This is a genomic window from Saccharopolyspora sp. NPDC000995, assembly GCF_053599315.1.
On the sequence record NZ_JBSFLZ010000050.1, the window covers coordinates 1 to 43,283 of the forward strand.

Consider the following 43,283-nt stretch of genomic DNA (forward strand, 5'->3'; position numbering starts at 1 on the left):
CTCCCCGACAGACTGGGGCCTGCTACCGGGCGCTCCGGTGCCTACCCGGACGGGACTCTCACCCGCTGGCCTGGTCCAGCTTCCAGGACGCAACACGAGATGACCCTGGGTGGGCCCGGCCGGCCCCTGTGGACGGTGCTCGCCGTGTCGGCATTCCTCGGCACCTGGTCGCTGTCGATCAACGAGGTGGGCCAACACCTACTAATCGGCGGCGGTGCTCGGCATGAGCCAAAGCTGGCAAGCGTTTTTCTTCGGCGCACCGGACGCGGGTTCGTGCCACCGTCGACAAGCCGCCGCTGGCGCTGTGGATGCAGGCACTTTCCGCCCGCGCGTTCGGCTTCAACACCTGGAGCTTGCTGCTGCCGCAGGCGCTGGCCGGGGTGCTGACGATCTGGATCGTGCACCACGTGGTGCGCCGGAGCTTCGCCTGGCTGACCATTATGGACCTGACCGCGCCGGGCTCCCGGCCGTACGTGGGCGGCAGCACGGACCAATACGGTCTGGAACCTGCTGGTCGGCTACAACGGCTTCGGCCGCATCGAGGGCTAGGACCAGCGCGGTTCCACGTGCTCAGAGGTGGGCGTTGCGGGGCTTCGGCTGGCACACCGGGCAGGTGTAGGAAGAGCGGTTCATGAACGCGTCACGCCGCACCGAGGCCCCGCACCGCGGACACGGGCACCCCGCCTGCCCGTACACCGCCAACGAGCGGTCGAAGTAACCGGACTCGCCGTTCACGTTGACGTACAAGGCGTCGAACGAGGTGCCGCCGACCTGCAACGCTTCCTGCATGACATCGGTGACGGCACCGAACAACTCGCGGATCTTGGGACGCGTCAAGGTCGCCGTGGGCCGCGCCCAGTGCAGCTTGGCTCGCCAGAGCGCCTCGTCCGCGTAGATGTTGCCGACTCCGGAAACCAGGCTCTGGTCGAGCAATGCCCGCTTGATCCCGGTGCGCCGCGACCGCAACCGAGTGGCCACCGCGTCCACGTCGAAGACCTGCTCCAGCGGGTCGGGCGCGATGTGCGCCACCGGCTTCGGCAACGCGATCCCGTCCACCTCGACCAGATCGGCCAGGTGCAGGCCGCCGAAGGTGCGCTGGTCGACGAACCGCAGCTCCGGCCCGCCGTCGGCGAACCGCAACCGCACCCGCAGGTGCTTCTCGTCCTGGGTGTTGCCGGGTTGCACGATCAGCTGACCGCTCATCCCCAGGTGCACTACCAGGGCTTCACCGCCGGAATCGGGCGAACCGGCCTCATCACCGAGCTCCAGCCACAGGTACTTGCCGCGCCGCCGCGCCGCGCTCAGGCAACGCCCGGCAAGCCGACCTGCGAAATCATCCGGACCGGGCACGTGCCGACGCACCGCGCGCGGATGCGCAACCTCGACGCTGGACAACGTTCGACCGACCGCATGTTCGGCGACACCACGCCGGACGACCTCGACCTCAGGCAACTCAGGCACGAAAACATCTTCGACCACCCGCACCGAACCCCGGCGCGCGGCCCCGCCTCCCCGCTCGCGCGGGCCCGGCAGGCGGCGCTACGCGGAGGGCGTCGTCTCGGCGTCTTCGGTGGTCTGCTGCTCGGAGAGCTGCCGCCAGGCCGCCTCGGCGGCCTTCTGCTCGGCTTCCTTCTTGGTGCGGCCGTCACCGCGACCGTAGGTCTGCCCGCCGACCGCCACGTAGGCGCTGAACTCCTTGCGGTGGTCCGGCCCCTGCTCCTCGACCCGGTACTCGGGCACGCCGAGCCCGGTCGACGCGGTCAGCTCCTGCAGGCTCGTCTTCCAGTCCAGCCCGGCACCGCGCTGCGGCGCCTCGGCCAGCAGCGGTTGGAACAGCCGGTGTACCACATCGCGGGCGACGCCGATGCCCTTCGCCAGGTAAACGGCGCCGAGCACGGCTTCCAGACCGTCCGCGAGGATGCTCGCCTTGTCCCGTCCCCCCGTGAGCTCCTCGCCCCTGCCCAGCAGCAGGTACTCGCCCAGACCGCCCTCACCGAGCCCGCGGGCGACGCCGGCCAGCGCATGCATGTTGACCACGCTGGCGCGGAGCTTCGCGAGCTGCCCCTCGGGCAGGTCCGGGTGCTCGGTGTACAGGTGATCGGTGATCACCAGGCCGAGTACCGCATCCCCGAGGAACTCCAGCCGCTCGTTCGGCGGCAGACCGCCGTTCTCGTAGGCGTACGAGCGGTGGGTGAGTGCAAGGGTGAGCAGCTCGGCGTCGAGCTCGACGCCGAGCGCTGCCACCAGCGGAGCCCGATCGACCTTCCGGGCCCGTGACTGCTTTCCCCCCACTACGCGGCCGCCGATCAGGCGGACTGGACGACCTGGCGGCCGTCGTACTGGCCGCAGGCCGGGCAGACCACGTGCGGCAGCTTCTGCTGACGGCAGGCCCGGTTGGAGCACTGCACCAGCGTCGGCGCCGAGGTCTTCCACTGCGACCGGCGGTGACGGGTGTTGGCCCGGGACATCTTGCGCTTCGGGACGGCCACGACTACTTCTCCTCCTCGGTCCCGCCGAGCCGCTCTTGCAGTGCAGCCCAGCGAGGATCAATGGTCTCATGCGTGTGATCGGGGGCGAGTTCGGCCCACTTCACGCCACACCCGGTGCACAGGCCCGGGCAGTCCGGCGAGCACAACGGCGCCGAAGGCAGCGATAGCAACATCGCGTCCCGCACCACCGATTCGAGGTCGATCAGGTCATCCACGACCCGCTCCATCTCGTCGTCATCGGTGCTGGCGTCTGTTGCGCTGTCCGGGTAGGCGAACAGTTCCCGCACCTCCACCTCGACCTCGTCGGAGATCGGGTCCAGGCATCGGACGCACCCGCCGGCCAAGGTGGCCACGGCGGTGCCCGACACGAGCACGCCCTCCACCACCGACTCGGCCAGTAGGTCGAGCTCGACCGGCTCGCCCTCGGGCACCTTGATCATGTCCAACCCGAACCCGGCCGGTGCCGGGGCACTGCGCGTGTAGGCGCGGCTGCTGCCGGCCCGGTAACCGATCTCCCGGGTGTCGATCACCCAAGGGCCGACGTGCGCGGTGCGCGCTGCATGGTTCTTAGACATCACAAGTTTCGGTGGTCAATTCAACAGGGCAGGTGGTGCGGCATTGGTGGATGAACAGCTGCGCATCATCCCCAGCCAGCTTTCCCAGGGTACGCGACAGCGGTCCGCCCGCGACACCAGCCCCTCCGCGGCGAATCCGCTGCGGAGGACGGGAAAAGATCAGTTTGCACCGGTGTTGTTTCCGGCGTTCCACTCCTCGTAGTCGAACGGGGCGCCCATCGGGCTGCGCAGCTGCTGGCGACCCTTTCCGACGGTGCGAAGCGTGCGGCCGAGCAGGTCTTCGAAGTCGGCCAGGCGGGAGTCGACGTAGGCGTCGCACTCGCTGCGCAGCCGCTCGGCGTCCTCTTTGGCCTCGTCGACGATCCGCTTGGCCTCGGTGTTCGCCGACTGCACGACCTCGGTGTCGGCGACCAGCCGGGCCTGTTCCGCCTTTCCCTCGTGCACCGACTGCTCGTAGGCGGCACGACCGGCCTGCACCATGCGGTCGGCCTCGGACTGGGCGCGGCCGACGTAGTCCTCGTACTCGCGGCGGCCGGCGGTCACTGCCTGCTCTGCCTGCGCCCGCGCCTCGGCCATCAGCTCGTCGGCCTGCTCGCGGGCGTCGGCGAGCAGCTGCTCCGCCTGGGCTCGCGCCGCGGCGATCGTGCGGTCGGCCTCGTTGCGGGCGTCGGTGACCGACTTGTCGGCCTGCGCCTCGGCGGTGGACACCACCTCGTCGCGGTGGTCGAGGACATCCTGGGCGTCGTCGAGTTCCTGCGGGATCGCGTCCCGCACGTCGTCGAGCAGCTCCAGCACGTCGCCGCGGGGCACCACGCACCCCGACGTCATGGGCACGCCACGCGCTTCCTCGACGATCGTGACCAGCTCGTCGAGCGCCTCGAACACCCGGTACACCTTGATCTCCCTGCCGTCGTAGCCGCCGCACCAGCAAGCATGTCAGAACACCCGCAGCCGCCGATCATGGGTTGTTCTGCTATTAGTCTGCCCGCGCTGGGCAGACTGGCGGGGGAAATCCGGTATCCGCGTGTCAAGCCCCCGAACGCACTCGTGCGCGCCCGGGCATCCCGGGACGCGCACGGCTCGCGGAACTACGCGTTGATGTTGGTCAGCCGGAAGCTGTCGTAGTGGTCTTCGGTGTAGAAGTACTCGCCGCCGTTGCCGACCACGAAGCGGCGCGCGCCGCGGTCGTCGCTGCCAGGCGTCTTGACGGTGTACTCGTGGTAGTACCCGCTGTCGCACTTCGGCAGGGTGCCTTCCCGGTTCGAGAAGACCTGGCCGTCCTGCGGGTACGGGTAGGGGCCGCCCTGCTTGATCAGGTTGACCGTGTCGGTCGCCTCCTTGGGCAGGGCGGAGAGGTCGACCTTCTGGAAGCCGGAGGTGTCCCGGCACGGCACCTGCGCGACGGGCGCGGTCGGCGCGGCGGACAGGGCGCTCGCCTGGAACCCGACCAGGCCTACGACCGCGATAAGACCGGCCAACAGGATCTGCACTGTCTTCGACGTGATCCGATTCATGGTCGATCACGCTACGTCGACGACCTGTTCACGCACTGAAGTTGACGTGAACCCGAAATGTCATAGGGCACGGTCGAAGGACACGCGCTAATCCGAACGGCGTAGCAACGCGGGCGACCCGGATGCCGTGCGGCTCTGGGGTGCGGAAGCGGTGCCGCTCAGCTGCGCTCGGCCAGCCGCTGGCGGAGCCGCTGCTCGATCTTCGGCGGCAGCAGGTTCGAAACGTCGCCGCCGTAGGTGGCGACCTCCTTGACCAGCGAGCTAGCCAGGAAGCTGTACAAGGGGTTGGTGGACATGAACATCGTCTCGACCCCGGACAGCTGCTGGTTCATCTGCGCCATCTGCAGTTCGTAGTCGAAGTCGCTAACCGCGCGCAGGCCCTTGACGATCGCGCCGATTTCGTGCGCTTTGCAGTAGTCCACGAGCAGGCCGTGCCAGGCGTCGATGCGCACGTTGGGCCACTGGGCGGTGACCTCGCGCAGCATCTCCAGCCGCTCCTCGACGGTGAAGAGGCTCTTCTTGTTCTTGTTGATGAGCACCGCGACGACGACCTCGTCGAACAGCTTCGACGCTCGCTCGATGATGTCCAGATGACCGTTCGTCACCGGGTCGTAGGAGCCTGGACACACGGCACGCCTCATGACCTGGCACGTTAGCAGCCGTTCGCGGATGCACCCACGAGCGCGTGGCGCGGGTCACCGCTCGTTCACGGCTCCTCGTGCACGGCCCAGTGCACCGCGGTGTCCCCGTAGCGCTTGCTGCGCATCGCGTGGAGGGGCGGCGGCCAGTCCGGTTCGCCGCTGCGCACCGCGCGCTCGACGATCACGAGGCTCTCCGGCGCGGTCCAGCCGTTTTGGACCAGCCCGACCAGCACGCGCTGCAGCTGCTCGGGCGCGAGGTCGTAGGGCGGGTCCGCCAGCACCACGTCGAAGGGCTGCGCGGTCGGGGTGCCGATCAGGGTCTCGGCCTTCGCCTGCTCCACCCGGACCTCGCGGAACCCCAGCGATGCGGCGTTGCGGCGCAACAGCTGGGCGGCGCGCCGGTCGGACTCGACGAAGGTGGCGTGGCCTGCGCCGCGAGACAGGGCTTCGAGGCCGAGCGCCCCGGAGCCGCCGTAGAGGTCGAGCACCCGCGCGCCGGTCAGCTCGATGACCGATTCCAGCGCGCTGAACAGGGCTTCCCGCACCCGCTCCGAGGTGGGTCTGGTGCCGCGCGGGGGCACCTCGATGCGCCGCCCGCCCACACTTCCGGCTACGATCCGCGTCACCCGACCATCGTCGCGCACGCCCTACCGACCGATGCGCCGCGGGCCTCGAAGTCCGCCCACGCACCAGGCAACGTCTGGGAAACGGCGTCGGGCAAGCGGCATCGGCCGATTCGCTTTTCCCACCGGCGCAACTGGCACCGCCGCAGGTTCTCAGACATCGCCAAGGTTCTCAGACGCCAGAGTTCTCAGACATCGCCTGGCGAGGACGGCCCAGCGTTGTGCATGGGAGTTTACGCCTGGGTACGTGGGTTCTTAGCTCCTGGGAGCAGCAAACCGGCACCGCGGCGGGTCGTAGGCTGACTGGTCTGCCCACTGCGCCAGACGGGGAGAACGACACAAGTGTCCGAAGCGTCCATCAAGCAGGCCGAGATCGCGGTCGAGCAGCAGCATGTCGATCGGGTTTACGCCCGGCTCGACGAGTTGCGCGCCGAAGCCGAGGCGATGCGCGACAAGAGCTACGAGTACGGGCAGGAGGCCACGCCCGAGGCGCTCAACGAGCGCGACGTGATGCTCTACCACGCGAACCGTACGCTGCAGGCGTTGAACGCGGAGTCCGAGGGACTCGTGTTCGGCCGCCTGGATTTCGCCGACGGTGATGCCGTGCACATCGGCCGGTTGGGCATCCGCGACCCGCAGTTCGACAACCTGCTGGTGGACTGGCGGGCCCCGCTGGCGGCGGCGTTCTACCAGGCCACGCCCGAGCAGCCGCTGGAGGTGGTGCGCCGCAGGGTGATCCGCTCCTCCCGCGAGCAGGTCGTCGACCTCTCCGACGACCTGCTGGACCCGGACCGGGCGCCGGCGGACATGCGGATGATCGGCGACGGCGCGCTGATGGCGGCGCTGACCCGGTCGCGCGGCGATTCGATGCGCAACATCGTCGCCACCATCCAGAAGGAACAGGACGACGCGATCCGGGCGCCCGAGGGCGGGGTCACCGAGATCACCGGCGGGCCGGGCACCGGCAAGACCGCGGTGGCGCTGCACCGCGCCGCCTACCTGCTCTACCGCGACCAGCGCCGGCTCGGCGGGCCCGGCGTGCTGGTGGTAGGGCCGTCGCCGGTGTTCATGTCCTACATCTCGCGCGTGCTGCCGTCGATGGGCGAGCACAATGTCGAACTGCGGGCGCTCGGCGAGGTGCTGGACGGGATGGGCACGGCCAAGATCGACGATCCGCGCACGGCGGAGGTCAAGGGCTCGTCGCGGATGGTGAAGGTGCTCCGGCGGGCGCTGCGGTTGCCGCCGCCGGATGCGCCGGAGCAGCTGCGGATGTTCTACCGGGGCACGGTGCTGAAGCTGCAGGCCGACGACCTGAAGCGGATCCGCCGCGGGCTGCACGGCAAGGGCGGGCAGCCCAACCGGTCCCGAATGCGGGCGGCCGACGCGTTGCTCGAAGCCCTGTGGCAGAAGGCGAAGCAGGCCGCCGATGAGGACTTCCAGCCGGACCGCGAACAGTTGATCACCGAGATCGGCGACCGCATCGAGTTCCACCGGTTCCTGGTCGCCTGGTGGCCGCCGCTGTACCCGATGCAGGTGTTGCGCTGGCTGTCCGACCCGGCGCGGCTGTCCCAGGCCGCCCGCCGGTTGCTGTCGGTCGAGGAGGTCGACCTGCTGGCCAAGTCGTGGACCGAGGTGACCGAGTGGACGGTCGCCGACATCGCGCTGATCGACGAGCTGCGGGTGCTGGCCGGGCCGCCGCCGAAGCGGCGCCGCACCGACCCGGACGCGGAGAAGTCGCGCCGCGCGGTCAACTACGACGAGTACGCGCACGTGGTGATCGACGAGGCGCAGGACCTCTCGCCGATGCAGTGGCGCATGGTGGGTCGCCGTGGGCGGCACGCGAGCTGGACGATCGTGGGCGATCCGGTCCAGTCGTCGTGGCCCGATCCGGCGGAGGCCGCAGCGGCGCGGGAGGAAGCCCTGAGCGAGCAGCGCACGCACCGCCGGTTCACGCTGCGCACCAACTACCGGAACTCGGCGGAGATCTTCGCCGTCGCCGCCGATGCGGTCCGCGACCTGGTACCGGCCGAGGACCTGCCGGTCGCGGTGCGCACCACCGGAATCGACCCGGCGGTGCGCGAGGTGGCCGCGGACGAGCTGCCGCGGGAGACGCGAACCGCCGCGGCGGAGCTGGTGGCGGCGGCCGAGGGCACGGTCGGCGTGATCACCACGATGGCCCGCCGCGACGAAGTCCGCGAATGGCTATCCACTGTGGACGGCTCGGAAGCGGGCTCCGACCGGCTCCGCGTGGTCGGCAGCCTGGAGGCCAAGGGCATGGAGTACGACGCCGTGGTGGTCGTCGATCCGGACGGCCTTGCTGCGGAATCCAGCACCGGCCGCCGGGCCCTCTACGTCGCCCTGAGCCGGGCCACCCAACTCCTCACGGTCCTCGAAACCCCGTAATCCCAGCCCAGCCGGGGCAGTTTCGTTCCGGGTGAGGGGCGCCGCCGACCGGCGTAGTCGGTCAGCGGCGCCCTTCACGCGCTCGGGCGGCGCGGTCGTCTGGTGGTCGATCGGCACCGCGGCAACAGCCCTGGCACGCGGCTTCGCCGGCGTCATCGGCTGCCGGCTGGCGCTAGCATCGACGAAGCGCCAGTGCAGGCGGCCAACGCCCGCGGGGTCTCCGAGTGGTTCCAACGCAAGGAGCGCGCGTTCGCATCGTCCATCTTCGACACCGGCCCGGAACCGGCAGCGCGCGGCCGGTTCCGCTGGGCACCGGGAGCAGGCCTTCTCGATCGCTGGCCGCATCGCGAACGCGCTGGCCGGGTGCCAGATCCCGCCTTTGGCGTCCACCAGCGCGGATGGCGCGTTCTCCCGCACCACTGTCGGTTCGGGAACCTCCTGACGAGAACCCGTTCCGCCCCTGAAACGCCGAACGCGGGCCACCCCATGAGACAGGACGGCCCGCGTCGGTTGCGGTCGGTCAGCCGAGTTCGATGATCAGGTCTCCGCCTTCGACCTGCTGGACCGCTCCGATCGCCAGGCGCTTGACGCGGCCGCCCTGCGGTGCCGTGATCGCGGCCTCCATCTTCATCGCCTCGATGGTGGCGATGGTCTGGCCCGCCTCCACCGCGTCGCCCTCCGCGACCGACAGCGTCACCACGCCCGCGAACGGGGCAGGCACGTGGCCGGGGTTGGACCGGTCGGCCTTCTCAGCGATCGGCAGGTCCGTGGCCACCGAGCGGTCGCGGACCTGGATCGGTCGCAGCTGGCCGTTGAGGACCGCCATGACGGTGCGGATGCCGCGCTCGTCGGGCTCGCTGATCGCCTCCAGCCCGATGAGCAGCCGCACGCCCGGCTCCAGGTCCACCGAGTACTCCTCCCCCGGCCGCAGGCCGTAGAAGAAGTCCTTGCTGCGCAGCAGGGAAGTGTCGCCGAACGCCTCGCGGTGCTCGGTGAACTCCTTGGTCGGCTTCGCGAACATCAACCGGTTCAAGGTGCCCCGGCGGTTCGACTCCAGCCCGGCCCGGTCCTCTTCGGACAGTTCCGCGACCTTGCGCACCGCGGTGCGGCCCGCCAGGGCCCGCGTGCGGAACGGCTCCGGCCAGCCCGCCGGCGGGTCGCCGAGCTCGCCCTGCAGGAACCCGATCACCGAGTCCGGGATGTCGAACTTCCGCGGGTCGGCCTCGAAGTCGGACGGGTCCACCCCGGCGCCCACCAGGTGCAGCGCCAGATCGCCGACAACCTTCGACGACGGGGTCACCTTGACCAGCCGGCCGAGGATCCGGTCGGCCGCGGCGTACATCGCCTCGATCTCCTCGAACTTGTCGCCCAGCCCGAGCGCGACCGCCTGGGTGCGCAGGTTCGACAGCTGGCCGCCGGGGATCTCGTGCTTGTACACGCGCCCGGTCGGCGAGGCCAGACCCGCCTCGAAAGGCTGGTAGACCTTGCGCACCGACTCCCAGTAAGGCTCCAGGTCGCACACCGCCTGCAGGTCCAGCCCGGTGGCCTGCTCGGTGTAGTCGGTGGCGGCGACCACCGACGACAGCGCGGGCTGCGAGGTCGTGCCGGCCAACGACGCCGACGCGGCGTCCACCGCGTCCACACCGGACTGGACGGCCGCAAGATAGGTGGCCAGCTGGCCGCCCGGCGTGTCGTGGGTGTGAAGGTGCACCGGCAGGTCGAATTCCTTGCGCAGCGCGGAAACCAGCTTCGCCGCCGCCGGCGCGCGCAGCAGCCCGGCCATGTCCTTGATGGCCAGCACATGCGCACCGGCACCGACGATCTGCTCCGCCAGTCGCAGGTAGTAATCCAGTGTGTACAGCTTCTCGTCCGGGTTGGACAGGTCGGCCGTGTAGCACAGCGCCACCTCGGCGATGGACTTGCCGGTGGCCCGCACTGCCTCGATCGCCGGGCGCATCTGCTCGACGTCGTTGAGCGCGTCGAAGATGCGGAAGATGTCGATGCCGGTGTCGGTGGCCTCCTGCACGAAGTGCTCGGTCACCTCGGTCGGGTAAGGCGTGTAGCCGACCGTGTTGCGCCCGCGCAGAAGCATCTGCAGGCAGATGTTGGGCACCGCCTCGCGCAACTTCGCCAACCGCTCCCACGGGTCCTCGGCGAGGAACCGCAGCGCCACGTCGTAGGTCGCGCCGCCCCAGCACTCCAGGGAAAGCAGCTCCGGCGTCATCCGCGCTACGTGCGGCGCGACCGCGAGCAGGTCCTTGGTACGCACCCGGGTCGCCAGCAGCGACTGGTGAGCGTCCCGGAAGGTGGTGTCGGTGACGCCGACGGCCTTGGATTCCCGCAGCCAGCGGGCGAAACCTTCCGGACCGAGCTCGGTGAGGCGCTGCTTCGAACCGGCCGCCGGGGCGACCGACAGGTCGATCTCCGGCAGCTTGTACGCCGGGTCCGGGGTTGTCGGGCGCTTGCCGTTGGGCCGGTTGACCGTCACGTCGGCGAGGTAGTTCAGCAGTCGGGTGCCGCGGTCGGCGGAGTGGCGGGCGGTGAGCAGGTGCGGCCGCTCGCCGATGAACGAGGTGGTGACCTTGCCCGCGGCGAAGTCTGGGTCCTCCAGCACGGCCTGCAGGAACGGGATGTTCGTGGATACGCCGCGGATCCGGAACTCGGCTACCGCGCGGCGGGCCCGCGCGACGGCGGTGGCGAAGTCGCGGCCCCGGCAGGAGAGCTTCACCAGCATCGAGTCGAAGTGCGCGTTGACACTGGTGCCGGCGAACGCGGTGCCGCCGTCGAGCCGGATGCCCGCGCCGCCCGGCGAGCGGTAGGCGCTGATCATTCCGGTGTCCGGGCGGAACCCGTTGGCCGGGTCCTCGGTGGTGATGCGGCATTGCAGGGCGGCGCCGCGCAACCGGATCGAGTCCTGCGTCATGCCGAGGTCTTCGAGCGTCTCACCTGCGGCGATGCGCATCTGCGACTGGACCAAGTCGGCGTCGGTGACCTCCTCGGTGACCGTGTGCTCGACCTGGATGCGCGGGTTCATCTCGATGAACACGTGCCGGCCCTGCTCGTCGACCAGGAACTCCACGGTGCCCGCGTTGACGTAGCCGATCTTGCGTGCGAAGGCGACCGCGTCGGCGCAGATCCGCTCCCGCAGCTGCGGGTCGAGGTTGGGCGCCGGGGCGATCTCGATGACCTTCTGGTGGCGGCGCTGCACCGAGCAGTCCCGCTCGTAGAGGTGGATCACGTTGCCCGCGGCGTCGGCGAGGATCTGCACCTCGATGTGCCGCGGGTTGATGACCGCCTGCTCCAGGAAGACCGTCGGGTCGCCGAAGGCCGATTCGGCCTCGCGCATAGCCGCTTCCAGCGCCTCGCGCAGCCCGGACACCGCCTCGACGTGGCGCATGCCGCGCCCGCCACCGCCGGCGACAGCCTTCACGAACACCGGGAACGTCATGTTCTCGGCGGCGGCCAGCAGCTCGTCGGTGTCGCGGGACGGCGACGAGGAGTCCAGCACCGGAACCCCGGCCTCGCGGGCGGCGGCGACCGCGGTCGCCTTGTTCCCGGTCATCTGCAGGATCTCGTGGCTGGGGCCGACGAAGATGATCCCGGCTTCCTGGCAGGCCCGCGCCAGCTCGGGGTTCTCGGAGAGGAACCCGTAACCGGGGTAGACCGCGTCCGCGCCGGCCTGGCGCGCGGCCTTGACGATCCCTTCGACGGACAGGTAGGCGCGGACCGGATGACCAGGTTCGCCGATCTCATACGACTCGTCGGCTTTCAGGCGGTGCAACGAGTTGCGGTCTTCGTGCGGGAACACCGCGACCGTGCCCGCACCCAGCTCGTACGCGGCGCGGAACGCGCGGATCGCAATCTCGCCGCGGTTCGCGACGAGGACCTTGCGGAACATGCCGGCTCCTCCTGGACAGGTGTCGGTCGGTGTGAGCACAGTACCGCGAAAATTCCTTCTTCCGGGAGGACCTCCCAGGTGATGGACACCTCGACTCCCTGGTGACCTGCTCAAATGTAGATTTAAAATAAGGTCTGCACCAAAAGAAAAAACGCCAAATTTTGTTTTTGTGGAATTTTCGATCTCTTATTCTCGCCTGGGCATGGCGTACGCCCAACGTCGCTGCCCCGATCGGCGGCTGGACTGCCCGCCGAATATCGGCAAGATCGTGGACGACCACCGGAAGCCCGACCGCGACGCTCGCCCTAGAGGACCCTGATGCCACTCCGATGTCCCCACGTCCTAGACCCCGACGCCACCGACATCCACGGCGAGGCCGCCGTCCTCCGGGAGCGCGGACCCGCCACCCCGATCGAACTGCCCGGACAGGTCACGGCCTGGGCCGTGACCGACCCCGGGTTGCTGCGCCGCCTGCTGACCGATCAGCGGGTATCCAAGGACCCGCGCCAACACTGGCCCGCGTGGATCGCCGGCGAGATCCGGCCCGACTGGCCGCTGGTGACCTGGGTGGCGGTGGAGTGCATGGGCACCGCCTACGGCCAGGACCACCGGCGGCTGCGTTCGCTGGTCTCCGCCGCGTTCACGGCACGCCGCATCGCGGCGCTGCGGCCGGAGATCGAGCAAATCGTCACCGCGCTGCTCGACGAGCTCGCCTCGGACGCGGGCGGGGCGCCGGTCGACCTCCGCAAACGGTTCGCCTACTCGCTGCCGATCGGGGTGATCTGCAGACTGGTCGGCTTCCCGGATGACGGGTCCCGCACGCGGCTGCGGCAGATCATCGACATCACCTTCGACACCACCACCGAACCGGGCGAGATGGCCGCGAGCATGGGCGAGGCGCAGGAGCTCTTGGCCGAGCTAGTCGCGGCGAAGAGCCGGGAACCCGGCGACGACCTCGTCAGCGCCATGCTGGCGGCCCGAGACGAGAACGACTCGCGGCTCAGCGAGGCCGAACTGGTCGACATGATCTTTCTACTGCTGGGGGCCGGTCACGAGACGACCGTCAATCTCCTCGATCACGCCATCGCGGCGCTGCTCACCCACCGCGACCAGCTCGACCTGGTATTGACCGGGCACTGTTCCTGGCAAGACGTGATCGAGGAGACGCTGCGCTGGCAGGCACCGGTTGCGAACCTGCCGCTGCGCTACGCGGTCGAGGACATCGAGCTGGACGGGCTGACCATCCGCCAAGGTGAACCGATCGTGGCGGCATACGCAGCGGCCGGGCGAGCCCCGGACCGGCACGACGACGCGGACCGCTTCGACATCACCCGGCCGGACAAGGAGCACCTGGCCTTCGGCCACGGCGTCCACTTCTGCCTCGGCTCGTCGCTGGCTCGGCTGGAAGCGGAGATCGCACTACCGGCGCTGTTCGACCGCTTCCCGAACCTGACCCTCGCGGTGCCTCCGAACGAGCTGCGCCCGCTGGCCTCATTCATCTCCAACGGCCACCAAGAGCTACCCGTCCGCCTAACGCCCTAGCGTGCGGAGCAACTCGTCCGGTCAAGGCCCGGACCAGGCCTAGCTCTTCTCCAGGTACTCGGCGCGGTCGGCGTCGACCACTTCGGCGACCATCCGGGCCAGCCCCGGCTGCTTCCGCAGTTGGGGGTCTTCGCCGACCACCCGCTCGGCTTCCTCCCTGGCCTGGGCGATCACGTCCTCGTCGCGCAGCAGCGACAGCATCTTCAGGCCCGACTTCCGGCCGGACTGCGCCGCGCCGAGGATGTCGCCCTCGCGGCGCAGCTCCAGGTCCAGGCGGGCGAGCTCGAAGCCGTCCGTGGTGGAGGCAACCGCGTCCAGCCGGTCCCGCGTGGTGGTGCCGGCCATCGCCTCGGTGACCAGCAGGCAAAGGCCTGGCGCGCTGCCCCGGCCGACGCGGCCGCGCAGCTGGTGCAGCTGGCTGACGCCGAACCGGTCGGCATCCATGATCACCATGACGGTCGCGTTCGGCACGTTGACACCGACCTCGACGACGGTGGTGGCGACCAGCACGTCCAGCTCCCCGGCGGCGAATGCGCGCATCACCGCGTCCTTGTCGTCCGCAGCCAGCCGGCCGTGCAGGATGCCCAGCCGCAGGCCCTCCAGCGGCCCGGCGGCGAGCTGCTCCGCGACGTCGAGCACCGCCACCGGCGGCCGCCGTTCCTCGCCCTCCTCCGGCGGCGGCTCCTCGCCGCCCCCGTCGCTGTCGTCCACAGCGGACTTCGCGGCCTTCTTCTTGCCTTTGACCGAGTTCTCCTCGTCATCGCCGATCCGCGGGCACACCACGTAGACCTGGTGGCCGGCCGCGACCTCCTCGTGGACGCGCGCCCAGGCCCGATCCAGCCAAGCCGGTTTCTCCGCCACCGGAACGACGCTCGTGCTGATCGGCGAGCGACCGCGCGGAAGTTCCCGCAGCGCCGAGGTTTCCAGGTCGCCGTAGACCGTCATCGCCACCGTGCGCGGGATCGGTGTCGCGGTCATCACGAGCACGTGCGGCGACACCCCGTCCCCGCCGCGCGCCCGCAACGCGTCGCGCTGCTCAACGCCGAAGCGGTGCTGCTCGTCCACCACGACCAGGCCGAGATCGGCGAACGACACCCGGTCCTGGATCAGCGCGTGCGTGCCGACGACGATCCCGGCCTCACCGGAAGCCGCCTCCAGCAAGGCCTTCTTGCGCTGCGCCGCATTCAGCGAACCGGTCAGCAGCGTGACCCGGGTGGCGTCGTCCGCACCGCCGAGCTCACCGGCCATCGCCAGGTCGCCAAGCAGTTCGCGCAGCGAGCGGGCGTGCTGCGCGGCGAGCACCTCGGTCGGCGCGAGCATCGCCGCCTGCCGCCCGGAGTCCACCACCTGCAGCATCGCGCGCAGCGCCACCACCGTCTTGCCACTGCCGACCTCGCCCTGCACCAGGCGGTTCATCGGGTGCTCGGTGGTCAGGTCGACGGCGATCTGCTCGCCGATCTCCCGCTGCCCCTTCGTCAGCTCGAACGGCATCCGCTGGTCGAACGCCGCCAGCACGCCGTCGTCGCGCCGCCGGCACACCGGCGCCGGATGCGACTTCGCCGCGCCGCGCAGCTGCGCCAGCGCCAGCTGCACCGCCAGCGCCTCGTCCCACTTCAACCGGTCCTGCGCGGCCGTCACCTCCCCGAAGTTCTGCGGGCGGTGGACCTTGCGCAGCGCCGATTCCAGGTCCGCCAGCCCCATGCGGTCGCGCAGCTCCACCGGCAGCGGGTCGTCGGTGCCGTCCCAGACGTCCAGCACCTGGCTCACGCACTGCGCGATCGACCACGACGGCAAGCCATGCGCGGCCGGGTAGACCGGGATCAGCGCGGCGGCGAATTCTTCGGCCGCCGAACCGAGATCGGTCTTCTCCGCGTCGAAGAGCTGGTACTCCGGGTGTGCCAGCTGCAGCTGCTTGCGGTAGGCGGTGACCTTGCCCGCGAACATGCCGCGCCGCCCCGGCAGCAGCTCCCGCTCCCGCCACGCCTGGTTGAAGAACGTGCAGCTCAGCGAGCGGTGGCCGTCGGTGATGCGGGCCTCGACGATGGTGCCGCGGCGGGACTTCATGGTGCGCTTGGTGACCCGCTCGACCTGCGCCAGCACGGTGGCGTGCTCGCCGATCTCCAGCCCGGCGATCGCGGTCAGCTCGCCGCGCTCGGCGTAGCGGCGCGGGTAGTGGCGCAGCAAATCTCCCACGGTGGCCAAGCCCAGCGCTGAATCGAGTGCCTTGCCGGACTTGGCGCCGAGCACCCGATCGAGCTTCGCGTCCAATGTGGTCACTGGTTGTCCTCCGCCGTGCGCATCGTCACCGGTCGTCCCGCCGGGCAGGCACCCGCAAGTTACTGGACGGCACCGACTCGTCGATCAGTCGGTGGCGGCGACCCGCGCACTCTGGCTGCCCAACCGCCACCCCAGCCAACCCGCGAACGCGCCACCCAGCAACAGCCAGCCCTGCGCGTGGAGATCGACGGTGTCCCGGAAGTCCGAGGCGTTCAAGTTGGTGAGCGTGGTCAGCACGACGGTGCCCAGCATCAGCGCGCCGAAGACGCCCAACGCCGCCCCGGCCCAGGCCAGGCCACGCCGCCGCAGCACCCCTCGGACCCCGAAGACGCTCCACACCGCGGCGACCGCCAGCCACCAGACGAGCTTGTCGAACAGGAAGTCGCGCAGCGAGCTGGAGCTCTCCGGCGCGCCCGACGACGTCCACTCGACCGCGATGGGCTCGGGCAGCCGGGTGCGCAGCAGCAGCGGGATCGCGATCATCAGCAGCGCGACGAGCAAGGTCCAGCCACCGACGAACCACAGATATCGGCTTCGGACTCTCACTGGACGCTCCCGGGTCAGTCGACGACCAGTGACGACAGTAGCGCCACGCCGCCGCTGCCGTTCGGCCCGGCCGGGCATCGCCGACCGGACCGACCGCTGGTCAGGCGGTCGCGACCGGTTGCTGCGCCCGAGCGACCGGCCACTGGCACATCACGAACAGCGCGAGCACGGCCATCAGCACCCAACCGAGCAGGCCGGTGGCGCCGGCGACGACCAGGTTCGGCGGCTCGGCCGCGGAACCCAGCAGCATCGGCAGCCCGCCGGAGGCGTTGAAGGCCCTCCTGACACAGCACCGCTGGCCAAATGCTGCTCGAGTACAGCCGCAGCCAGCCCATCAGCACCCCGAACACCGCGCAGAACCCGGTGAACAGCGCCCGCCGCCCAGGGGCCGAGTTGCGGTAGTTGTAGCCGAGCACGTCAGCGGAGCGTGCCAGACGCCCCAGATCGGGCCGGAGTGCAGCAGCGCGGCCCAAGTGCCGAACTCCATCAGCCGGGGCAGCAGCCAGCCGCGCCAGCCCCACATGATGCTGGCCAGCCACCGAAACCGCTTCCCAAGCCGCCCGCGAGCCACAGCGGCAGCGCCACCAGCCACGCACCGCCCAGCGCGACGAGCAGGTACACCCATAGGTCGCGATGTCCCCTGAGTTGCTCACTCACAGCGCCGAGCTCTCGGTGATCAGCGCGTTGACCAGTTCGGCGCCGCGTTCGGCGTGGTCGACGCTGATGTAGAAGTCGCGGCCAGAGGTCAGCCGCAGGACCAGGCACTCGCCGCTGCGCATCATGATCGCGGTGCTGCTGGGGAGAACCCGGTAGCCCCAGCCGCCGACCTCGAGCGCCCGCCGGGTCTCGACCCGCGCGCCCTCGATCTGCGCCAGCCGGATCCGCCGTGCGGGCCAGCGCTGCGGCCCGAACGCGACTCGCACCCCTCGCTCGTCGACCTGCACCCGCGCCGAAGAAATGGCCAGGCACGCCGCACCGGCCAGCAGCGGCGCCAGCGCGACCTGCCAGGTCTGGAAGATGAAGGTCACCGCCGCGACCAGCAGCACGATGACGCCGCCCACGCGGAGCACCCGGCTCGACACCGACGACAGCCACACCGCGCGTTCGCCCGCCTTCAACGCCAGCTCCGAACCCGAAGCCAGGTCTTGCTCCTCGCCCGGCCCGCGGTTGCAGGCGAACCAGCCGACGCGGCCGGCGATCACAGCGGCCGCCAGCATCGGAACCACCTGCCAGCTAAGCGACCCGGCGTGCCGCCACTCGACGGCGTCCAGGTTCACCCACGCGGTCAGCGCACCCAGGCCGACGATGAACACCCCGGCAGCGCCGAGGATCGCGCCCGTGGCGGCACGGCTGCACCGCAGCCGCCAGCCCCGCGCGCCGTACCAGAGCGCGCCCACCCCGACCGCCAGCCAGCCGACCAGCAGGAAGATCAGGAAACCGGTGACCGACATCGAGTCGTTGGGCGCTCCGGAGAAGCTCCAGTGCGAGGCGATCGGGTCCGGCAGCCGGTCCAGGAGGGCCAGCGCGCCGACGACGAGCACCGCTGTCACGGCCGCCACCCACAGGCCCAAAGCGGTCAGGAACCGGGTGCGGTAGGTCATTTCGCCTCCTGGGTCGGGTGGTACACCGTTGTCGGGCTGCGCGGAAATCGCGGATGGATCCCTCATGCCTCCCCCTGTCTGATCCATTCGATGAGGTCGTCCGGCCGGTAGCCGTGGCGCCCCGCATCGGCCAGCAGCTCGCCGAGCCGCCGCCGCAGCGCGGCCCGCGCGTCCGGGCGGCGCAGCACCGTGACGCCGCGCCCGCGGCGGAACTCCAGCAGCCCCTCTTCGCGCAATTGGCGCAGCGCACGGAGCACGGTGTTGGAGTTGATCTGGAGCGCGACTGCCAGGTCTCGCGCGGGCGGCAGCCGATCGCCCGGCTCGACCTCGCCGTCGGCGATGGCGCGCCGGATGGCGTCGGCGGCTTGCTCATGCAGTGGCCGCTGGTCGTTCAGATCCAATGAAAGCAGCATGATGCTAATGACGCTAGCACCATTCGCATCTCACCGGCCGGCAGATCCACCGCTTGCGCAGGTTGGTCCCGCGAGTGCCTCCAGGTGTCATGGCACAAAACGCGCTAACGGGACCTGACCAGAAAAAGCACGACCACATCAGAGCGGTCGCAACGGGTGCTACTCGACGCCGACGAGGAGCAGGGCGCCGAGGTCGCCGCCCGGGTAGCAGGCGAATTCCACCTCGGGATGGGCGTGTCGGAGGTGCTCGGCCAGTGCATCCGGCAGCCCCTCCGCGGCATCCGCCTGGACCAGCGCGGTGAGCAGCTCGCCACCGATGGCGAGCATCCTGGTGACGAGATCGCGGGCCGCGGCCAGCACGTCGTTGCCGATGAGCACGACCTCGCCGTCGATCAACCCGAGCACATCACCGGGCAGGCAACGGCCAACCCAGGTCAACGCCTCGGCATCGGCGATGCGCAGCTCGCCGCGCCGTGTCGCGGCCGCCGCCTCGGCCATCGCCACCTGGTCGTCGGCCCGGCGGCGGCTCGGGTCGTGCACCGCGAGCGCGGCCAGCCCCTGCACCGGCGACGCCATCGGCACCACTACCACGTCCTGCCCCTCGCCGATCACCCCAGACCGCTCCACCACGGCGGCCGTCGCCGCGTCGTTGGGCAACACCACCACGTGCGCGGCACCAATCGAATCGAAAGCCTCGCGAAGCCGGTCCGCGGTCAGCTCCGCGCCGACGACCAGCACGTCGGCGCCCTCCGCGGCGAACAGCTCCCCCAGCGCGCCGTCGGGAACGCAGGCGAGCACCGCGACGTCCCGGGCGAAAACGCCCTGCTGGTCGGCGAACCTGGTGACCTTGATCTTGTGCACGCGCCCGGCCCCAATGCCCGCCTCGATCGCCGCGCCGATGTCGTCGCAGTGCACGTGCACCGCCCAGGAAGCCCCGCCGTCACCGACCACGGACACGCAGTCGCCGAGCCCGCACAACGATTCCCGCAGCGCCGAGACTCGATCCTGGTCGGTGTCGGCGAGCAAGTACATGATCTCGTACTCGTAATGCGACTCGTGCTCCAGCACTCCCGGATCCCCCTGGACCGGAGCCTTCGGCGCGAGCCACTCGCCGTCGCGAACCACCGCATGGAGCGCGTCGAGAATGATCACCAAGCCCCGCCCGCCGGCATCGACGACACCGGCGTCGGAGAGCACCGCGAGCTGCGCGGGGGTCGCAGCCAGTGCGCCGATAGCCGCGCGAGTCGCCTCGTGCACGACCAATCCCAGCTCGTCCGAACCAGCCGCCGCACGCGCCGCAGTGCGCAACACCGACAGCACCGTGCCCTCGACGGGTTCGGAAACGGCCTGCCTGGCCAGCCCATCGGCGTGGACCAACGCCGCGCCGAGCGCTCGGCCGTCCGCCTCCGCGACGTCGCGCAGCGACTCGGCGATACCGCGCAGGGCCTGCGACAGCAGCACGCCCGAGTTCCCGCACGCACCGCCGAGCGCGCCCTTGGACAGCGCGTCGAGAACACCGCCGAGCGTGTCCGGCTCGACAGCGTCCAGCGTTTCCACCGCCGCGCGCATCGTCTGCAGCAGGTTGGTGCCGGTGTCGCCGTCGGCGACCGGGTAGACGTTGATCCGGTCGATCGCATCACGCTCGGCGACCAGCGCGGCCAGCGCCAGGTCCGCCCACCGGCGGGCAGCCGCCGCAGTCAGCGTCCGCAACACCCGCGACCTCCCACACAACCACCAAGGATCGGATTGTCCGAGACTAGTCGCTGTCCGCGCCGGGTTCGGCCCGCGTCGCCGCTGGCCCCCCGCCGCCGAACGCGCCATAACCGGTGGGCTAGACTGATCCGGTCCCAGGGTGGCGATGACCCCGGGCGACCGGGCTCTCCGGGAGACCGCCGGCCACGGCGGTGAACAGCAAGCGCCACACAAGCGCCCTCAGGCGAGGGTGATGCGCTTGCGGCTCTCATCGCTGTAACCGTCAAGCAAAGTAAGGGGTGTCTGACGTGGCTGCCGTCTGCGACGTCTGCGGTAAGGGACCAGGCTTCGGCAACTCGGTCTCGCACTCCCACCGGAAGACCAGGCGCCGGTGGAACCCGAACATTCAGACCGTGCACGCCAAGATCGGTCTTTCGCAGCGCAAGCGCATGAACGTGTGCACCTCGTGCCTGAAAGCCGGCAAGGTCGTCCGCGGCTGACGTGACTGCGCGCGAAACCCCGAGGCCGAGTGCCTCGGGGTTTTCTGCGTGCGCACTCCGCCCGAATCCAGCACGCTGAACTGCGCCTCGACGTCAGGCAAGCGGCCCGAACCGCTTCCCCTTCTTCACCGCGCGCAACCTGCATCGCGGCGCAAAGCGCCCGCGTGCGCCTTCGCTCACGAAGCGTGGTTTCGCCACTGGGGCCCGACCTTCTCCCACTCCGCGGCCCCCACGCGGCGAGCCGCCTGCGGGTCACGAACAACCTCGCCCCGGCCAACGCCAACCCGGTGAATATCGCCGAACAGATCAGCACGCCCGCCCCGGCCAGCCCGGCAGCTTGGGTGGCCTCGGCGCGGGTGAGCGGCGGCGCGGTCAGCTGACCTTGCTGGTCCAGCCACACCGGGACGGTGCCTGCCGCCGGGGTTCGCGTCGGCAGCCCGATGACCGCGAAGTGCTCGTCCGGCGGCTGCCCCCAGCGCACCGCTACGGGCCGCTGCGCGTTCCCGCCGGAATTACCGACCTCCGCGACGACCGTCGCCACCACCTGGTGCTTGGCGGCCTGCTCCCGATCCGCCTCGCCGAGCCGATCGCGCAGTTCGGACTGCGCGATGACGATGGCCGCCACCACCATGACGACCGCGATTAGCGCGATCACCAGCAGCGCAACGGGTTCGAAGTAGTCGGTGCGCCGCCGCAGCGGATTCGCACCCGGAAAAATTCCGCGGACCCGACGCCGCAGGTCGCTTTCGCTCCGGCCGGCTCCCATGACGAGCCTTCTTCCGCCCCGAACGAATCTCCCGGCAAGGGCCAATGTACGACCGGGCGGAACCGAAATCCATACGCCACGACCAGGCAGAACGGGTCGCGGACCGGCTACGGCAGCTTCCAGTCCACGGGCTCGGTACCGCGGCGGGCGAGGATCTCATTGACCCGGCTGAACGGGCGGGAGCCGAAGAAGCCGCGGTCCGCCGACATCGGGCTGGGGTGCGGCGACTCGACGCACTCCACTCCGGGCATCAGCGGGCGAAGGTCGCGGGCGTCACGCCCCCACAGGACCGCCACCAGCGGCTCGTCCCGGGCGGCCAGCGCGCGGATCGCCTGTGCGGTGACCTCCTCCCAGCCCTTGCCGCGGTGCGAGCCGGGCTTGCCGGGCCGGACCGTCAACGACCTGTTGAGCAGCAGCACGCCGCGCTCGGTCCACGGCGTGAGGTCTCCGCTGGAGGGCTTGGGGTGGCCGAGGTCCTCGGTGTACTCGCGGTAGATGTTGACCAGGCTGCGTGGCGGCGCGACGCCGGGCGCAACGGAGAAGCTCAGGCCGACCGGGTGCCCGGGCGTCGGGTACGGATCTTGACCGACGATCAGCACCCGCACGTCGTGGAACGGCTGCTGGAAGGCGCGGAGTACGTTCTCCGGGGCGGGTAGGTACGTCCTGCCCTCGTTGACCTCGGTGCGCAGGAACTCGCCCATCTTCTTGATCTGATCGGCGACCGGTTCCAGGGCTTTCGCCCACCCGGCCTCCACGAGCTCATGCAGCGGACGTGCGGTCATGCGAGCACCCTAGCGACCGACAGAGATCGACCTCACGACAGCCCCAAGATCGACCGCAAGTCAGTCAACGTGTTGCAAGTCACACTCGAACGAAGTAATACATCGCGCGATATCGCACACACCCGTATTCCGCTGTCACACGAAAGCATCATTTTCGCCCGTCATCCAGCAAATCGGGCTGTCAAACCAGCAACTCCGCGGCACAACGCGCAGGCCGTCCGATCGGTCACGTTTTGCATAAAGGAAATAACATCGGAATAACGCGATCCCGGTCTTTTGGTGGCCTCCCCTAGGTCGCTCGGCTAGGTTCACCGGAGTTCGAATGACCATGGGGGCCGATGGCATGACCCGGAGGTGGGCCGAAAACTCATGACTTCGCAGGAAACAGCCGAAACATCAGCCGAGCAGCGATCCCTGCTCCGCCGCGCGGTCAGCGCAGCGGCAATCGGCAACTGCACGGAGTGGTACGACTTCGGCGTATATGCGTATGTGGCCGCATACGTTGGCCACCAGTTCTTCCCCGGCCCACTGGAGACCGTCTCGGCCTTCGGCGTCTTCGCCATCTCCTTCCTGTTCCGGCCGCTGGGCAGCCTGTTCTTCGGGCCGCTGGGCGACCGGATCGGCAGGCAGAAGGTGCTGGCGGTGACGATCCTGCTGATGTCCGGCTCGACGTTCGTCATCGGTCTGCTGCCCACCTACGGGACCATCGGCATCTTCGCTCCGATGCTGTTGCTGCTGTGCCGGCTGTTGCAGGGCTTTTCCACCGGCGGCGAATACGGCGGCGCCGCGACCTACATCGCCGAGTTCGCGCCGGACCGCCGCCGCGGCTTCTGGGGAAGCTGGCTGGAATTCGGCACCCTTGTCGGATTCGGATTCGGCGCATTGGTGCCGACGATCATGATCTTGAATTTGGACAGCGCCTCAATGGAAAGCTGGGGTTGGCGCATTCCGTTCCTGATCGCCGGTCCGCTCGGCGCCGTCGGCCTCTACCTGCGGAGCAAGCTGGAGGACACCCCGGCGTTCAAGAACCTGGAAGCGACCCACCAGGTCGCTAAGTCGCCGCTGAAGGACCTGATCAAGCAATGGTGGCGGCAGCTGCTGATCCTGATGGGCATCGTGGTTCTGATCAACGTCGCCAACTACACAATCCTGACCTACATGGAGACCTACCTCGGGGACGCGCTCCACGTGCCGGACGGCCAAGAGTACCAGGTGCTGATCCCACTGCTGCTCACCGTCGTGTTCATGCTGGTGATCATCACTCCGGTGGGCGCCCTGTCGGACCGGATCGGCCGCAAGCCGCTGTTCCTGTCCGCGGCGATCTGCTTCATCGTGCTGCCGATCCCGGCGTTCTTGCTGATTTCCCAGGGCACCGTGCTGACCACGATCCTGGGGTTGGGCCTGCTCGCGATCGGGCACGTGCAGCTGATCGGGCCGCTGGCGGCGACGCTCCCGGCGATGTTCCCGACGAAGGTCCGCTACGCGGCCTTCTGCATCGGCTACAACATCTCCACGGCGGCCTTCGGCGGAACCGCACCGCTGGTCAACGACGCCGTGGTCACCTCGACCGGCAACACCATGTTCCCGGCCTTCTACTTGATGGGCGCGGCTCTGGTGGCGCTGGTGCCGATCATGCTGATGAAGGAGACGGCGAACAAGCCGCTGATGCAGGACGCACCTGCCACATCGGCAGCGGCGACGAACTGACGTCCGAGACGCGAAGAACCCCGATGTGCTGCGGCGCATCGGGGTTCTTCGCGTCTCGGCCTAGCGCCAGTGTTCCCAGCCCGCCGAGCCCTCGTACTCGCCGCCGTCCACCGTGACCCCGCAGCCCTCGGCAACGACCCCGATCGCGCGCCAGCCTTCCGGCAGTGGCCGCCCCGGCGGGAACGTCGCCACCAGCGCCTGGTCCTCGCCGCCGGTGAGCACCCAGTGGCGGGCGTCCGCGCCCAGCGCGGAGGCGACCTCGTTCAGCCGCTGCGGCACCTCAACCTGCTCGGCGCGGATGTCGATGGCCACCTGCGACGCCGCGGCGATGTGCCCGAGATCGGCCAGCAGCCCATCCGAGGTGTCCACCATGGACGTCGCGCCGGCGACGGCCGCCTGCGGTCCTGCCGCGTAGGGCGGCTCCGGGACGCGGTGCGCGCCGACGACCGCGACCGGCGAGCGGAAACCCCGCCCCAGCACGGCCAGACCGGCCGCCGACCAGCCGAGCCGCCCGGCCACCGCGAGCACGTCGCCGGGCCGTGCGCCCGACCGCGTCACCGGCTCGCGGCCCTGCAGGTCGCCCAGCGCTGTGATCGAGATCGTCAGTGAGGTCGCCGACACCATGTCGCCGCCGATGATGCCGATCCCGACCTGCTGTGCTTCTTCCCACATGCCCCCGAGGAGCTCGTCGGCCACGCTCGTCGGCAGGTCCGGTGAGCAGGCCAGGCCCACCAGCAGGCCGGTGGGCACAGCGCCCATCGCGGCGATGTCCGACAGGTTCACCGCGACCGCCTTGCGGCCGACCTGGTGCGGTGTCGACCAGTCGAAACGGAAGTGCACCTGCTCCACCAGCACGTCGGTGGTGGCCACCACGCGGCCGTCCGGGGCGGTCAGGACGGCGGCGTCGTCCCCGGGCCCTAGTAACGTGCCCAGTGACTGCGGTCGCCCGGCAGTCACCCGATCGATGAGACCGAACTCACCCAACTGGGAAACGGTCTGTGCGTCCTGCGACGAATCAGAACCCAACTGGGACCTGCCTTCCTTGAGCATCCGCTCGGTCCAATGGGGTAGCTTTCTGCCAGTTTCCTACCCCGAGCACATCGGCAAGACGAAGGGGCACGCCGTGGTTCAGGCATACATCCTCATCCAGACCGAAGTCGGCAAGGCCGCCGCGGTCGCCAACGAGATCGCCGGCTCACCTGGCGTCATCAGCGCCGAGGACGTCACCGGTCCGTACGACGTGATCGTGCGCGCCGAAGCGGACAACGTCGACCAACTCGGCAAGATGGTGGTCGCCAAGATCCAGAATGTCGAAGGCATCACCCGGACCCTCACCTGTCCTGTAGTGCACCTCTGACGACCCGCGGGTGGGCAGCCCGCACCCGGTAGGAGCATGGCCCCGGGCCGGTGACCACACCCGGCAACGGCCGTGCTGTAGTGGACGACGTGGTTCACCAATCAGCGCCCGGAATGCCCCGGCCGGTGTTGATCGTGGCGATCACGCTCGGCGCACTCCTCGCCCTAGCGGTCGCCGGTATCGGCGCATACGGCTGGTTTGGCGAGCACCAGGCGCAAAAAGCTGCAGCGGAAGCGGAAGCGGCCCGGCGAAGCGGGCCGCTTCCGCTCGCTGCGGTCCCGGCGCCGAAGGCGTCGTCGCAGGAGTGCGCGACGGTGCTCGCGGCGCTGCCGAGCGAGCTCGCCGTAGGCGGCGAGCTCGTACCGCGCCGCGCGCTAGCGGAGCCTGCGCCGGCCGCAGCAGTCGCATGGGGAGATGCGAAGCACGACCCGCTGACGGTGCGCTGCGGCATCGACGCACCCGCGGAACTGACGCCGACGGCGCAGCTGGTGGAAGTCTCCGGCGTCAGCTGGCTGGAGATCAACCAAGGTGGCGACACGTCGTGGCTGGCGGTCGACCGCCCGGTGTACGTCGCGGTCACCGCTGCGGAGGGCACCGGAACCGGCCCCCTCCAGGACCTCTCCAACATCCTCCGCAACACCCTTCCCAAGCAACCGGTCTTCCCCTGACCAGCGCCCGCGAACGGGGACTGCTCGCAAGTGAATGGCCCGTTCGCGTCGGCGGGTTCTAGCGATCCCCGCAACACCCTGGATTTCAGGGAGTTGCGGGGATCGTGGTTTCTGGAGAGTTGAGGGCGAGGTTCTTCGAGGCCCTGGAGCGAACGGCCCGCTTGCGCCTTCTGGGGTGGTGAACAGGCCGTTCGCTTCGATCTTTCGTTAGCGGAGGCCGGTGCCTCGGGTGATCGCCGTTTCGATCAGGGTGGTCAGCAGGGACGGGTAGTCGATGCCCGTGTGCGCCCACATCCGCGGGTAGAGCGAGATCGCCGTGAAGCCCGGCATCGTGTTGACCTCGTTGACGACCAGCCGGCCGTCCTCGGCGAGGAAGAAGTCGACCCGCGCCAAGCCCTGGCACTCCAGGGCGCGGAAGGCGCGCACCGCGCAATCGCGCAGCTCCTCGATCGCGTCGTCACCGATCTTGGCCGGGATGTCGAACTCGGTGACGTCGTCGAGGTACTTGGATTCGTAGTCGTACCAGTCGGAATCGCCGGTCACCCGGAGTTCGGCGGGCTGCGAGGCCTCGATCCGGCCGTCCGGGAACTCCAGCACGCCGCACTCGATCTCGCGGCCCACCACCGCCGACTCGATGATCACCTTCGGGTCGGTGCGCCGCGCCTCGGCGATCGCCGCGTCCAACTCGGCCCAGTCGTCGACCTTGGTGATGCCCAGCGACGACCCGGCCCGCGCCGGCTTGACGAACACCGGCAGCCCGAGCCGCTCGCGCTGCGCGTCGTCCAGCGTGACCTGGTGGCGGCGCAGCACTTCGTAGCGCCCCACCTCCAAGCCCTCCGCGGCGAGCAGCTTCTTGGTGTACTCCTTGTCCATCGACGCGGCGCTTGAGAGCACGCCCGGACCGACGTAGGGCAAGTCGGCCATCTCCAGCAGCCCCTGGATGGTGCCGTCCTCGCCGAACGCGCCGTGCAGTACCGGGAACACCACGTCGACCGACGACAGCACCTCGCCGCCCCGGCCCGGCTCCAGCAGCACCAGCTCGCGGCGGGTGGGGTCGCCGGGCAGCGCGATGGCCGTGTTCGCCGCGACCTCGGGTGCCTGGCGGTCCCGGATCTCCAGCTGCTTCGGGTCGTCGGTGCCCAGCACCCAAGCGCCCTCGCGGGTGATGCCGACCGGCAGGATCTCGAAGCGGTCCCGGTCCAGGTGCGCGAGAACGCTACCGGCGGACACGCAGGAGATGCCGTGCTCGGTGCTGCGTCCGCCGAAGACGACGGCCACCCGGGTCTTGCGCTGTGTCATGCGCCGGACCATACCTGCCGCGTCCGGAGGTCGTTTCACAAAGGCTTGGTTGCAGACCTGGACGCGGAATGCGCGTGATCTCCGGCTCGACAACCCGCAACGGCGCAAGCCAGTCCCGCCCGACAAGCGCCTGACCTGGCGAAGTGCGTCACCTCTCGCCGCAGCGCTGGGCAAGGATCGGCAGCGCTCGTTCCAGTTCGCTGCGCGAGCACGCGGCGTAGCCGAGCGCCAACCCGAACCACTGCTGCGGACCGCAGTGGTGGCGTCGCAGCCCGTCTAGCACCAGGCCGCGTTCGGCGGCCGCCGCGACCACCCGCTGCTCGGTCTCCGCGTCCGGCAGCGGCAGCACCACGTGCGCCCCGGCCCGGTCCCCGAACACCTCGACGCCCTCGGCGGCGAGCTTGTCCACCACGAGCGCCCGGCGCTGCGAAAGTTCTCGCCGCAGCCGCCTCAGGTGGCGCCCCAGGTCGCCGTGGCGCGCGAGTTCCACCAGCACGCGCTGCCCCGCCGGGGCCGGGCTGGTGCCGGTGAGATCCCGGTGCCGCAGCATCAAAGCGGCAACCTTGTCTGGTGCCAGCATCCAGCCCACTCCCAGTGTCGGGGTGAGGATCTTGCTTGTCGTGCCCAGGTGCACGACGACGTCCGGGGCCATCGACGCGAGCACCGGCAGCGGCGCCACGTCGTAGCGGAGCTCGCCGTCGTAGTCGTCCTCGATGATCAGCCAGCCCTCGGCACGCGCCCGCTCCACCATGGCGATCCGGCGCTCCGCGGGCAGCCTGCCGCCGATCGGGTATTGGTGCGCGGGCGAGCAGTAGACCGCCTGCACGCCGCGCGGAATGGCATCGACCACGATTCCCGCGTGGTCGACCGGAGCCGGCACCACCCGCACGCCCGCCGACCGCAGCGCTCCAACCGCTCGCTGGTAGCCGGGCTCCTCCACCGCGACCGTCGCGCCACGGCGCAGCACCGCGGATGCCAGCTCGAAAACGGCCGACGTGGTGCCGGCAGTGGCCAGCACGTTCTCCACCGTCAGCCCGCCGACGACCAGACCGCGGTGCCGCAGCAGGTGCTCGACGATGGCTTCGCGGTACTCGATCGCCCCGGCACGATGCGGCCTGGAATCGGGCCCGGTGTCGGCCGCCGCGCGCCAGGCCCGGCGCCACGCCGCCCGGTCGACGCCCTCCACCCACGGCACGCCGGGCGTCAGCACGACCACCGGTTCGTCCGGCCGGCTTTCGCCGTGCTTGGCTCCTGCGGCGGCCTCGGTCCGAGAGCCGGGCGGGCTGGTGGTGACGTAGGTGCCTGAGCCGCGCCGACCAGCGATCCAGCCCTCGGCGTGCAGCTGCTCGTAGGCGGCGGCTGTGACGGTGCGGCTCACCGCGAGGTGACGTGCGAGCGCGCGCGTGGACGGCAGGCGGTCGCCGCCGCGGAGCTGCCCTTTCGTCGCCGCATGCCGCAGCGCGTCGGCGAGCTGCACGGCGAGCGGTCGGCGGTCGTCGTTTCGGTGCAGCTCGATGGCCAACTCCAGCAGCGGCGAGCTGGCCGCGGGCACGGCATGTGGCATTTCAAAATTCTCCCTGATTGGCACTTCGATAATGCCACTTGCTGAAAGATCCTGTTCAACGTGACCCGACAGCTCTCTACCACGGACCGGTCCACCATCCGCCGCGGCAGCGCGCGGGCCCGCACCGAGCGCAACGACCTGCACGCCACGCTGGACGAAGGCCTGATCTGCCACCTCGGGCTGCTGATCGACGGCTCGCCCCGCGTGCTGCCCACCGGTTACGGCCGCAGTGGCGACACGCTCTACGTGCACGGTTCGACCGGTGCACGCAGCCTGCGGGAGGCAGCCGAAGGCGTCGAGGTCTGCGTCACGGTCACGCACCTCGACGGGATCGTCTACGCGCGCTCGCTGTTCCACCACTCCGTGAACTTCCGCTCCGCGATGATCCACGGACGTGCCAGGGACGTCACCGACGCCGACGAGAAGCTGCAGGCGCTGCGAGTGATCACCGAGCAGCTCGCGCCCGGTTCGTGGGAGCACGCGCGGCAGCCGAACAAGCGGGAGCTGGCTGCGACGGCGGTCATCGCCGTCGACCTCGCCGAGGCGGCGGTGAAGATCCGAAACGGCGGGCCCAACGACGACGCTGAGGACGTCGAGGAGGCCAAGGCCTGGGCCGGGGTGCTCCCGCTGCGAACGCACTGGGGCGCGCCGGAACCGTCGGCGGACCTCCCATCGGGATTCGAGGTTCCGTCGCACGTCGGCGAACGCGTGCACCCGGCATGAGCATCGTGGAGCTGGAAGAAGCCGCGCCCGCGTACCCGGTGCTCCGGGAGTTACGGCCAGATCTGGCTTCGCGCACCGGGTCCTGCTGCACCTCGCGCCCCCGATCTGGCGCACGCTGGAACACGATCCGCGCTGCGCGCTGTCGATTGTGGACGTCTACGCCTACATCCCCGGCCCGTCACGGGTCGAGGGCGACACCCTGACCAGCGCGGGCGTGCCGACGAGCCACTACGCCAACGTGCAGCTCTCGGACGAAGCGGAGCTGGTGGACGACCCGGCCGCCATGGCCGCCCTGCTGCAACCGCCAGGTGAAGCATTTCCAGCTGTCCTGGCGGGATTGCCGAGATCGCCGCGCACGACGGCCCGTTCCACCGGATGCTCAAGGGATTGCGCGGTGTGGGTCTGCACGTCGAGCCGGTGACGGCGAAATTCAGGTACGGCGACAACAAATCAGTGTCGCTGCTGGACTCGGTCGCCCGCCGACTGGTCGAAAGGGACGGTCCCCTGGATCGGGCCACGGCCGCCCAGCAACTCCGCCGCATGCGGCGGCCCGCCGAATCCCGACGGTACCCGGGATCCGCAGTCTTAATTGAAACTGCGTGTCGGTCACTCCTTGCGGAGGCCGGTGACGGGGTCGTTGATGTAGAGGGTCATCCGGGCACGGGTGGGCCGATAGACGTGGATGCTCACCGCCGGGTCCGAGCCATTGTTGTGCACCTGGTGCACGTAGTTCGGGCCGAAGACGCGGGACTGGCCCGCGACCAGCGGGTGCAGCACCTCGGTGCCACCGCGTTGGACGACGCGCTCGGTCAGGGTGCCGGTGACCACGGTGAAGGCGCCGGTGGCACCGCCGTGGTCGTGCAGATCGGTGCGCTGGCCGGGCAGCCAGCTCAGCAGCCACGCCTCGTAGCTCTCGGTGCGCATGATCGCCCCGGACCAACGCTGGTCCGGGTCGTAGCGCAGCAGGTGCGTCCACGAGCCGCGGTCGGCGGCGAGTTCACGGGCGATGCGGACCGGATGCGCGATGGTGAGATCGGCAGGCGCGGCAACGGTATTCGGAGGAACGGCGAACACGGCGGTTGTCCTTCGGGATCGTGATGAGCCCCGGGGCCGTCAGCGCGCGCACGGGCACGCCGGAAAACCCGGGAATTGCGGGAGAACGATCAACACGAAGAACACAGACAGAGCGCGCTGGCGACGCGGCGCAGGTCGATGTGACCCCGTCGATCAGTCATAGCACGCAACAACACGCCGTGAACTGAACCAGTCCTCGGTCCTCACGTCAACTCGAACCCGCAAGATCTCACACCTTGGCGCGACGCCACACCTGGCGCTTTGGCGGGGCCTCAGGTCCGGGCGGCCTCCGGCGGCCTGGCGTTCGCCGGTCGGGCGGCGGGGGCTTGGGCCGTCACGACGTTGCGTCGTTAGGCTTCCCGTTCGGCATTGGGGACCTTCATGGCTCGCTTGAGCCTCGAATTGGAGACCCGGTGGCCGGCGAAGTAGGCGATCGCCGTCAGCCAGAACGCCAGGCCGAAGCCGCCGGGGCCGAGGGGCGCCGCCACCGCCAGCACCTCAGCCGCGGCGCCGACCGCCCGCCGCGGCTAACACCGCTCCCACGACGTGGACCGCGACGGCCGTGGCCCCTCCGGCGAGGTTGGCCACGCTGGTCAGGACGGCCACCGGAATCAGCAGGCCGAAGATCCACCAGCGCCCGCGGGAGACCAGCGCCCATACCGCCAGCGGGAGGTTGCGCGAGCCGTTGTCCGACGCGGCGACCGGGCGGTCCTTGGGGTGGTACTCGAGGATGGCCTTGCGGACGTCGCCGTCCGGCGGCAGCACCGCGACCGCCCGGTCGAAGCGCCCCGGCCGCAACAGGGCCAGGTCCCGGGCAGCTGGGCGGGGCGGCTTCCCGGGGCACCAGCGAGATCGCCGCCTCCCCGCCACGCTGGACACTGTGGACATTCGCCGGAACCCACGGGGGGTTAGGCGAGGGCCTGCAGGACGTCCGCGACCAGGTCCGCGGGATCTTCGCAGCCCGCGGAGAACCGGACGAAGCCCTCCGGCACCGGGTCGCCCCACTGGGCCCGGCGGTCGACCGTGCTGTGCAGGCCGCCGAAACTCGTCGCCGCCACGACCAGCTCGCTGCGCCGGACGAACTCGTCGACCGCCGCCGCATCCGCCAGCTCGAACCGGAACACCCCGCCCCAGCGGCGCATCTGCCGCTGTGCGAGATCGTGCGACGGATCACCAGGCAGGCCGGGCCAGCGCAGCCCGGAAACCGCCGGGTGCCCGCGCAACTGCTCGACGAGCGCGGCGGCGTTCTCGGCCTGCCGCGCCAACCGCAGGTCCAGCGTGCCCATGCTGCGGTGCGCCAGCCAGGTCTCGAACGGGCCGGGGATCGAGCCGGACAGCGTCCGCGCCCGAACGAGCCGCTGCGCCAGCTCCTCGTCGCGGAGCGAAACGTGCCCCATCAGGATGTCGCTGTGCCCGGACAGCGCCTTGGTGTCGCTGGCCACCACGATGTCCGCGCCCAGCTCCAGCGGTCGCTGCCCGAGCGGCGTCGCCGTGGTGTTGTCCACCGCCAGCAACGCACCCGCGGCGTGCGCGCGGTCGGCGAGCTCCGCGATGTCGCACACGTCCAGCCCTGGGTTCGACGGGGTTTCCAGAAGCACCAGGCGAACCCCGGCGAACACGTCGTCGTGCCAGGGGCCCGGCGTGTCGATCTCCCGGACGTCCAGGCCCATCTCGCCCAGCTCGTCGCTCACGAACTGGCGAGTCGCGTAGTACCCGTCGCTGGGCAGGACCACCGCGTCGCCGGGGCCCAGCACCGCGCGCAGCAAGGTGCTGATCGCCGCCATGCCGGACGGCAGCAGGACGCAGTGGCCGCCATCAAGGTCGCCGATGGCCGACTCCAGCGCCCGCCAGGTGGGATTGCCCGCCCGGCCGTAGAAATCGCTGCCCTGGACGTCCTCCCCCAGGTGGAACGGCGCGGCGAAGACCGGACCCGGCAGCAGCGGCGTCCCGCCAACCGGTTCCGGGTGCCCACCGCGCACGCAGCGCGTGCCGTCGCCAAGATCCGATGTGGTCACAACTCTCCTGCCTCTTGCTGCGGTGCGCGTCCGAGCCCGACCTCAAGCGCGTTCTACACCGGCGGTCCGGGAACCTCGTCCCCGGAACACGCACGTTCAAGCGTCGCCGAGGATCCGCGACGACGCCCGCTCGCGTGCGGGGCGGTTTCGAAGACGGCCGCGCACAATGCGACCTCGCGCGAGTTCACTCGGATTTGCGTTCGCGGCCGAGCAGTTCGGCGGCCGCCGGTGCGGGTGCGAGTCCCTCGTGGCAGACCCGGTGCACCACGTCCGTGATCGGCATCTCGACGCCGTGCCGCGCCGCCAGCTGCCGGATCGACGAGCACGATTTCACGCCCTCGGAAACCTGCCCGTGCGCCGCCTCCTGCGCCTGCGCCATGGTTTCGCCGCGTCCCAGCCGCTCGCCGAACGTCCGGTTGCGCGACAGCGGCGACATGGCGGTGGCGACCAGGTCGCCCAGCCCCGCGAGGCCCGCGAACGTCATCGGGTCGGCGCCCAGCGCGACACCGAGCCGAGTCGTCTCGGCGAGGCCGCGGGTGATCAGCGAGGACATCGTGTTGTGCCCGAACCCCAACCCGGCGGCTATCCCGCACGCGAGCGCGATCACGTTCTTGCACGCCCCGGCGATCTCGATGCCGACGAGGTCCGTGTTGGTGTAGGGCCGGAAGTACGGCGTCGAGCAGGCGTGCTGCAGCGCGACGGCGCGGTCGTGGTCCGGGCACGCCACCACGGTTGCGGTCGGTTGCTCGGCGGCGATCTCCTTGGCCAGGTTGGGCCCGGAGACGACCGCGACGTGCTCCATCGGCACGTCGGCGACCTCGCCGACAACCTCGCTCATCCGCTTCAACGTGCTCAGCTCCACGCCCTTGGCCAGGCTCACCAGCGTCGCTTCCGGCGGCAGCAGGGGCTGCCACCCGGCCAGGTTCTCGCGCAGCGTCTGGCTGGGCACCGCGAGCACCACCGCGCCCGCGCCGTGTACGGCTTCGGCCGCGTCGTCGGTGGCGCACAACGTCGGAGGGAGCTGGGTGTCCGGTAGGTACGCGGGGTTTCTGCGGGTTTCGTTGATAGCCTTGGCGATCTCCGCGCGCCGCGCCCACAGGACGACGTCGTTGCCCGCGTCGGCGAGCACCTTCGCGAACGTGGTGCCCCAGGAACCAGCGCCGAGGACCGTGATCCGCTCAGGCCTCGCCATCGTCACCCCGGCTCTTGCGGGCGGAGCTGTAGAACTCGGCCGGCGGCTGCTCGCCGCGGATCTCGCCGAGCAGATCCCGCACGCGCGTCATCACCAGATGCGTGACCTCCCGCAGCGCGTGCGTGTCGTGCTCCATGCCGCGGTAGGCCGACAGGTCCAGCGGCTCGCCGAAGGCGATTCGCACGGTCTTGCGCGGGAACGGCCGGAACTTCTTCTCGTAGTGGTCGTAGATGTCCCGGGTGCCCCAGCGGGCCGCCGGGATCACCGGGATGTCGTGCGCCAGTGCCAGCCGCGCCACCCCGACCTTCGGCGTCATCGGCCAGCCGTCCGGGTCCTTGGTGATGGTGCCATCCGGGTAGATCACGATCGTCTTGCCGCCCTGCAGGGCGTCGTGCGCGTCCTGCAGGCTCCTCTGCGCGTCGGCAGTGCCGCGGTAGACCGGGATCTGCTCGACGCCGACCAGGACGCTCTTGAGCACCGGCGCGTTCCAGAGCGTGTTCTTCGCGAGGAACCGCGGCACCCGGCCGGCGCGGTGCACGGTCACGGCATCGAAGATCGGGTCCAGGTGCGAGACGTGGTTGAACACCAGCAACGCGGGCCCCTCGGCGGGGATGCGCTCGATCCCCCTCACCTCGGTGCGGGCCAGCACCGCGGTCAGCGGGTAGAAGACCCCGCGGGCGAGCCCGAGCCAGAACTTGCCCACACCCTGCGCCTTTTCGCTGGTCTGCCTCCGCTGGCGCCGGAGGCTCTTCGGTTCCGCCACGGGATCTCCTTCAACTGGTCGCAAGCGCCCCGACAAGTTACCTGCCGGGCCGGGCGACCGGACATCCCGCACGGCCGAACCGAATGCGGTGCCGCACCCGGGCCGCGCGGCGGCAGAATGGCTCTCGTGACCGCAGGGTTGTTCCTCATCGTGCCGATCAAGCCGTTGCACCTGGCGAAGTCGCGGCTGCTCGGTGCCGCCGACCGGGGGGCGCGCCGGCCGGCCGCGCACGCCGACCTGGTAACAGCCGTGGCATTGGACACAGTGACCGCCGCGCGCCAGGCGCCGAGCGTCGCCGGAATCGTGGTGGTGACCTCCGACCCGACGCTCACCGAGGCGTTCGCCGCCGAGGGAGTCGAGGTGCTCCCGGACACCCCTGCCACCGGGCTGAACGCCGCGCTGCGGCACGGCGACGCCCAGCTGCGGCAGCGGACCGGCACATCGCGAGTCGGGGCGTTGCAGGCGGATCTGCCGGCCCTGCGGCCCGACGACCTCGCCGCCGCCATCAGCGCCGCCGGGGACGATCGCGCGTTCTGCCCCGACCGGCAAGGCACCGGCACCACGCTGCTGCTGGCCGCGCCCGGCCAACCGCTCACCCCCCGCTTCGGGCCCGGCTCCGCCGACGCGCACGCCGGGTCCGGGGCGAAGTCGCTCCTGGGCGGGTGGGACTCGCTGCGCTGCGACGTGGACACCGAGGCCGATCTGGCCGTCGCGATGACGCTCGGGCTCGGCCCGAACACCGCCCGCCGGATCTCCTGAGCAACGCTCGCCCGCAGGGTGTTCAAGGACCCGAACGGGAATGTTCACCCCAAGACCGCGAACGTCACACGGCCACTCAGAGGTCGATTCACAACGCCCTGATGAGTGACAATGGGCTGGTGAGCACCGACAGGGTCCCGAAGCAGCCCGGCAAGCGAACCCCCAACGGCCGGTCCGCGCGCCGGATGCCGCGCCCCGCTCGCGGCGCCGGCAATCCCGTCGCGCCCGACGTACCGGCGGCGAGCACCGCTGCCATCCCGGAGGCCGCCCAGGCCACGAGCTCCGACGGTGCCCGGGTTCCGGCTGCCCCGCCCGCGGTGACCCGCGCGGCTGCCGCCACCGACCTGCCCGAGGACCGCTACCTCAATCGCGAACTGTCCTGGCTGGATTTCAACGCGCGGGTACTGGCCATCGCCGAGGACCGGTCGCAGCCGGTGCTCGAACGCGCCAAGTTCCTCGCGATCTTCGCGTCCAACCTGGACGAGTTCTACATGGTGCGGGTCGCCGGGCTGAAGCGCCGCGAGGAAACCGGCCTTTCGGTGCGCAGCGCCGACGGACTCACCCCGCACGAGCAGCTGGTCCGGATCTCCGCCCGCAACCAGGACCTGGTGGAGACGCAGGGCCGGGTCTTCCTCGACGACCTGCTGCCGGAGCTGGAGGCGCACGGCATCCGGATCCTGCGCTGGTCCGAGCTTGGCAACGACGACCAGGCCAAGCTGAGCCGCTACTTCGAGGACCACATCTTCCCGGTCCTCACGCCGCTGGCGGTCGACCCGGCGCACCCCTTCCCGTACATCTCGGGGCTGTCGCTGAACCTCGCGGTCACCGTCGCCGACCCGGACGCCGGGCTGCGGCGCTTCGCGCGCGTCAAGGTGCCGGACAACGTGCCGCGGCTGATCCGCGTCGAATCCGACCGGGAGAACGAGCGCGCCACGTTCCTGCCGCTGGAGGAACTCATCGCCGCGCACCTGGAGAAGTTGTTCCCCGGGATGCGGGTCGCCGAGCACCACATCTTCCGCGTCACCCGCAACGCGGACCTGGAGGTCGAGGAGGACCGCGACGAAGACCTGCTGCAGGCGATGGAGCGGGAACTCGCGCGCCGCCGCTTCGGGCCGCCGGTGCGGCTTGAAGTGACCGACACGATGAGCGAGAACATGCTGGAACTCCTGCTGCGCGAGCTGGAAGTCGACCAGCACGACGTGGTGGAGGTCAAGGGACTGCTGGACCTGTCCTGCCTGTTCCAGTTGGACCGGTTGCAGCGCCCGGACCTCAAGGAGTCGCCGTTCGTGCCCGCGACGCACCCGGCGTTCGCCGAGGGGCAGACGCCAAAGAGCATCTTCTCCACGCTGCGCGAGGGCGACGTGCTGGTGCACCACCCCTACGACTCGTTCTCCACGTCGGTGCAGCGGTTCATCGAGCAGGCCGCGGCCGATCCGCACGTGCTGGCCATCAAGCAGACGCTGTACCGGACTTCCGGTGATTCCCCCATCGTCAACGCCCTCATCGACGCCGCCGAAGCGGGCAAGCAGGTGGTGGCGCTGGTGGAGTTGAAGGCGCGGTTCGACGAGCAGGCCAACATCCAGTGGGCGCGGACCCTGGAGCGCGCCGGGGTGCACGTCGTCTACGGCCTGATGGGGTTGAAGACGCACTGCAAGACCGCGCTCGTGGTGCGCCAGGAGGGTTCCACGATCCGCCGCTACTGCCACCTGGGCACCGGCAACTACAACCCGAAGACCGCGCGGATGTACGAGGATCTGGGCCTGCTGACGGCCTCCCCGGAGATCGGCGCCGACCTCACCGACCTGTTCAACGTGCTCACCGGCTACGCCCGGCACGGCAAGTACCGCCGGATTCTGGTGTCGCCGCAGGGCATCCGAAACGGCATCGTGGAGCGCGTGGAGGCCGAGATCGACAGCGCCCGGCACGGTTTGCCGTGCGGCATCAGGATGAAGGTGAACTCGCTGGTCGACGAGCAGATCATCGACGCCCTGTACCGGGCTTCGCTGGCCGGTGTGCCGGTGCGCGTGGTGGTGCGCGGGATCTGCTCGCTTAAGGCCGGCGTGGAGGGACTGAGCGAGAACATCGAGGTACGCTCGATCCTGGGGCGCTTCCTGGAGCATTCCCGGGTGTTCCACTTCATCGGCATCGACGAGCACTGGATCGGCAGCGCCGACATGATGCACCGCAACCTGGACCGGCGGATCGAAACCCAGGTGCAGGTCACCGACACCAAGCTCACCGGGCAGCTCGACGCGATGCTGGATTCGACGCTGCACCCGGCCACGCGCTGCTGGGTGCTCAACGCGAAGGGCGACTGGGAGGCGTCGCCGCGCAGTGGAGAGCAAGTTCGCGATCACCAAGCCGAAATGCTGCGCCTGCACGGCGCCAAGGTGTCCTGAGGAAGATGAACGTGACCGAGGACCAGCCGGCGCCCGGCGGAATCGACGCCGGACCAGTCGACGCACCGCCTGCCCCGGTCCGTGCGGCCGGTGCGGTGCTTTGGCGCGATGGTGGCGACGGCCCCGAAGTGGCGTTGGTGCATCGGCCCCGCTACGACGATTGGTCGCTGCCGAAGGGCAAGCTCGACCCCGGCGAGCTCTCCGCGCACGCGGCGGTCCGCGAGGTGTCCGAGGAGACCGGGTTTTCCTGCGTGTTGTCGCGTTTCCTGACGCGGGTGAACTACTCGGTGCCGGAATCCGACGGCGGCCGAGCGCCGAAGGTCGTCGACTACTTCACCGCGCGGGCGGGTTACGGGGTCTTCGCGCCGAACGACGAAGTGGACGAACTGCGCTGGCTGCGTACCGACCAGGCACGGGGCTGGCTGAGCTATCCGCACGACGTCGGCGTGCTCGATGCATTCGAGGAGTTGCCGACCGAGTCCGCGACCGTGTTGCTGGTCCGGCACGCGAAAGCGGGCAAACGCTCCGAATGGGCTGGCGACGACACCCTTCGGCCACTCACCGAAGCGGGACGGCAACAGCGCGATGCATTGCATTCGCTGTTGCGATTGTTCGGCCCGGCCCGGATCTATTCCGCACCGCGACTGCGCTGCGAACAAACGGTGACGCCGATCGCCGAAGACTTCGGAATCGGGATTGCCACCGAACCACTGTTTTCCGAAGAGGGCTATCTGGGAGATCCGGACACGGCCGTCAACCTGATGCTGCGGGTGGCGGCCGGTGCGGGCCCCGCGGTGGTGTGCAGCCAGGGCGGCGTCATCCCGGATCTGGTGGCGCGGCTGGCCGATTCCGCCGGGTTGCCGCTCGGCGAGGTGGCCAGCCGCAAGGGCAGCGTGTGGACGCTGACGTTCAGCGGGGACCAGTATTCCAGCAACGGGAGTGGTCCGGCGTTGCGGCTGGCCGCAGCCGACTACCTCGCGGATCCGCTCGCCTGAGAAGGCCCTTCGGACTCCTCTTGCATAGCGGTGCGGATGGCGGGGCCTCAGGCGCCCATCTGGTTTCGGCGGATCCCCGACTCAAGAATGCCAATTCACCACGCTGGGGACTGGTCTCGTCAAGAATCCCGACCGGATGGGCACAGCCTGAGAACCCGCGGCGGTGCAAGCTGCGAAGGAGGGTCAAGCGGCTGCGCCGCTTCGGAGAACAGACCAGGTCCCGCCAGGGAGACGGATGCGTCGACGAATTTCGGTGCCGGCGAGGTGATCCGCCGACGCCCCGGCTCCAGCTGACGACCGCGCCCGCACCGCACCACGCGCGCCGAGGTGCTGGACGGGCGCCCTCCGGCGCTGATCCCGCCGTGTGAGCGTTGCGCGTCGCCCACGGGCAACTTCCGCGCGACCGCCGGAGATCCGGCGGTCGCGGCCTTCTCACGGCCGTTTCCGGTCATCGCCTGACGTCAGGGCGATGACCGGGCGACCAGGCGAACGCCGTGAGCGGGCGGCTCGTAACCCACGTAGGGGTTACCTCGCCGCCCGCTCGGTCCACTTGTGCTCGCTGCGGAAGTGAGCGGTCACTTCTTCGTGGACTTGCGCGTCGTCGTCGCCTTCTTGGTAGCCGGACGGGTCGTCTTGGCCGCGGTCTTCGTGGTGGTGGCCTTGGCCGTCGTCGCCCGCTTCGCAGGGGTCGCCTTCGCAGGGGTCGCCTTCGCAGCGGTCGCCTTGGTGGCGGTCCGCTTCGGGGCCGCCTTGTTGGCGGTGGTGGCGCGGGTCGTGGTCTTCGTCGCGGCCGCCCGGGTGGTGGTGGCCTTGGCGCGAGTACCAGCAGCGACCTTGGTGGCGCCCGCGGTCTTGGTGGTGGCACCACGGGTGGTGGCCGCCTTGGCAGCGGAAACGCGCGGCAGTTTCCGCTGTCCGCCCACGACTTCCTTGAACTGGGTGCCGGCGCGGAAAGCGGGCACGTTGGTCTTCTTGACCTTCACGCTCTCACCAGTGCGCGGGTTTCGAGCGGTGCGCGCGGCGCGGGCCCGCTTCTCGAAAACCCCGAAGCCGGTGATGTTGACCTTCTCGCCTTTGTTGACGTTGCGGACGATGATGTCCACAACGCTTTCCACAGCCTGGCTGGCGGTCTTCTTGTCTCCGAGGCGTTCTGCCAGAGCCTCGATGAGTTGGGCCTTGTTCACTTCAGTCCCTCCCAGGACACAACAACGGCCCCGTTGGGCCGACTCAATGTCAACGGTAAAGCCCCGGACAAACAAATGCCATTCGCCACGCCTCTTTTTTTCGTTGGGGCGTGGGCATTCGCGTCCGGGAAACGGGGTCCGCGGGGCTCCTGGAGCAACTGTTCAGTTATCCCCCGGAGGGTGAGTTTTTCCTTTCACAACGGGAAAAACTCACCCCGGAAGGCTTCTCTATCAGCCCTGCCGAACGGGCAGGGTAGCCGGTTTGAAGCTCGGGCGAGCTTGCTCAAAAGTGTCGATCGTCTCGGCGTGGCGAAGGGTCAGGCCGATGTCGTCGAGCCCTTCCAGCAACCGCCAGCGGGTGTAGTCGTCGATGCTGAAGGGCACCGTGAGGTCCTTGGCGTACACGGTCCGCTGCTCCAGATCGACCGTCACGGCGGTGCCCGGCTCGTTCTCCAAGAGCTTCCACAGCAACTCCACATCGGACTGCTCGCACTGGGCCGCCAGCAGCCCCTGCTTGCCCGAATTGCCGCGGAAGATGTCCGCGAAGCGGCTGGAGATGACCACTCTGAAGCCGTAGTCCTTCAGCGCCCACACGGCGTGCTCGCGCGACGACCCGGTGCCGAAGTCGGGGCCGGCGACCAGCACGCTGCCGTTGCGGAAGGTCTCGTGGTTGAGGATGAAGTTCTCGTCCGCGCGCCAGGCGGCGAACAGGGCGTCCTCGAAGCCGGTGCGGGAAACCCGCTTGAGGTAAACCGCCGGGATGATCTGGTCGGTGTCCACGTTGGACCGGCGAAGCGGGACACCGATCCCGGTGTGCGTCTTGAATGGTTCCATCGTCACTGCTCCTGATGGCGGGATGTCAGTCTTGGTCCTTGAAGCGGCGCAGCCGCTTGGCCCACGCACGGTGACCACCCCTGAGCTGTCAGCGGTGCCCACCCGCCGGGGATCCCGGCCCGAGGAGGCGTCTGAGTTTGCGCTCCGGGACACCTGCGCGAGCTGAGTCAAACTGTCAGTCGAGGTCTTCGGGGGAGGAAAGGGTTCCGCGCACGGCGGTCGCCGCGGCGACCAGCGGGGAGACCAGGTGGGTGCGGCCGCCCTTGCCTTGTCTGCCCTCGAAGTTGCGGTTGGAGGTCGACGCGCTGCGCTCGCCCGGCGTCAGCTGGTCCGGGTTCATGCCCAGGCACATCGAACAACCGGCCGAACGCCATTCCGCGCCGGCGGCGGTGAAAACCTCGTGCAGCCCTTCGGACTCCGCCTGCTGGCGGACCTTCATCGAGCCGGGCACGACGAGCATCCGCACGTCCGCGGCGACCTTGCGGCCCTTGAGGACCTCGGCGGCGGTGCGCAGGTCCTCGATCCGGCCGTTGGTGCAGGAGCCGAGGAACACGGTGTCCACGGACACCTCGCGCAGCGGCGTCCCAGGGGTCAAGCCCATGTATGCCAAGGCCTTTTCGGCGGCGAACCGCTCGCCTTCGTCGACGATCTGCGCCGGGTCCGGCACCTGCTCGTCCAGCGGCAGGCCCTGCCCCGGATTGGTGCCCCAGGTGACGAACGGGGTCAGTTCATCGGCGTTCAGCGTAACTTCTGCGTCGAATGTGGCGTCGTCGTCGGTGCACAGCGTCTTCCAGTACTCGACGGCGGCGTCCCAATCGTCACCCTCGGGGGCGTGCGGGCGCCCCCGGAGGTAGTCGAAAGTCGTTCCGTCGGGCGCGATCATGCCGGCCCGCGCGCCCGCCTCGATCGACATGTTGCAGATCGTCATGCGGGCTTCCATGGACAGCTGACGGATCGCTTCGCCGCGGTACTCCAGGACGTAGCCCTGGCCGCCGCCGGTGCCGATCTTCGCGATGACGGCCAGGATCACGTCCTTGCTGGTGACTCCCGGGCGCAGGGCGCCTTCGACGTTGATGGCCATGGTCTTGAACGGCTTCAGCGGGAGCGTCTGGGTGGCCAGCACGTGCTCGACCTCGGAAGTGCCGATGCCGAAGGCCAACGCGCCGAAAGCGCCGTGCGTCGAGGTGTGGCTGTCGCCGCAGACCACGGTGGTGCCCGGCTGCGTCAGGCCGAGCTGCGGCCCGACGACGTGCACGATGCCTTGCTCTGCGTCGCCCATCGAGTGCAGCCGGATGCCGAATTCCTCGCAGTTCTTCCGCAAGGTGTCGACCTGCGTCCGGGACACCGGGTCGGCGATCGGCAGGTCGATCCCGGTGGTGGGCACGTTGTGGTCCTCGGTGGCCAGCGTCAGATCGGGGCGGCGCACCGGCCGACCCGCCAACCGAAGCCCTTCGAAGGCCTGCGGACTGGTGACCTCGTGCACCAGGTGGAGATCGATGTAGAGCAGGTCTGGCTCGTGCCCTTCACCACGGCGCACGATGTGCGCTTCCCAAACCTTCTCCGCGAGCGTTTTTCCCATCGTTGCTCCCAGTCGAGCCTGCCGAGACCCGGAAAAAGGGCCTTCCCGCAGAGTGGACTTCCCAGATGCCGGGAAGCTAATATCGGTACGTGGGACAGCATAGCGGCATCGGAGTACTGGACAAGGCGGTGGCCGTCCTGCAGGCGGTGGCCAGCGAGCCTTGCGGCCTAGCCGAATTGTGCAGCCGTACGGGGCTGCCAAGAGCAACGGCGCACCGACTAGCAGTCGGCCTGGAGGTCCACCGCCTGTTGAGAAGGGGCTCGGACGGACGCTGGCGCCCAGGAGCGGCCCTGGCGGAACTGGCGGGGGGAGCGGTAGATCCCCTCCTCGAAGCAGCAACGACAGTCCTGCCCAAGTTAAGGGATGTCACGGGAGAAAGCGTTCAGCTCTACAGGAGAGACGGAATGCAACGCCTGTGCATAGCGACGGCGGAACCCCCGAGCGGCCTGCGGGACACGGTGCCGGTGGGAACGGCCCTCTCGATGACGGCGGGCTCAGGAGCCAAGGTCCTGGCGGCCTGGTCGGACCCCGCAACCCAAAGAGCGGTCGTGGCGGACGCGGTCTACGGCGAGAGAACTCTCATGGAGGTCCGCAGGAGGGGCTGGGCCCAAAGCGTGGCGGAAAGGGAGTCGGGGGTGGCAAGCGTCTCAGCCCCGGTCCGCGACGCCCAAGGCAACGTGGTGGCGGCCATATCGGTCTCGGGCCCGATCGACAGAATGGGCCGCCGCCCGGGAGCCCGTTGGGCAGCTGACCTGCTAGCAGCAGCAGATGCCCTCCAAAACCGCCTATAACCGGCCGATAACCCCAACAGCGCGGAGAAGACCCTGCGCAAATTGGTCAAAGATCTGATGGCGGGCAGCCGGGAGGTGCGGGAACGGGTCCGCTACCAGTTGCGCGGCTCCTACAGCC

General features: G+C 69.7%; 44 protein-coding genes and 1 pseudogene. 14 read left to right on the forward strand and 31 right to left on the reverse strand.

What is annotated here, in order from left to right; all coding sequences use genetic code 11:
* Positions 1 to 296 precede the first annotated feature (296 nt).
* A complete protein-coding gene (locus ACWDKQ_RS17985; RefSeq protein ID WP_450139907.1) occupies positions 297 to 635 on the forward strand; it encodes a glycosyltransferase family 39 protein in 339 nt (112 codons plus the stop codon).
* Here the strand turns inward: ACWDKQ_RS17985 and mutM are convergent.
* From mutM to rsmD, 8 genes are all read right to left on the reverse strand, one after another.
* Complete coding sequence (gene mutM, locus ACWDKQ_RS17990; protein WP_450139868.1) at positions 571 to 1,461, reverse strand: bifunctional DNA-formamidopyrimidine glycosylase/DNA-(apurinic or apyrimidinic site) lyase; 891 nt, start codon at positions 1,459 to 1,461, stop codon at positions 571 to 573. The two genes, ACWDKQ_RS17985 and mutM, sit on opposite strands and share 65 nt — an antisense overlap.
* A 78-nt stretch (positions 1,462 to 1,539) precedes the next feature.
* Positions 1,540 to 2,292, reverse strand: a complete 753-nt coding sequence (rnc, locus tag ACWDKQ_RS17995) for a ribonuclease III (protein WP_450139869.1) — start codon at positions 2,290 to 2,292, stop codon at positions 1,540 to 1,542.
* Between the two features lie 14 nt (positions 2,293 to 2,306).
* Positions 2,307 to 2,489 (reverse strand): 50S ribosomal protein L32, encoded by a 183-nt coding sequence (gene rpmF, locus ACWDKQ_RS18000; RefSeq protein ID WP_450139870.1) that lies wholly within the window; start codon positions 2,487 to 2,489, stop codon positions 2,307 to 2,309.
* A gap of 2 nt (positions 2,490 to 2,491) precedes the next feature.
* Positions 2,492 to 3,064, reverse strand: coding sequence for a YceD family protein (locus ACWDKQ_RS18005; protein ID WP_450139871.1), 573 nt, complete (start codon positions 3,062 to 3,064; stop codon positions 2,492 to 2,494).
* Between the two features lie 159 nt (positions 3,065 to 3,223).
* Positions 3,224 to 3,958, reverse strand: a complete 735-nt coding sequence (locus tag ACWDKQ_RS18010) for a DivIVA domain-containing protein (protein WP_450139872.1) — start codon at positions 3,956 to 3,958, stop codon at positions 3,224 to 3,226.
* Positions 3,959 to 4,152: 194 nt separating this feature from the next.
* Positions 4,153 to 4,578 carry a ribonuclease domain-containing protein gene (locus tag ACWDKQ_RS18015; protein ID WP_450139873.1) on the reverse strand — a complete coding sequence of 142 codons (426 nt, stop codon included), beginning with the start codon at positions 4,576 to 4,578 and terminating at the stop codon, positions 4,153 to 4,155.
* A gap of 158 nt (positions 4,579 to 4,736) precedes the next feature.
* On the reverse strand, positions 4,737 to 5,219 hold the full coding sequence (coaD, locus tag ACWDKQ_RS18020) for a pantetheine-phosphate adenylyltransferase (RefSeq protein ID WP_450139874.1): 483 nt from the start codon (positions 5,217 to 5,219) through the stop codon (positions 4,737 to 4,739).
* A 65-nt stretch (positions 5,220 to 5,284) separates the two neighbouring features.
* Positions 5,285 to 5,845, reverse strand: a complete 561-nt coding sequence (gene rsmD, locus ACWDKQ_RS18025) for a 16S rRNA (guanine(966)-N(2))-methyltransferase RsmD (protein ID WP_450139875.1) — start codon at positions 5,843 to 5,845, stop codon at positions 5,285 to 5,287.
* 339 nt (positions 5,846 to 6,184) lie between these two features.
* Here rsmD and ACWDKQ_RS18030 point away from each other — a divergent pair, with 339 nt between their 5' ends.
* On the forward strand, positions 6,185 to 8,245 hold the full coding sequence (locus ACWDKQ_RS18030) for a HelD family protein (RefSeq protein ID WP_450139876.1): 2,061 nt from the start codon (positions 6,185 to 6,187) through the stop codon (positions 8,243 to 8,245).
* 520 nt (positions 8,246 to 8,765) lie between these two features.
* On the opposite strand, the gene ACWDKQ_RS18035 is transcribed toward ACWDKQ_RS18030, so the two are convergent.
* Complete coding sequence (locus ACWDKQ_RS18035) at positions 8,766 to 12,143, reverse strand: pyruvate carboxylase (RefSeq protein WP_450139877.1); 3,378 nt, start codon at positions 12,141 to 12,143, stop codon at positions 8,766 to 8,768.
* Positions 12,144 to 12,461: 318 nt separating this feature from the next.
* Here ACWDKQ_RS18035 and ACWDKQ_RS18040 point away from each other — a divergent pair, with 318 nt between their 5' ends.
* The gene (locus ACWDKQ_RS18040; RefSeq protein ID WP_450139878.1) at positions 12,462 to 13,685 is read left to right on the forward strand and encodes a cytochrome P450 family protein; all 1,224 of its coding nucleotides are present in this window, start codon (positions 12,462 to 12,464) and stop codon (positions 13,683 to 13,685) included.
* Positions 13,686 to 13,724: 39 nt separating this feature from the next.
* Here the strand turns inward: ACWDKQ_RS18040 and recG are convergent, their stop codons facing one another.
* The 8 genes from recG to ACWDKQ_RS18080 all read right to left on the reverse strand — a co-directional run bounded on the left by recG (position 13,725) and on the right by ACWDKQ_RS18080 (position 20,235).
* Positions 13,725 to 15,962 (reverse strand): ATP-dependent DNA helicase RecG, encoded by a 2,238-nt coding sequence (gene recG, locus ACWDKQ_RS18045; protein WP_450139879.1) that lies wholly within the window; start codon positions 15,960 to 15,962, stop codon positions 13,725 to 13,727.
* Between the two features lie 84 nt (positions 15,963 to 16,046).
* Complete coding sequence (locus ACWDKQ_RS18050) at positions 16,047 to 16,508, reverse strand: hypothetical protein (RefSeq protein WP_450139880.1); 462 nt, start codon at positions 16,506 to 16,508, stop codon at positions 16,047 to 16,049.
* A 100-nt stretch (positions 16,509 to 16,608) separates the two neighbouring features.
* Positions 16,609 to 16,758 carry a hypothetical protein gene (locus tag ACWDKQ_RS18055; protein ID WP_450139881.1) on the reverse strand — a complete coding sequence of 50 codons (150 nt, stop codon included), beginning with the start codon at positions 16,756 to 16,758 and terminating at the stop codon, positions 16,609 to 16,611.
* 84 nt (positions 16,759 to 16,842) lie between these two features.
* A complete protein-coding gene (locus tag ACWDKQ_RS18060; protein WP_450139908.1) occupies positions 16,843 to 17,031 on the reverse strand; it encodes a CPBP family glutamic-type intramembrane protease in 189 nt (62 codons plus the stop codon).
* Entirely contained in the window at positions 16,995 to 17,165 is a 171-nt protein-coding gene (locus ACWDKQ_RS18065) for a hypothetical protein (RefSeq protein WP_450139910.1), read from the reverse strand. The genes ACWDKQ_RS18060 and ACWDKQ_RS18065 overlap by 37 nt, the downstream gene beginning before the upstream one ends.
* A complete protein-coding gene (locus ACWDKQ_RS18070; RefSeq protein ID WP_450139882.1) occupies positions 17,162 to 18,109 on the reverse strand; it encodes a DUF1648 domain-containing protein in 948 nt (315 codons plus the stop codon). The genes ACWDKQ_RS18065 and ACWDKQ_RS18070 overlap by 4 nt, the downstream gene beginning before the upstream one ends.
* Positions 18,110 to 18,171: 62 nt before the next feature.
* Positions 18,172 to 18,522: a GntR family transcriptional regulator gene (locus tag ACWDKQ_RS18075; RefSeq protein WP_450139883.1), complete on the reverse strand. Its 351-nt coding sequence runs from the start codon at positions 18,520 to 18,522 to the stop codon at positions 18,172 to 18,174.
* A gap of 159 nt (positions 18,523 to 18,681) precedes the next feature.
* Positions 18,682 to 20,235, reverse strand: coding sequence for a DAK2 domain-containing protein (locus ACWDKQ_RS18080; RefSeq protein ID WP_450139884.1), 1,554 nt, complete (start codon positions 20,233 to 20,235; stop codon positions 18,682 to 18,684).
* A 287-nt stretch (positions 20,236 to 20,522) separates the two neighbouring features.
* Between ACWDKQ_RS18080 and rpmB the strand changes: the two genes are divergently transcribed.
* A complete protein-coding gene (rpmB, locus tag ACWDKQ_RS18085; protein ID WP_242191380.1) occupies positions 20,523 to 20,714 on the forward strand; it encodes a 50S ribosomal protein L28 in 192 nt (63 codons plus the stop codon).
* 185 nt (positions 20,715 to 20,899) lie between these two features.
* Complete coding sequence (locus tag ACWDKQ_RS18090; RefSeq protein WP_450139885.1) at positions 20,900 to 21,094, forward strand: hypothetical protein; 195 nt, start codon at positions 20,900 to 20,902, stop codon at positions 21,092 to 21,094.
* Here the strand turns inward: ACWDKQ_RS18090 and ACWDKQ_RS18095 are convergent.
* Together ACWDKQ_RS18095 and ACWDKQ_RS18100 are read right to left on the reverse strand one after the other, a co-directional pair.
* Positions 21,004 to 21,480: pseudogene (locus ACWDKQ_RS18095) on the reverse strand (Rv1733c family protein); the annotation flags it as partial. The gene ACWDKQ_RS18090 and the pseudogene ACWDKQ_RS18095 sit on opposite strands and share 91 nt — an antisense overlap.
* Positions 21,481 to 21,587: 107 nt before the next feature.
* Positions 21,588 to 22,262, reverse strand: a complete 675-nt coding sequence (locus ACWDKQ_RS18100; protein ID WP_450139886.1) for a uracil-DNA glycosylase — start codon at positions 22,260 to 22,262, stop codon at positions 21,588 to 21,590.
* 369 nt (positions 22,263 to 22,631) lie between these two features.
* On the opposite strand from ACWDKQ_RS18100, the gene ACWDKQ_RS18105 reads away from it, so the two are divergent.
* On the forward strand, positions 22,632 to 23,969 hold the full coding sequence (locus tag ACWDKQ_RS18105; RefSeq protein WP_450139887.1) for an MFS transporter: 1,338 nt from the start codon (positions 22,632 to 22,634) through the stop codon (positions 23,967 to 23,969).
* 60 nt (positions 23,970 to 24,029) lie between these two features.
* Here ACWDKQ_RS18105 and ACWDKQ_RS18110 read toward each other — a convergent pair whose 3' ends face one another.
* On the reverse strand, positions 24,030 to 25,019 hold the full coding sequence (locus tag ACWDKQ_RS18110) for a thiamine-phosphate kinase (protein WP_450139888.1): 990 nt from the start codon (positions 25,017 to 25,019) through the stop codon (positions 24,030 to 24,032).
* Between the two features lie 73 nt (positions 25,020 to 25,092).
* Between ACWDKQ_RS18110 and ACWDKQ_RS18115 the strand changes: the two genes are divergently transcribed.
* Together ACWDKQ_RS18115 and ACWDKQ_RS18120 are read left to right on the forward strand one after the other, a co-directional pair.
* Positions 25,093 to 25,326 (forward strand): Lrp/AsnC family transcriptional regulator, encoded by a 234-nt coding sequence (locus ACWDKQ_RS18115; RefSeq protein WP_450139889.1) that lies wholly within the window; start codon positions 25,093 to 25,095, stop codon positions 25,324 to 25,326.
* A 50-nt stretch (positions 25,327 to 25,376) separates the two neighbouring features.
* Positions 25,377 to 25,994, forward strand: coding sequence for a DUF3515 domain-containing protein (locus ACWDKQ_RS18120; protein ID WP_450139890.1), 618 nt, complete (start codon positions 25,377 to 25,379; stop codon positions 25,992 to 25,994).
* Positions 25,995 to 26,201: 207 nt separating this feature from the next.
* Here ACWDKQ_RS18120 and ACWDKQ_RS18125 read toward each other — a convergent pair whose 3' ends face one another.
* Together ACWDKQ_RS18125 and pdxR are read right to left on the reverse strand one after the other, a co-directional pair.
* On the reverse strand, positions 26,202 to 27,293 hold the full coding sequence (locus ACWDKQ_RS18125; protein ID WP_450139891.1) for a D-alanine--D-alanine ligase family protein: 1,092 nt from the start codon (positions 27,291 to 27,293) through the stop codon (positions 26,202 to 26,204).
* A gap of 148 nt (positions 27,294 to 27,441) precedes the next feature.
* Entirely contained in the window at positions 27,442 to 28,857 is a 1,416-nt protein-coding gene (gene pdxR, locus ACWDKQ_RS18130; RefSeq protein WP_450139892.1) for a MocR-like pyridoxine biosynthesis transcription factor PdxR, read from the reverse strand.
* Positions 28,858 to 28,917: 60 nt separating this feature from the next.
* Between pdxR and ACWDKQ_RS18135 the strand changes: the two genes are divergently transcribed.
* Both ACWDKQ_RS18135 and ACWDKQ_RS18140 read left to right on the forward strand, forming a co-directional pair.
* A complete protein-coding gene (locus ACWDKQ_RS18135; protein ID WP_450139893.1) occupies positions 28,918 to 29,580 on the forward strand; it encodes a pyridoxamine 5'-phosphate oxidase family protein in 663 nt (220 codons plus the stop codon).
* Positions 29,581 to 29,665: 85 nt separating this feature from the next.
* Positions 29,666 to 30,001, forward strand: coding sequence for an FMN-binding negative transcriptional regulator (locus ACWDKQ_RS18140; RefSeq protein ID WP_450139909.1), 336 nt, complete (start codon positions 29,666 to 29,668; stop codon positions 29,999 to 30,001).
* A 185-nt stretch (positions 30,002 to 30,186) separates the two neighbouring features.
* Here the strand turns inward: ACWDKQ_RS18140 and ACWDKQ_RS18145 are convergent, their stop codons facing one another.
* From ACWDKQ_RS18145 to ACWDKQ_RS18170, 6 genes are all read right to left on the reverse strand, one after another.
* Complete coding sequence (locus tag ACWDKQ_RS18145; RefSeq protein WP_450139894.1) at positions 30,187 to 30,654, reverse strand: cysteine dioxygenase; 468 nt, start codon at positions 30,652 to 30,654, stop codon at positions 30,187 to 30,189.
* A 350-nt stretch (positions 30,655 to 31,004) separates the two neighbouring features.
* Complete coding sequence (locus ACWDKQ_RS18150; protein ID WP_450139895.1) at positions 31,005 to 31,142, reverse strand: hypothetical protein; 138 nt, start codon at positions 31,140 to 31,142, stop codon at positions 31,005 to 31,007.
* Positions 31,143 to 31,152: 10 nt separating this feature from the next.
* On the reverse strand, positions 31,153 to 31,542 hold the full coding sequence (locus ACWDKQ_RS18155; protein ID WP_450139896.1) for a hypothetical protein: 390 nt from the start codon (positions 31,540 to 31,542) through the stop codon (positions 31,153 to 31,155).
* A 20-nt stretch (positions 31,543 to 31,562) separates the two neighbouring features.
* Complete coding sequence (locus ACWDKQ_RS18160; RefSeq protein ID WP_450139897.1) at positions 31,563 to 32,669, reverse strand: cystathionine gamma-lyase; 1,107 nt, start codon at positions 32,667 to 32,669, stop codon at positions 31,563 to 31,565.
* A 184-nt stretch (positions 32,670 to 32,853) separates the two neighbouring features.
* A complete protein-coding gene (locus ACWDKQ_RS18165; RefSeq protein WP_450139898.1) occupies positions 32,854 to 33,861 on the reverse strand; it encodes an NAD(P)H-dependent glycerol-3-phosphate dehydrogenase in 1,008 nt (335 codons plus the stop codon).
* A complete protein-coding gene (locus tag ACWDKQ_RS18170) occupies positions 33,848 to 34,624 on the reverse strand; it encodes a lysophospholipid acyltransferase family protein (protein WP_450139899.1) in 777 nt (258 codons plus the stop codon). Before ACWDKQ_RS18170 ends, ACWDKQ_RS18165 begins: the two co-directional genes overlap by 14 nt.
* Before the next feature lie 126 nt (positions 34,625 to 34,750).
* On the opposite strand from ACWDKQ_RS18170, the gene cofC reads away from it, so the two are divergent.
* The 3 genes from cofC to ACWDKQ_RS18185 all read left to right on the forward strand — a co-directional run bounded on the left by cofC (position 34,751) and on the right by ACWDKQ_RS18185 (position 38,777).
* A complete protein-coding gene (cofC, locus tag ACWDKQ_RS18175) occupies positions 34,751 to 35,383 on the forward strand; it encodes a 2-phospho-L-lactate guanylyltransferase (protein ID WP_450139900.1) in 633 nt (210 codons plus the stop codon).
* 101 nt (positions 35,384 to 35,484) lie between these two features.
* Positions 35,485 to 37,782, forward strand: a complete 2,298-nt coding sequence (locus tag ACWDKQ_RS18180) for an RNA degradosome polyphosphate kinase (RefSeq protein ID WP_450139901.1) — start codon at positions 35,485 to 35,487, stop codon at positions 37,780 to 37,782.
* Positions 37,783 to 37,787: 5 nt separating this feature from the next.
* Positions 37,788 to 38,777, forward strand: a complete 990-nt coding sequence (locus ACWDKQ_RS18185; protein WP_450139902.1) for an NUDIX hydrolase — start codon at positions 37,788 to 37,790, stop codon at positions 38,775 to 38,777.
* A gap of 575 nt (positions 38,778 to 39,352) precedes the next feature.
* Here the strand turns inward: ACWDKQ_RS18185 and ACWDKQ_RS18190 are convergent.
* From ACWDKQ_RS18190 to leuC, 3 genes are all read right to left on the reverse strand, one after another.
* On the reverse strand, positions 39,353 to 39,961 hold the full coding sequence (locus tag ACWDKQ_RS18190; protein ID WP_450139903.1) for an HU family DNA-binding protein: 609 nt from the start codon (positions 39,959 to 39,961) through the stop codon (positions 39,353 to 39,355).
* A gap of 231 nt (positions 39,962 to 40,192) precedes the next feature.
* Complete coding sequence (leuD, locus tag ACWDKQ_RS18195) at positions 40,193 to 40,795, reverse strand: 3-isopropylmalate dehydratase small subunit (protein WP_450139904.1); 603 nt, start codon at positions 40,793 to 40,795, stop codon at positions 40,193 to 40,195.
* A 175-nt stretch (positions 40,796 to 40,970) separates the two neighbouring features.
* On the reverse strand, positions 40,971 to 42,374 hold the full coding sequence (gene leuC / locus ACWDKQ_RS18200) for a 3-isopropylmalate dehydratase large subunit (RefSeq protein ID WP_450139905.1): 1,404 nt from the start codon (positions 42,372 to 42,374) through the stop codon (positions 40,971 to 40,973).
* Between the two features lie 89 nt (positions 42,375 to 42,463).
* Here leuC and ACWDKQ_RS18205 point away from each other — a divergent pair, with 89 nt between their 5' ends.
* The gene (locus tag ACWDKQ_RS18205; RefSeq protein ID WP_450139906.1) at positions 42,464 to 43,165 is read left to right on the forward strand and encodes an IclR family transcriptional regulator; all 702 of its coding nucleotides are present in this window, start codon (positions 42,464 to 42,466) and stop codon (positions 43,163 to 43,165) included.
* Positions 43,166 to 43,283: the final 118 nt, after the last annotated feature.

Coding starts and splice junctions, on each gene's coding strand:
- ACWDKQ_RS18005 (WP_450139871.1), bottom strand. CDS start 3,064: ATGTCTAAGAACCATGCAGCGCGCACCGCGCACGTCGGCCCTTGGGTG.
- ACWDKQ_RS18015 (WP_450139873.1), bottom strand. CDS start 4,578: ATGAATCGGATCACGTCGAAGACAGTGCAGATCCTGTTGGCCGGTCTT.
- coaD (WP_450139874.1), bottom strand. CDS start 5,219: ATGAGGCGTGCCGTGTGTCCAGGCTCCTACGACCCGGTGACGAACGGT.
- ACWDKQ_RS18035 (WP_450139877.1), bottom strand. CDS start 12,143: ATGTTCCGCAAGGTCCTCGTCGCGAACCGCGGCGAGATTGCGATCCGC.
- ACWDKQ_RS18040 (WP_450139878.1), top strand. CDS start 12,462: ATGCCACTCCGATGTCCCCACGTCCTAGACCCCGACGCCACCGACATC.
- ACWDKQ_RS18055 (WP_450139881.1), bottom strand. CDS start 16,758: ATGCTGCTGGGTTCCGCGGCCGAGCCGCCGAACCTGGTCGTCGCCGGC.
- ACWDKQ_RS18060 (WP_450139908.1), bottom strand. CDS start 17,031: ATGTGGGGCTGGCGCGGCTGGCTGCTGCCCCGGCTGATGGAGTTCGGC.
- ACWDKQ_RS18070 (WP_450139882.1), bottom strand. CDS start 18,109: ATGACCTACCGCACCCGGTTCCTGACCGCTTTGGGCCTGTGGGTGGCG.
- ACWDKQ_RS18075 (WP_450139883.1), bottom strand. CDS start 18,522: ATGCTGCTTTCATTGGATCTGAACGACCAGCGGCCACTGCATGAGCAA.
- ACWDKQ_RS18100 (WP_450139886.1), bottom strand. CDS start 22,262: ATGACCGCACGTCCGCTGCATGAGCTCGTGGAGGCCGGGTGGGCGAAA.
- ACWDKQ_RS18105 (WP_450139887.1), top strand. CDS start 22,632: ATGACTTCGCAGGAAACAGCCGAAACATCAGCCGAGCAGCGATCCCTG.
- ACWDKQ_RS18110 (WP_450139888.1), bottom strand. CDS start 25,019: ATGCTCAAGGAAGGCAGGTCCCAGTTGGGTTCTGATTCGTCGCAGGAC.
- ACWDKQ_RS18125 (WP_450139891.1), bottom strand. CDS start 27,293: ATGACACAGCGCAAGACCCGGGTGGCCGTCGTCTTCGGCGGACGCAGC.
- pdxR (WP_450139892.1), bottom strand. CDS start 28,857: ATGCCACATGCCGTGCCCGCGGCCAGCTCGCCGCTGCTGGAGTTGGCC.
- ACWDKQ_RS18155 (WP_450139896.1), bottom strand. CDS start 31,542: ATGTCCACAGTGTCCAGCGTGGCGGGGAGGCGGCGATCTCGCTGGTGC.
- ACWDKQ_RS18165 (WP_450139898.1), bottom strand. CDS start 33,861: ATGGCGAGGCCTGAGCGGATCACGGTCCTCGGCGCTGGTTCCTGGGGC.
- ACWDKQ_RS18180 (WP_450139901.1), top strand. CDS start 35,485: ATGAGTGACAATGGGCTGGTGAGCACCGACAGGGTCCCGAAGCAGCCC.
- ACWDKQ_RS18185 (WP_450139902.1), top strand. CDS start 37,788: ATGAACGTGACCGAGGACCAGCCGGCGCCCGGCGGAATCGACGCCGGA.
- leuD (WP_450139904.1), bottom strand. CDS start 40,795: ATGGAACCATTCAAGACGCACACCGGGATCGGTGTCCCGCTTCGCCGG.
- leuC (WP_450139905.1), bottom strand. CDS start 42,374: ATGGGAAAAACGCTCGCGGAGAAGGTTTGGGAAGCGCACATCGTGCGC.